General features: G+C 70.1%; 45 protein-coding genes and 1 tRNA gene (2 of these 46 running past the window's edge). 34 read left to right on the top strand and 12 right to left on the bottom strand.

The annotated features are described in order from the left end of the window. The 3 genes from IT371_19010 to IT371_19020 all read left to right on the top strand — a co-directional run. Nucleotides 1–959, top strand: the 3' portion of a protein-coding gene (locus IT371_19010) for a (Fe-S)-binding protein (protein MCC6749764.1). It extends 229 nt beyond the left edge of the window; the window shows 959 of its 1,188 coding nt (coding positions 230–1,188); the start codon falls outside the window, past its left edge; it ends in the stop codon at nt 957–959. A gap of 166 nt (nt 960–1,125) precedes the next feature. Then, a complete protein-coding gene (locus IT371_19015) occupies nt 1,126–1,707 on the top strand; it encodes a hypothetical protein (protein ID MCC6749765.1) in 582 nt (193 codons plus the stop codon). Next, the gene (locus IT371_19020) at nt 1,704–3,326 is read left to right on the top strand and encodes a matrixin family metalloprotease (protein ID MCC6749766.1); all 1,623 of its coding nucleotides are present in this window, start codon (nt 1,704–1,706) and stop codon (nt 3,324–3,326) included. The genes IT371_19015 and IT371_19020 overlap by 4 nt, the downstream gene beginning before the upstream one ends. Here IT371_19020 and IT371_19025 read toward each other — a convergent pair. Both IT371_19025 and IT371_19030 read right to left on the bottom strand, forming a co-directional pair. Continuing rightward, on the bottom strand, nt 3,316–3,771 hold the full coding sequence (locus IT371_19025) for a hypothetical protein (GenBank protein ID MCC6749767.1): 456 nt from the start codon (nt 3,769–3,771) through the stop codon (nt 3,316–3,318). The two genes, IT371_19020 and IT371_19025, sit on opposite strands and share 11 nt — an antisense overlap. Then, a complete protein-coding gene (locus IT371_19030) occupies nt 3,768–4,934 on the bottom strand; it encodes a hypothetical protein (GenBank protein ID MCC6749768.1) in 1,167 nt (388 codons plus the stop codon). Before IT371_19030 ends, IT371_19025 begins: the two co-directional genes overlap by 4 nt. Before the next feature lie 18 nt (nt 4,935–4,952). On the opposite strand from IT371_19030, the gene IT371_19035 reads away from it, so the two are divergent. From IT371_19035 to IT371_19060, 6 genes are all read left to right on the top strand, one after another. Further along, nucleotides 4,953–6,689, top strand: coding sequence for a serine/threonine protein kinase (locus IT371_19035; GenBank protein MCC6749769.1), 1,737 nt, complete (start codon nt 4,953–4,955; stop codon nt 6,687–6,689). A gap of 3 nt (nt 6,690–6,692) precedes the next feature. Further along, nucleotides 6,693–8,063: a sigma 54-interacting transcriptional regulator gene (locus tag IT371_19040; protein MCC6749770.1), complete on the top strand. Its 1,371-nt coding sequence runs from the start codon at nt 6,693–6,695 to the stop codon at nt 8,061–8,063. A 70-nt stretch (nt 8,064–8,133) separates the two neighbouring features. After that, entirely contained in the window at nt 8,134–9,123 is a 990-nt protein-coding gene (locus IT371_19045; protein ID MCC6749771.1) for a diacylglycerol kinase family lipid kinase, read from the top strand. Next, complete coding sequence (lnt, locus tag IT371_19050; protein MCC6749772.1) at nt 9,120–10,724, top strand: apolipoprotein N-acyltransferase; 1,605 nt, start codon at nt 9,120–9,122, stop codon at nt 10,722–10,724. Before IT371_19045 ends, lnt begins: the two co-directional genes overlap by 4 nt. A gap of 228 nt (nt 10,725–10,952) precedes the next feature. After that, a complete protein-coding gene (locus IT371_19055; protein ID MCC6749773.1) occupies nt 10,953–13,133 on the top strand; it encodes a hypothetical protein in 2,181 nt (726 codons plus the stop codon). Nucleotides 13,134–13,214: 81 nt separating this feature from the next. Beyond that, a complete protein-coding gene (locus tag IT371_19060; protein ID MCC6749774.1) occupies nt 13,215–15,785 on the top strand; it encodes a PQQ-binding-like beta-propeller repeat protein in 2,571 nt (856 codons plus the stop codon). Between the two features lie 62 nt (nt 15,786–15,847). Here the strand turns inward: IT371_19060 and IT371_19065 are convergent, their stop codons facing one another. Continuing rightward, on the bottom strand, nt 15,848–16,888 hold the full coding sequence (locus IT371_19065; GenBank protein ID MCC6749775.1) for a hypothetical protein: 1,041 nt from the start codon (nt 16,886–16,888) through the stop codon (nt 15,848–15,850). A gap of 235 nt (nt 16,889–17,123) precedes the next feature. Between IT371_19065 and IT371_19070 the strand changes: the two genes are divergently transcribed. The 8 genes from IT371_19070 to IT371_19105 all read left to right on the top strand — a co-directional run bounded on the left by IT371_19070 (nt 17,124) and on the right by IT371_19105 (nt 27,213). Continuing rightward, nucleotides 17,124–18,557 (top strand): NADP-dependent isocitrate dehydrogenase, encoded by a 1,434-nt coding sequence (locus tag IT371_19070; protein MCC6749776.1) that lies wholly within the window; start codon nt 17,124–17,126, stop codon nt 18,555–18,557. 18 nt (nt 18,558–18,575) lie between these two features. Beyond that, nucleotides 18,576–19,511 (top strand): malate dehydrogenase, encoded by a 936-nt coding sequence (gene mdh, locus IT371_19075; protein ID MCC6749777.1) that lies wholly within the window; start codon nt 18,576–18,578, stop codon nt 19,509–19,511. A gap of 10 nt (nt 19,512–19,521) precedes the next feature. Then, nucleotides 19,522–20,718, top strand: a complete 1,197-nt coding sequence (gene sucC, locus IT371_19080; protein ID MCC6749778.1) for an ADP-forming succinate--CoA ligase subunit beta — start codon at nt 19,522–19,524, stop codon at nt 20,716–20,718. Further along, nucleotides 20,715–21,581: a succinate--CoA ligase subunit alpha gene (gene sucD, locus IT371_19085; GenBank protein MCC6749779.1), complete on the top strand. Its 867-nt coding sequence runs from the start codon at nt 20,715–20,717 to the stop codon at nt 21,579–21,581. Before sucC ends, sucD begins: the two co-directional genes overlap by 4 nt. A gap of 17 nt (nt 21,582–21,598) precedes the next feature. Next, nucleotides 21,599–22,024 carry a nucleoside-diphosphate kinase gene (gene ndk / locus IT371_19090; GenBank protein MCC6749780.1) on the top strand — a complete coding sequence of 142 codons (426 nt, stop codon included), beginning with the start codon at nt 21,599–21,601 and terminating at the stop codon, nt 22,022–22,024. Nucleotides 22,025–22,115: 91 nt separating this feature from the next. Continuing rightward, on the top strand, nt 22,116–23,150 hold the full coding sequence (gene rlmN / locus IT371_19095) for a 23S rRNA (adenine(2503)-C(2))-methyltransferase RlmN (protein MCC6749781.1): 1,035 nt from the start codon (nt 22,116–22,118) through the stop codon (nt 23,148–23,150). A gap of 220 nt (nt 23,151–23,370) precedes the next feature. After that, a complete protein-coding gene (locus IT371_19100) occupies nt 23,371–24,822 on the top strand; it encodes a VWA domain-containing protein (GenBank protein ID MCC6749782.1) in 1,452 nt (483 codons plus the stop codon). Nucleotides 24,823–24,903: 81 nt separating this feature from the next. Beyond that, a complete protein-coding gene (locus IT371_19105; protein MCC6749783.1) occupies nt 24,904–27,213 on the top strand; it encodes a serine/threonine protein kinase in 2,310 nt (769 codons plus the stop codon). A gap of 19 nt (nt 27,214–27,232) precedes the next feature. Here the strand turns inward: IT371_19105 and IT371_19110 are convergent, their stop codons facing one another. The 5 genes from IT371_19110 to IT371_19130 are packed head-to-tail and all read right to left on the bottom strand — an operon-like array spanning nt 27,233 to nt 34,374. Continuing rightward, on the bottom strand, nt 27,233–29,140 hold the full coding sequence (locus tag IT371_19110) for a HEAT repeat domain-containing protein (GenBank protein ID MCC6749784.1): 1,908 nt from the start codon (nt 29,138–29,140) through the stop codon (nt 27,233–27,235). Between the two features lie 8 nt (nt 29,141–29,148). Beyond that, nucleotides 29,149–30,603 (bottom strand): hypothetical protein, encoded by a 1,455-nt coding sequence (locus tag IT371_19115; GenBank protein ID MCC6749785.1) that lies wholly within the window; start codon nt 30,601–30,603, stop codon nt 29,149–29,151. Between the two features lie 7 nt (nt 30,604–30,610). Continuing rightward, nucleotides 30,611–31,801 (bottom strand): AAA family ATPase, encoded by a 1,191-nt coding sequence (locus IT371_19120; protein MCC6749786.1) that lies wholly within the window; start codon nt 31,799–31,801, stop codon nt 30,611–30,613. Beyond that, nucleotides 31,798–32,892: a hypothetical protein gene (locus IT371_19125; protein ID MCC6749787.1), complete on the bottom strand. Its 1,095-nt coding sequence runs from the start codon at nt 32,890–32,892 to the stop codon at nt 31,798–31,800. Before IT371_19125 ends, IT371_19120 begins: the two co-directional genes overlap by 4 nt. 3 nt (nt 32,893–32,895) lie before the next feature. Then, nucleotides 32,896–34,374, bottom strand: a complete 1,479-nt coding sequence (locus tag IT371_19130; protein ID MCC6749788.1) for a hypothetical protein — start codon at nt 34,372–34,374, stop codon at nt 32,896–32,898. Between the two features lie 88 nt (nt 34,375–34,462). On the opposite strand from IT371_19130, the gene IT371_19135 reads away from it, so the two are divergent. The 4 genes from IT371_19135 to IT371_19150 all read left to right on the top strand — a co-directional run bounded on the left by IT371_19135 (nt 34,463) and on the right by IT371_19150 (nt 38,304). Then, entirely contained in the window at nt 34,463–35,656 is a 1,194-nt protein-coding gene (locus IT371_19135; protein ID MCC6749789.1) for an FHA domain-containing protein, read from the top strand. Further along, entirely contained in the window at nt 35,653–37,224 is a 1,572-nt protein-coding gene (locus IT371_19140) for a protein kinase (protein MCC6749790.1), read from the top strand. Before IT371_19135 ends, IT371_19140 begins: the two co-directional genes overlap by 4 nt. 93 nt (nt 37,225–37,317) lie before the next feature. Then, nucleotides 37,318–37,935 carry a hypothetical protein gene (locus IT371_19145; protein MCC6749791.1) on the top strand — a complete coding sequence of 206 codons (618 nt, stop codon included), beginning with the start codon at nt 37,318–37,320 and terminating at the stop codon, nt 37,933–37,935. A 57-nt stretch (nt 37,936–37,992) separates the two neighbouring features. After that, nucleotides 37,993–38,304 (top strand): hypothetical protein, encoded by a 312-nt coding sequence (locus IT371_19150; protein ID MCC6749792.1) that lies wholly within the window; start codon nt 37,993–37,995, stop codon nt 38,302–38,304. On the opposite strand, the gene IT371_19155 is transcribed toward IT371_19150, so the two are convergent. Next, a complete protein-coding gene (locus IT371_19155) occupies nt 38,298–39,719 on the bottom strand; it encodes a matrixin family metalloprotease (GenBank protein ID MCC6749793.1) in 1,422 nt (473 codons plus the stop codon). The two genes, IT371_19150 and IT371_19155, sit on opposite strands and share 7 nt — an antisense overlap. A gap of 200 nt (nt 39,720–39,919) precedes the next feature. Between IT371_19155 and IT371_19160 the strand changes: the two genes are divergently transcribed. Beyond that, nucleotides 39,920–40,004 (top strand) — tRNA-Leu (locus IT371_19160). A 36-nt stretch (nt 40,005–40,040) separates the two neighbouring features. Next, nucleotides 40,041–40,967, top strand: a complete 927-nt coding sequence (gene argF / locus IT371_19165; protein MCC6749794.1) for an ornithine carbamoyltransferase — start codon at nt 40,041–40,043, stop codon at nt 40,965–40,967. Here argF and IT371_19170 read toward each other — a convergent pair. Next, the gene (locus tag IT371_19170) at nt 40,951–41,802 is read right to left on the bottom strand and encodes a DUF429 domain-containing protein (protein MCC6749795.1); all 852 of its coding nucleotides are present in this window, start codon (nt 41,800–41,802) and stop codon (nt 40,951–40,953) included. The genes argF and IT371_19170 overlap by 17 nt on opposite strands. A 57-nt stretch (nt 41,803–41,859) precedes the next feature. Beyond that, on the bottom strand, nt 41,860–42,630 hold the full coding sequence (locus tag IT371_19175) for a hypothetical protein (GenBank protein ID MCC6749796.1): 771 nt from the start codon (nt 42,628–42,630) through the stop codon (nt 41,860–41,862). Between the two features lie 254 nt (nt 42,631–42,884). Between IT371_19175 and IT371_19180 the strand changes: the two genes are divergently transcribed. Continuing rightward, entirely contained in the window at nt 42,885–43,136 is a 252-nt protein-coding gene (locus tag IT371_19180) for a DNA-directed RNA polymerase subunit omega (GenBank protein ID MCC6749797.1), read from the top strand. Nucleotides 43,137–43,186: 50 nt separating this feature from the next. After that, nucleotides 43,187–44,620: a hypothetical protein gene (locus tag IT371_19185; GenBank protein MCC6749798.1), complete on the top strand. Its 1,434-nt coding sequence runs from the start codon at nt 43,187–43,189 to the stop codon at nt 44,618–44,620. Nucleotides 44,621–44,704: 84 nt separating this feature from the next. Here the strand turns inward: IT371_19185 and IT371_19190 are convergent, their stop codons facing one another. Beyond that, nucleotides 44,705–45,958 carry a class I SAM-dependent rRNA methyltransferase gene (locus tag IT371_19190; GenBank protein MCC6749799.1) on the bottom strand — a complete coding sequence of 418 codons (1,254 nt, stop codon included), beginning with the start codon at nt 45,956–45,958 and terminating at the stop codon, nt 44,705–44,707. Nucleotides 45,959–46,133: 175 nt separating this feature from the next. Here IT371_19190 and IT371_19195 point away from each other — a divergent pair, with 175 nt between their 5' ends. From IT371_19195 to IT371_19235, 9 genes are all read left to right on the top strand, one after another. Next, a complete protein-coding gene (locus tag IT371_19195) occupies nt 46,134–48,434 on the top strand; it encodes a protein kinase (GenBank protein MCC6749800.1) in 2,301 nt (766 codons plus the stop codon). A gap of 10 nt (nt 48,435–48,444) precedes the next feature. Beyond that, nucleotides 48,445–49,689: a tetratricopeptide repeat protein gene (locus IT371_19200; GenBank protein ID MCC6749801.1), complete on the top strand. Its 1,245-nt coding sequence runs from the start codon at nt 48,445–48,447 to the stop codon at nt 49,687–49,689. 46 nt (nt 49,690–49,735) lie between these two features. Beyond that, a complete protein-coding gene (locus IT371_19205; GenBank protein MCC6749802.1) occupies nt 49,736–50,374 on the top strand; it encodes a PPC domain-containing protein in 639 nt (212 codons plus the stop codon). Nucleotides 50,375–50,526: 152 nt separating this feature from the next. After that, nucleotides 50,527–52,215, top strand: coding sequence for a type IV-A pilus assembly ATPase PilB (gene pilB, locus IT371_19210; GenBank protein ID MCC6749803.1), 1,689 nt, complete (start codon nt 50,527–50,529; stop codon nt 52,213–52,215). 16 nt (nt 52,216–52,231) lie between these two features. Then, a complete protein-coding gene (locus tag IT371_19215) occupies nt 52,232–53,350 on the top strand; it encodes a type IV pilus twitching motility protein PilT (GenBank protein ID MCC6749804.1) in 1,119 nt (372 codons plus the stop codon). A 172-nt stretch (nt 53,351–53,522) separates the two neighbouring features. Continuing rightward, complete coding sequence (locus IT371_19220; protein MCC6749805.1) at nt 53,523–55,346, top strand: hypothetical protein; 1,824 nt, start codon at nt 53,523–53,525, stop codon at nt 55,344–55,346. Between the two features lie 100 nt (nt 55,347–55,446). Further along, nucleotides 55,447–56,457 (top strand): MoxR family ATPase, encoded by a 1,011-nt coding sequence (locus IT371_19225; GenBank protein ID MCC6749806.1) that lies wholly within the window; start codon nt 55,447–55,449, stop codon nt 56,455–56,457. Further along, entirely contained in the window at nt 56,458–57,378 is a 921-nt protein-coding gene (locus IT371_19230) for a DUF58 domain-containing protein (GenBank protein ID MCC6749807.1), read from the top strand. Continuing rightward, nucleotides 57,375–57,671 carry the 5' portion of a VWA domain-containing protein gene (locus IT371_19235; protein MCC6749808.1) on the top strand. The gene runs 1,719 nt beyond the window's last position, so only the first 297 of its 2,016 coding nucleotides appear in the window; the start codon lies at nt 57,375–57,377; its stop codon lies beyond the right edge, outside the window. The genes IT371_19230 and IT371_19235 overlap by 4 nt, the downstream gene beginning before the upstream one ends.

Consider the following 57,671-nt stretch of genomic DNA (forward strand, 5'->3'; position numbering starts at 1 on the left):
GGTGCGGTCTGTGCCGCGAGTACTGCGAGCACGACAACGACGTGGCGACGGCCCTCTTCTTCGGTCGGGCCGTGGCGCGCGATCGCGGCCTCGAACACCCCGCCGTAGAACGTCTGCCCGAGCGATTCCGCACGCGCAATGAAGCGCTCCGTGCGCGACTGCACGCCCTCGTTCCGCCCCAGCGCCTGGCCAAGGAGGCGCGCGTCGGCTTCCTGCCGGCCTGTGACTCGGTGGACAGCTCGCCGGGCGACGTAGCGAGCGCGCTCGACCTGTTCGATCGTCTGGACCTCGGGTTCGTGCGGGTCGTGGACACCCCGGTGATCTGCGCCGGCTACCCCCTCTGGGCGGCGGGGCACGTCGAGGCGGGGCGCTTCGTGGCGGAAGAGCTCCTACGCCGGCTCCGCGGCTTCAACACCGTGGTGCTCGGGTGCCCGGCCTGCGTGCACCTCTTGCGCGTGCGCCTCCCCGGCGAGGGGCTCGAGCACAACGTCGAGGTCTTGCACCTCTCCGAGTATCTGGCGCTCCACCTCCCGCGCGTCGAGGTGAAACGCCGCCAGCCCTCGGCCTACTACCACGACCCCTGCTATCTCGGCCGACACCTCGGGGTCTACGATCAGCCTCGCGCCCTCGTCGCGCGCTGCGTCGAATCGCCGCGCGAATTCCTTCACGCGAGGGAACTCGCCGAATGCTGCGGCGGGGGCGGACTCGTCCCGCTCACCTACCCCGAGGTCGCGCGCGAGCAAGCGCGGCGGCGACTCGCCGAGCCCGAGCTCCTCGCCGTCCCGCGGGTGGTCACCTCGTGCGGGACCTGCAAGCGCACGCTCGAGGCCGCGGGGACCGGGGTGGAGATCTGGGACCTGGCCCGGCTCCTGGACTGGGCCACCGCCCCCGAGCCACCGAGCCCTCCCTCTCCGCGCGCACCGGGGACCCGAAAACGCAAGACCCGGATAACGCGTTAATTTACAGCTACTTGCGCGACGCGATGGCCGCCACGCCCGCAGCCCACTTTTTACTGGATCCGCGGGCCGGTCACCGATAGGTTCCTGCCGCACATCAAGACAGAAGCGCGGCCCCACACGCACGCTCGGAGCCGGACAGCTACATGTCGTCGTAAGGAGGTGCGCGATGCTTGGGGCACGGGTGATGGTGGGGCTTTCGCTGCTCGGCTGTCTGGCGACAGCTGGCAGAGCCCGCGCGACAATCCTCGAATACCTGGATACTCCGGCGCTCGCCAGATCGGCCACGGCCATCGTGCGGGGAAAGGTCGTGCGGCAGCGCGTTGTCGTCGTCGACGGTCGCCCCTGGACGGACTCGGTGGTGCGGGTCGCCACGCCGCTCAAGGGACGCGCCCGGCGAGGAGAGCTGGTCACGGTCCGTCAGCCGGGCGGGGAGACCGCCACCCTCGGCATGCACGTCGCGGGCGCCGCGCGCTTCTCCGACGGGGAGGAGGTCCTCCTCTTTCTGGCCGCGGACGGACCCCGCTTCGTCCCCGTCGGCATGGCGCTCGGGAAGTTCGAGGTCTACCGGGATCGCGGCGGCGTCGAGCGCGTACGCCGGGATCTGCGGGGCGTCGCGTTCGCCCGCTTCGATGGCCACGGCAAGGTGCAGCTGCAGGAACCCCTGCAGCTCGTCCGCAGCGCGGACCTGACCGTGAGCGAGTTCCTCGCCGCCATACCGAGGCGCGACCTCGCAGGGGGTGCGCCATGACGACGAGGTCCCTCTTCGTCACGCTGCTCGCGCTCTCGAGCGTCGCCGGACCGGCGGCGGCCTACAAGGTCCAGCGTTCGAGCATGAACGGGCAGGTCGTCCGCTGGTCCACGTTGCCGGTGAAGTTCGACCTTCACAGCGCCGCCGCACCCGGCGCAAGCGCCGCCGAGACCCAGGCCGCCGTTCGCGCGGCTTACAAGGCGTGGTCCACGGTGAGCTGCTCCAAGTACCAGACCCAGGATCTCGGCGTCGTGAGCCGCCCGAACGGAGATCAGCGGGATCACGTCAACACCAACGCCTGGCTCCCGAGCTGGCCCGCGGCCTACGGCGCCGCGGCGCTCGGCGTCACGCAGACCATCTACGACCCGCAGAGCGGGCGTATCATGGACGCCGACACCTTCTATAACGGCACCAAGCGCTGGTCGGTGACCGGATCGCCGTTCGCCTACGACGTGCAGGCCGTCGCCACGCACGAGCTCGGGCACCAGCTGGGCCTCGATCATTCCACCGAGCCGACCGCGACGATGTACTACGCGACGGCCCCGGGGGACACCTCGCAGCGGTCGCTTCACTCGGACGACCTGGCAGGGCTCTGCTTCCTCTATCCCTCCGGTGGTGTGGCCCCCCCCGAGTGCACTGTCGCCGAACACTGCGCGCCAAACGAGACCTGCCAGGACCAGAAGTGCGTCGCGGGGAACAAGCAAGGCTACGGCGGGGCCTGCTCCTCCCCGGCACAGTGCCTGTCCGGAATGTGCCTCGGCGTGCAGGGCACGTCGCGCTGCTCGCAGCCCTGCGACGCGCAGCCCTGCCCGAACGGCGACGCCTGCATGGGCGTCACGGGCGGCACCGTGAGCAAGGCCTGCCTCCCGAGCGCGCCGGCCGCGGGGAGCAAGGGGCTCGGTGAGGCCTGCGGCGGCGGCCCCGAGTGCAAGTCCACCCTCTGCGTGGCCGTGCCGGGAACCGGCAACATCTGCTCCGAGAGCTGCCAGGTCAGCGCCAGCACGTGCCCCAAGGGCTATCAGTGCGCGCCGGGAGGCACGGGCGGCCTCTGCGTCCCCGAGGCGAAGACCCCCGTCGTACCGTCCTCGCGAAGGCCGCTCGGTGAGCGGTGCGCGGGGGGCGAGAACTGCCAGAGCGGTCTGTGCGGCGAGACCGGCGGGGAGAAAGTGTGCACGCAGCTCTGCCAGGCCGACGAGGCTGGCAGTTGCCCGAGCGGCTTCGTCTGCGCGGGGGTGGTGGGCAGCGACCGCGGCGCCTGCATCCGGGATCCGCGGAGCGGCGGCTACGCGGCCGGCACGCTCGGCGGGGACTGCCAGGGAAACCAGCAGTGCAACACCGGCATCTGCGCGACGACCTCCGCCGGCGCGCGCTTCTGCACCCAGCTCTGCACCCCGGAAGAAGGCTGCCCGGTGGGCTTCGACTGCACGGCAGCGGGTAACTCCCGCTACGCCTGCACGCCGGCGGCCGGGCTGGCGGAGCCGACTCCCCCCGGAGAGAGCTCCGGGTGCGATCTGACCGCCTCGCCCTTCTCCCCCGGAGCGTGGAGCGTGCTGCTCGCGCCGCTGCTGCCGCTGCTCCTTCGGCTGCGCCGACGTCAACGCCCTCCCGCTACTCCTTGACGAGGCAGGCCTTAAGCCGCTCCGGCTTTTCGGCGGCAAGGCGCGGTACGCAGTGCACGCCGAGGGTCACCCGACTCCCCGGCGGCGGCAGCGTCATCCGCGTCACCTTTCCGCAAAGGATGGGACTGGAGTCGCAGTCCGCCGCGGCGAAGCCCCGCACCCAGAGCGTCCAGTCCCCGCCCGCAGGCAGATCGGCGAACTGCACCCGCTCGGCGAGCAACCCCGCCAGGTCGACGAGTTCGTCGATCCTCCCGGCCCCCACGTTGATGCAGCGCTCGACGCCGACGCCGTCGGCGCGCCGAAGCTCCGCGACCGTGCTCACCACGTCGAGGAGCGCCTGATCCTCGCACTCGCCGCGCACGAGCGAGACCTCTACTAGCTCGCTGCCGCAGCCAGCGGCTCCCGCACCGAGCCCCAGCACGAGGAGGCCAAGGACCCGTTTCATGGCGCGAAGACCACCCGCACGCGGTCGTTGCGCGCCGAGAGAGCCACCGCGCTCACCGTCACGGCCGCCGCCGTCCCCACCAGCGCCCAGATCCACCAGCGGCGATACCACGCCGGTCCGGCGGACGGCTCCGGCCGAGGCACGACAGGCGCCGCCTCCCCTCCCAGCAGCAGCGAGACGGCCTGGCCGAGCACCGCCGTCTCCTCCGGCGCGCCGCTCAGGCGCGTCGTGGTCTGGCTGGTGAACTCGCTTCGCCCGGCCTGGGTCAACCGCAGGCTCACGCGGGCGCGGCCGACCTCGAGCACCAGCCCCAGCCGGGCATCTGCTTCCCGCACGACGCTCGCCACGAAGCTCGCGTCGCTCCCCTCGCGCTCGCTCACGCAGGTGAGCGGCTCGGGACGGTGCGTCGGACGCTGCACGCGGCAGCCGAGCGGCCGCGCGTCCAGTCGCAGGAAGCCGCGGGCCCCACCCCCCGGGACGCAGGTCGGCTGCGCGGCGGGACAGCGCCCCTGGATCACCACGTAGTGCGTCCCGGCCGGGACCTGGAGCAAGCGCCCCTTCACCGTCGGCCCCTTGCCATTCACGAGCAGCTGCTCCGCGCCCAGCCCCTCCTCGAGCACGCAGCTCACCTCCTCGCGCGGGGCGGCCACCGCCCGCCGGTAGTCTGTCAGGAGCTCCGGGGGAAAGAGTCGGCCGTCGAGCAACGGGCTCGACGGGAGCTGGCTCGACCGCACGAAGCTCGCCGCCGCCGCCTGCACGTCCCCGGCGGCCCACTGACAGACGCCGAGCCACAGGTTCACCTCGCCGAGCGTGCGGTGCGCGAGCAGGGTCCGCTCGGCAGGGGGCTCGCCGAGGCTGCGCCCGAGCTCCTGCTCGGTGATCGAGAGCAGCGCCACACAGCCAGCGAAGTCCGTGCGCGTATAGAGCGTGCGAGCCGCGACGAGGGCTCGTGCGGCGCGCACGCGCGCGACGGCAGCGGCCAGAGTCCAGGCGTCCACCGCACGGTGCCCCCGTGCGCCGAGCTCGGCCGAGGCGCGGTCGGCGAGGACGCGGCTCGGGCAGCTCTCTCCGCTCTGCAGGAGCGCCGCGCGCCCCCCGGGGCTGTTCTCCGCCCGGGCGTCGACCGACACCCAGAGGAGCGCCGATACGGTACAATAGAGCACGCTCCTCGCCCAACCGAGATGACCGACGCCTTCTCGCGACGCTACCGACTGCTCGAGCGCATCGCCATCGGCGGCACAGCCGAGGTCTTCCGCGCCTCCCTCGTCGCCGACGACCGCGAACGCCCCGTGGTCATCAAGCGCGTGTTGCCCCAGTTCGCCCGCGACACCCGCTTCAGACGCCTGTTCCTGGAAGAGGCCTGCCTGGCCGCGTCGCTGTCGCACCCGAACATCGTCCGGGTGCTGGACCACGGCGAGATCGGCCAGACCTGCTACATCGCTCTCGAGTCGGTGGAGGGGCTGGACCTCGGCAGCCTGGCGGCGGCGGGCCGCGCGCACGGCTCTCCCATGCCCCCCGATCTCGCGGCCCTCGTGGCGGCCCAGGTGGGCGACGCGCTGCAGTTCATTCACGATCACACGAGCTCGGAGGGGCTACCCCTACGGATCATCCATCGAGATGTCTCCCCCCAGAACATTCTAGTGTCCTTTCGAGGCGACGTGAAGCTGACCGACTTCGGCATCGCCAAGAGCACCATTCGCCAGGAGCACACGGTCGACGGCACGCTCCGAGGCAAGCTCGACTACATGGCTCCCGAACAAGCGCGAGCCACCGCTCCCGTAGACCACCGCGCGGACCTCTTCGGCCTGGGCTGCGTGCTCTACGATCTCCTGGCGGGCGTCCCTCCTTTCCGCGGCGACACGGACATCGAGACCCTGGACCGCCTCCGAGAGGGCCGGATCCGCATCCCCGTCGCCGAGCTCCCCGCCCCCGCCCCGCTGCGGGCCGTCCTCTCCCGGGCGCTGGCCCTCGACCGCGAGGACCGCTTCCCCCGGGCCGCCGACCTGGTGGGCGAGCTCCGCGCGTACCTGGCCGCCCTGCCCAATCCCCCCGAGGCCGAGGCGCTCGGAGTCTGGGCCCGGCACGCCAAGACCGCGGGTCCGCCGCGCCCCACGAACGCGGTGGACGAGGCGATCCGCAAGCTCCTCGGGAGCGAGGAGGACGCCGAGCCGCGCCACGCGTCGCCCACCTCGGTCTTCGCCGACCGCTCGCCGCAAGATCCGTCGGGCACCCGGGAGGCGACCTCCACCGTCGACGCGACCACGCCCCGTCGGTCGCGCCTGCGCTGGATCTGGGCCCCTCTCGTCGGGCTCGCCCTCTCGGGGTGGTTCCTGCTCGCGTGGTATCGCTGGCGAGACGTCCCGCCGGTGGGCGAGGCGCGCGACCCGAGCTCCGCCGCGCGCCCGCCGCTCCGCGACGCCGCGCCGGGGCCCGACCTCGGCGTGGCCCGCCGAATCGCGGACGCTGCTGGCCCGCCCCAGGCCGCCGGATCGCATCGGCTGCTCGTCCACTCGCGCCCCGCCGGCGCGTCGGTGGTGCTCAACGGCGCGCCGCAGGGGCGCACCCCGACGGCGGTGACCCTGCCTCCGGGTCCCGCGCTGCTCGAGCTCCGCAAGTCCGGACACCGCCCCTACCGCCGACGCCTCGCCGCCGACGAGCGCCCCTCGGAGCTGCGTGCGATGCTCGCCGTCGAGGAGGCGTCGAGCCCCGTGGGATACTTGACGGTCAACTCGCTCCCGTGGTCCAAGGTCTATCTGGACGGCAAGTTCGTGGGTAACACACCGCTGGTCAAGCTGCAGGTTCGCTCCGGCAGTCGCAAGGTTCAGCTGCGCGGCCCCGAGGGGAGCGTGCGCAAGGCGTTCGTCGCGCAGGTTCCCGCCGGCACGAGCCGCTCCTTCACCTTCGAGCTCGGAAGGTAGCCCGTGGCCGGCCGGACCCCCGAGCTGACCACCACGCGCGTGGTCAACGACCTGAAGGCCCCCAAGCTGCTCCGTCGGAAAGTCCGGCTCGAGGTGCTGCGCGGAGTCGACGCGGGCAAGCAGGTCGTCGCGGGCGAGGAGGAGCTCCACATCGGCACGCTCTCCGACAACGACCTCGTGCTGACCGACTCGGCGGTCTCCCGCTGCCACCTGCGCATCGTCACGGGGCTCCGCGGGTTCACCATCACCGACCTGGACAGCACCAACGGCACCTTCGTCGGCCCGCTGCGTCTCCGGGAGGTCACCGTGAGTCAGCCGGTCGAGCTCCTCGTCGGCGACTCCACGATTCGGCTGACGCCGCTCGACGACGAGGTCGAGGTCCCCCTGCACGGCGAAGACCGCTTCGGTTCGGTCCTCGGCCGCAGTGCCCAGATGCGCGCCATCTTCGCCCAGCTACCTGCCGTGGGGGCCTCCGAAGCCACGGTCTTGATCGAGGGGGAGACGGGGACCGGCAAGGAGCTCCTGGCCGAGGAGCTCCACCGGGCGAGTCCGCGGCGTACGGGTCCGTTCGTGGTGGTGGACTGCGGCGCCATCCCCGAGACGCTCATCGAGAGCGAGCTCTTCGGCCACGTGCGCGGCTCCTTCACCGGAGCGAACGCCGACCGCACCGGCGCCTTCGAGCTCGCCGACGGCGGCACCCTTTTTCTGGACGAGATCGGAGAGCTCTCCGCCTCCGCCCAGCCCAAGCTCCTGCGCGCGCTCGAGAGCCGCCAGATCAAGCCCGTCGGTTCGCCGAAGTATCGCTCGATCGACGCTCGCATCGTCTGCGCCACGCACCGCGACCTGCGGCGGGCGATCAACGAGGGGGGCTTCCGCCCCGACCTCTACTACCGCATCTCGGTCATCCGCATGCACCTCCCGCCGCTGCGCGAGCGGCCCGAAGACGTCGAGCTCCTCGCCACGCACTTTCTCGGACAGCTCACCTCACGCCTCGCCCCGGGCGCGACGGCCCCGAGCGCGCTCGGCCGCGAGACGCTGCAGCGCCTCGTGAACCACCGCTGGCCGGGAAATATCCGCGAGCTGCGCAACTTCATGGAGCGCGTGGCCGTCATGGCCCACGGCGGCCCGGCGCTGAGCGCGGACCCCGACGGCTTCGCACCGGCGGCGGCCCCGAGCTCCGACCTCGCCGTGGACCTGCACCTGCCCTACAAGGACGCGAAGGCCCGCTGGATCGACCGCTTCGAGGTGGACTACGTGACGGACCTCCTCCGCCGTGCCAACGGCAACGTCGCCGCCGCCGCGCGCGACGCCGGCGTAGATCGCACCTACCTCTTTCGCCTGATCCGCAAGTACGGCCTCCGCGAAGGGGAGTGACGGGCGTCGGTGCCACCGGCCCGCCGTCCGCCATTGCACCCGCTCGCCGCGCTTGTGGCCCCCCGCATCCATGCGGTATGCCTCCCTCATGACCGAGGAGAACTTCCGCACCGTCCTGGTGGCGAACCCGAACTCCCAGAACGGCGCACTCGGCCGGAAGTGGAGCCAGCTCTCGGCGGTCATCGCCGCCAACTTCGGCCCCTTCCACCACCGCTTCACCCGCGGGGTGGGCGACGGCACGCTGCAGACCCGCGCCGCGCTCGACGAGGGCTACGAGATGGTCGTGGCCATGGGGGGCGACGGCACGATCAGCGAGGTCGTGGACGGCTTCTTCGACCATCGAGGCCCCCGGCGCGCCGGCGCCGTGCTCGGCGTGCTCCATTTCGGCACGGGAGGGGACTTCCGGCGCACCATCGCCGCGCCGACGAAGCTCGCCGACGGGGCCCGGGCGCTCCGGGGACGCGCCACGACCGACGTGGACGTCGGCCGGCTCACCTACGTGGCCAACGACGGCAGCCCTGCCGTGCGGCACTTCGCGAACATCGCCAGCTTCGGCATCGGCGGCCTGGTGGACAAGTTCGTCAACGAGAGCAGCAAGGCGCTCGGCGGTCGCATCTCTTTCGCGGTGGCCACGCTGCGCGCGATGCGCCGCTACTCGCCGCAGCGGGCGCGGATCCGCCTCGACGGCGGGGCGCCGCGCGAGGTGACCCTGCAGAACGTGGCGGTCGCGAACGGCCAGTACTTCGGCGGCGGCATGCACATCGCCCCGACGGCGAAGCTGGACGACGGTCTCTTCGACGTGGTGGCGCTCGGGCCCCTGTCGCTCGGGGACATGGTCTTCCGGGGGCACAAGGTGTACTCGGGGACGCACCTCGAGATGCCGCAGGTGAGCCTGGCCCAGGCCCGACAGGTTGACGCCGAGCCGGTCGACCCCGGCGACGAGATCCTCCTCGACGTGGACGGCGAGACGCCAGGTCGCCTCCCGGCGCGCTTCGAGCTGCTGCCACGAGCGCTGCGCCTGAAGTCGCTCGTCCTTCCCGTCGGAGGATCGATGACATGAAGCGCTGGCAGCGCGTCCTCTGCGCCGTAGCCACTGCCGGCCTGCTCGTTCTCGCCTGCGCGGACCTCGACATCTGGCCGCTCGCGTGGGTGGGCTTCGTGCCGCTGCTCCTGGCCCTCCGCGACACCTCCCCCCGAGCGGCCTTCTTCTACGGCTGGCTGGCCGGGACCCTCGGCAACGCCGGCGGCTTCTACTGGATCCAGCACCTCCTGATGCGCTTCGGCGGCCTCCCCTGGGTCGCCGCCTTTCCGATCTACCTCTTGCTCGTGGCCTATCAGGGCCTCCACTGGGGGGCCTTCGCCTACGCGATCCGCCGCGCGCACCTCTATCGGCCCACCTTGCCCATGACGCTGCTCGCGCCGCTCTTCATGGTGACGGCCGAGTTCCTCATGCCCTTCATCTTCGACTGGTACCTGGCCATCACGCAGGCGTGGGTGGTCCCCGCGATCCAGGTCGCCGATCTGACGGGCCCCCTCGGCGTCACGGCCCTGCTGATGCTCGCGAACGGCATGCTCTACGACCTCCTCCAGGCGAGGCTCACGCGCTCCACGTGGCCGCTCCGCCCCCTGGCCATCGGCTCGGCGCTCCTGCTCCTCTCCTTCGGGTACGGCGCGCTCCGCGTGCACCAGGTGCGCGCGCAACGGGCCGCGGCGCCCAAGGTGAAGGTGGGCGTGGTCCAGGCCAACATCGGCATCGTGCAGAAGGGGCGCGCCGAGCTGACCGTCCTGCACCACGCCTTGCACCTTCGCGAGAGCCACAAGCTCCAGGATCAGGGGGCCGAGCTCCTCGTCTGGCCCGAGTCCTCCTACCCCTACGCCATGCTGCGCACCATGACGCGCGACTGGCCGGAGCGGGACCCCCGCCGGATCATGGTGGGCCTGAAGGTGCCGCTCATCTTCGGAGCCGTGAGCTTCGAGCCGTCGAGCCGCTTCCCCTACAACACGGCCTACATGATGGAGCCCGACGGCCGCATCACCGGGCGCTTCGACAAGAACTTCCTCCTCGTCTTCGGCGAGTACATCCCCCTCTACGAGACCTTCCCCGCCTTTCGGCGCTGGTTCCCTGCGATGTCCCACTTCGCGCGGGGCACCGAGGTGACCACCTTCCCGTTCCGCGGCCACCGCATCGGGCCCATGATCTGCTACGAGGACATCCTCCCCTCTTTCGGCCGCCGCCTGGCGCCGCTCAAACCCAATCTGCTGGTGAACGTCACCAACGACGCCTGGTTCGGACAGACCTCCGAGCCGTACGAGCACCTGGCTCTCGCCGTCTTCCGATCGGTCGAGCACCGCCTGGACATGGTCCGCTCGGTGAACACGGGAGTGAGCGCCTTCATCGACGCCACGGGGCGCGTGGGACCGAAGACCCGCTCCCACGACCCCGTCCTCACACCCGGCGTGCCCCCCGAAGGTCTCCTCGGCGAGGTAGCGCTCCTGGATGGCGCCAGAACGGTCTACGCCCGGGTCGGGGACCTCTTCGCCTACCTGGCTCTCGCCGGCACGGTCGCGCTCCTCCTCTGGGCGCGGCGCACCCGCACGACCCAGCCCGCCCCGGCGAAACCGCGCGGCCGAGAGCCCCGCGGCAAGCGGCGCAAGCGGTAGGCGGCCTCGGCCCCGCGCGAGGAGCTCGTCCCGCGGTGCCGTGGCCATCCCCACGGAAGGGCCGCGCGCCAGCGCGGACGACAGGTTGCAGTTCGCTCGTCGACTTGCCAAACAGGAGCCGCGGGGAGCCTCGGGCAGCCCGGCCGCTCGGCCACGGCCCCGGCCAAGCCTCCGTTTCTCCTCGATCCGCCCGGTGGCATGGCCGCTGCAGTTTGCGGCCTCATGGCGATGACCCGAGCCACCCTCATCGGTTTGGCGGCGCTCTTCACGGCCCTCTGCGCCGCGACCGGCGTTCACGCGAAGACCCCCGCTCCGGCCGAGGCGCCCTCCCTCGAGCAACGCCGCCGCGAGATCGTGCTGCAGCGACTGACGAGCCTCGGCAACTCGAGGGTCCGCGATCGAGGCCAGCGCGTCGTGCACGCGAATCAGACCGTCGGCTGGCTCGGCAGCAAGTGGGGTCAACGCGTGGGTCTGGACGCGGCCTTCGCCACCCTGGTCGGGGAGGGCCAGGTCGACTTCCAGGAAGAGCGCGGCGGTCTGGTGCGCGTCCTCCTCCGCAGCGGCACGGGGACGAAGCTCCTCGGCGAGCTCCGCACCGTCGGCGACGAAGAGATCTTCGTCCCCACGAAGCGCGTCGCCGAGGCAACGCGCCGCACGATCGGCGAGGCGCTCCTCGCCGCGGTGGATCGCCTCTCCATGCGTCCGGCTCGGCCGGTCACCGACTCCACCTGGCTCCAGCCCGAGGAGGACGACAAGGCCCCGGCCGGCACCCGGCGCATCTCCTTCTGGCCGAGCTGGAAGGTGGCCTATGGGGCCGTCGAACACCCGAGCTGGACCTATGGTGGCCATGCGGCGGACGCGCTCGTCGGCCCCATGAAAGCGCTGAGCAGCATGCTGTATCCTGTCGCCGGCCTTGGCGAGCACCTGAGTGTGGCCTGGGTCTCCGACCGCAAGCGCGACGGCAGCACTGCCGCCGCGGGCGAGCAGGTACAGCACCGACTCACCTTCCGGCCGTCCTACAAGGGCGGGGGAGCGCTCTACGAGGAGAAGGCCTTCACGCCCGGCAAGGCGGTGGGCGGCCGCGAGCGCCGCCGCGAGGCGCACCAACGCGCAGGCTGGCTCAAGGATCAGCTCGCGCGCGCGAAGCGCGGCCAGGTCCCCGAGCGTGAGTGGGCCGTGGCGCAGGCGGTCTTGACCGCCGTCGGAGCACCCGCCGGGCGCCGCAAGGCGGTCCCGAACCTGGCGCTGGCCGCCCTCTACGGCGACGGAAAGCTCGTCTTCGTGCCGCTCCCCAAGCAAAAGGACCACCGCGAGGTTCTCTGGCAACGGGCCGACGGTACCCGCGTCGCTCTCGGCCACGTGGTCGAGGGGACGGCGGGACTCGCCTTCGAGGCGCGGCCCGAGCTCCTCGCGCGCCGTGACGCCGTGGTGGGCGACGCGATTCTCGCCGCACTGGCGGGTCGCTTCACCTGGCAGAGCTCCACCTTCCGCGAGGGGCAGCACATCCCCTCGAGCTCCCCGCTGCGCGAGACAGGCGGGTTCGAGAAGGTTCTCTCCGGGGATCGCGTCGCCGAGGTCATCGGCAAGTCGCTCCCGCCCGCGCTACGCGAGCTCGTCGAGGTCAAGCGGGACGACAAGCCCGTGGTCTTCCGCTGGAGCTCGACCACGCTGCCCCCGACGTGGTCGTGGTCCAGCTCGCGCAAACTCGCCGAGGACCAGATCGTCGAGCACACGCTGACGTGGGAGAACAACTATTACCTCGGGCGGCAGCTCACCTACAGCTACGCCATTCACAGCCGCTACCCGGCGCTCCAGCCGCCGCGCCGGACCGAAGCGGCCGCCGACCGGCGGATCGCGATCGACGTGCCGCGAAGCTCCCTCCTCGCCAGCCGCCTGAACGACGTACGGGTGCTCAGGACGCGCGAGGACATCGAGGGCTACGTGGCGCGCCTCTTCCTCGAGCACTCGCACGTCAGCGACGATGTGGCGGGCATCTATGCCGAGATGCTGAGCACGCGCCGCACGGGGGAGTGGAAGATGGCCGAGGGGACGGAGCCCCTCTGGCGCGAGGCGTTCGCCAAGGTGGGCTGCATCAGCGCGAAGGAGGCCCTGAAGCGCGTCTCGCGCCGGCCGGCCTTCAAGGCGCTCGTGGTCAAGCTCGCGGCGCTCGAGGACTCGAGCAAGAACGAGATGTGGCACCAGCTCGCCGTGAACAAGCTCACGACCCGCGACGAGATCCGCACCTTCATCGCGCTCTACCGCCACCTCTTCCCCGACCTGGCGCTGAGTTACATCTACTCGGGCGGCCTCCACGGCAACCCCTACTGGCGCGCCTTCGCCCAGGGCACGAAGGAGCTCTGGCTCACCGAGCTCCGCACCGCGGGCGCCTTCGAGAACCCGCTCAGGTAGCTCGGCCGACGGCCATCGCCGGGTTAATCCCTTGGCCCGCCACCAGCTTGTGTGTTATTTCCCGCACCCATGAATCCGCGTGTGCGTCAGCTGGGGGCATCGCTCGTCTTCGCCGCAGGTCTCGCGCTCCTTCCGTCGCCGGGCCACGCCCAGCGCAAGGCAGTGCCTCCACCCATCCATCCCGACACGCTCCCCACCCTGATCCAGGACTGGGCGCTGCCGGCCTCTCTCGCCCCGTTCGTGACGAACAGCCACGCTCCGCGCATGACCCGCAAGGGGCAGACGCTCTACGTCTACGACCACCACGGGCGGCGACTCGTGGCCGCGAACGCGTCGAGCGGCAAGGTGCTCTGGCACGCCCCCGTCCCCGGTCGCTCGGACCTGGCCTTCGCCTTCACCCCCTTCCTCGGGAAGGCAGAGGTGTACGTGGCCTCGGACGGCTACCTCTGCGCGTTTCACGGCGCCAAGGGGACCAAGCTCTGGGACCTCGGCCTGAAGGGCGTGCCCGTGAACGGCATGGCCCGCTCGAAGCACCACCTCTATCTGCCGTGGATCCGCGTCGCCTCGGGGCGGGGGGTCCCCGGCGTGAACGTGTGGGCCGTGGACGCCCGCAACGGGCGCGTGGAGTGGACCAAGCGCTTCCCCGGCATGATGGCCTACCTCGAGGGGGACGCCGACGGCGCCTACTACGTGGCCGACGACGGCACCGTGCTCGCACTCACCCCCGACCGCGGCGACCCGCGCTGGCAGACCCGCGTCACCGGCCGGGTGGAAGATCCGCCGATCCTGAGCGGGAACCGCCTGTACGTCAGCACGGTGAACCGCAAGGCCGGCTGGTCCGGCAGCGCCCTCTACGCCCTCGACCTCAAGAAGGGCAAGATCCTCTGGGAGCAGAAGCTCGCCTCGCCGAAGGTGGCCAAGTTTCTCGTCGACGACCAGCTCGTGACCGTCGAGACGGACGGACGCCTCTCGGTCTTCGACGCCGCCGGAAAGCGCACCACCGAGATCCTGCTCGCCTTCGGCGACGCGCCCACGAGCCTCAAGCTCGCCGCGGGGGACAATCGGGCCTACGTCTTCTCGAGTCACCCCGACGGGAACGGCTACGTCTGGCTGGTGGACCTCGAGAAGAAGCGCGTGGTCGCCACCGCGAACGCGCTCGACCTGAAGGCGCGCAGCATGCTCCCCGGGGACAAGGTCGTCTACCTGGATGGCGAGGACGGCACCGTCTACACCTATCGCCTCGACCGCAGCCAGCGGCCGCGACGACCGGCCTTCCCGCCCGAGGAGTTCGCGCAGGACCTGATCGAGCGGGCGAAGGGGGCGCGAACGCCTCAGCCTGGGCTGGTCCTCAAGCTGGCCGGCCTGGGAGTGAAGGCGATCAAGGTCATGGAGGCGGCCCTCGAGCACGCGAACGTCTTCGTGGTCGACGCGGTGGCCGCGGCGATCGCGCACCTGGAGACGAAGCGCTCGGTCCCGGCCCTGCTGAAGGCGCTCGGACGATTGCGCACCGTCCCGCCCGTGGGGGCCACCGACCCGATGCTCTCCGTCGTGGACGCGCTCGCTCGGCTGCGCGACGGCAAGGCCGTCGTGCCGCTGCAGAAACTGATGGAGGACGAGACGCAGGGGCACCACCGCCGGCGCGCGGCCTACGTGGCCCTCGGAGCCGTCGGCACCCCGGCCGCGCTCGCGCCGCTCTGGGCCTTCCGTGCAGCGCGGCAGGTGAACACGATCCGCTTCGAGCCCGTGGGGATGACCTCTTCGCTCGAGCAGGGCGTGGAGCAGGACGGAGACGGCGACCGCTCCGCCGAGGACGCCCGTCGTCGCACGGCGATCCTCGGCAAGGGGAAGGGAGGCGCCGCCTTCGTCGCCGCGCTGTCGCCGTTCCTCGGCGGGTACAACGACGTGTGGGTAGGCAAGGCAGATGGCACGGGAGGCATGGCCGCGCCGCTCTTCACCGGCGTCACGCGGCCCGAGGTGAACGCGGGGCAGTTCCTTCGCCTCGGCGCCGTGCAGGTGGGCGACAAGGGCCAGGTCACCCTCACGCTGCAGCGCCTGGAGGGCAAGTCCTGGGTCAACGACAAGCCCACCCCGCTCTCTCTCGAGGAGCTGGCGGCGGATTCTGACGGCGACGGCCTCCCCGACCTCGTCGAGCGCCGGCTGCGCCTCTGCGTGCACCACCCGGACTGCGACGGGGACGGCCTCAAGGACAGCGAGGACGGCAACCCCTTGGCCTCCGGCAAGGAGAAGCCGACCGCGGACCAGGAGCTCTTCCGCGAGGCCTTCTTCGCCTACTTCGCCTTCCTCAAGCGCCGCGGCATCGTGGTGGTGGACCCCGGCGACGGACCCTCCTTCGAGGTCTACGGTCGCAGGGACCCGGTCATCTCGCTGCGTCGCTCGACAATTGAGCGCCTCCGCAAGGAGGCGGGGCTGCACGCCGCCGACTACGTCTCCTTCGGCGGCCCCTACCCCGAGGGGACCGGCTCCGGCGGCGCGCTGCCCAAGGTGGTCTACGACAAGAAGGGCAAGCAGGCCACGCTGGGGATGGACATCGTGCGGTCGGGGGATAACGGCGTGGCCTACAACGTCACGCTGCAGAAGAGCGGCAAGGTCTGGGTCGTGACGCGTCTCGCCCGGGTCTGGGCTACGCAGTAGCTAGGAAGCGACGCCCCCCCTCCCCCGCTGGCCTCCGCCCCGGCAGTCGCCCCGCCGGGCCCTCAGTTGCGCAAGGCGAACGGCCACTGCAGGCGGGCGTCGGGACCCGAGAACTTGGGGAACGGAGCAGCGCGCACCAGGCGCTCGAGGCACTTCGCCGCCGGACTCGTGGCCAGCGCCCCCGAGACCTTCACCGACTTCACCTGCCCCGCGGGCGTCACGACGACCTCCGTCGGAAGCTCGCCCGTGACCCCGAACTGGTCGAAGCAGGTGTGCAGGTCCTCGCTCACCGTGTCCATGATCGGCTTCACCTGGGCCTGCTGGAGCCGCCCGGGGAGCTTGACGCGCTTCACGACCCGCTTGGGCTGATTCTGCTCGCAGGTCATGTCGGTGCGGTCCACGCGATACGAGCGGGTGGCCTTGGGCGAGGCGGCGTACACCTGGCCGGCGCACTTGTGAAAGAGGCGCCACCCGACGAGCTCGAAGGTCAGCACGCCGTACTTGAAGCGCTTGCCCACCTTGGTGACCCCCGCCTCGGGGCGAAAGAGCAGGTCGAGGCGCAGGTGCGGCAGGATCTCCTGCTTGAACCGCGCCTCGGTGGTCCCCTTCGGCAGCTCCACCGTCTGCGTGGCCATCGTGATGTCCCCGAAGTCGTACGCCGCCCCCGCCCCCTTCTTCACCAGGATGTCCTTCGGCAGCTTGAAGAGAAAGAAGCGGGCCTTGGCCAGGTCCCCACCCTCCCGGTCGGCGAGAGGCTGGGCGCAGGTGAGGCAGCCCCGGATCGAGACCTCCATGCGCGGGGGATCCCCGGGCTGGAACTTCACCACGAGCGGTCCGGCGGGACCCGGCGCCACCCCGTACGCGTAGACCTTCGCCTGCCGCTGGGCCTTGAGCCGGTCGTTCAACGCCGTGCAGAAGAGGCGACGGAAGTGCGTCGTCTCGTGCTCGCACGAGGCCACGAAGGGACGGAGCATGCGCGGCAGGTTCAGGATCCGGTACGCCCCGCGCGAGGCTCCCTCGTAGGTGGCCTCGGCCGCCGAGGCCGAGCCCGCGCCGAGGCCGACCGTCGCCCCGAGAGCCACTATCTTCGCCAAGCTGTGCATGAAACGTCTCCTTCGGCGCGCGCAGCATAGCCAGATCGTTCGTGCCTCGCCAGTCCCAAGGCGCCTCGCACCCTTGGGCTGCTGACCGGCCCGCGCGCAGAGCTGCGCCCGCCGAAACGGCGCCCTCCCCGGGGCTTCGCCGCACCGCGTTTCCCCTTGAATGTTCGCCGCCTGGCTGGTATAACGCGGCCGCATTGCAACCAATGGTCATCTTTTGACTTTTCGAGGGAACGCCATGGCCCAGTACACCAAGATCTCGCCTCCCGCGCAGGGCTCCAAGATCGCCTTCTCGAAGGGCGAGCCCACCGTGCCGAACGATCCGATCGTCCCCTTCATTCGCGGGGACGGAACGGGGGTGGATCTGTGGCCCGCCTCGCAGCTCGTCTTCGACGCGGCGGTCGAGAAGGCCTACGGCGGCAAGCGCAAGATCCACTGGCTCAAGGTCTACGCCGGAGACGAGGCCGTGGAGCACTACGGCCCGGGGCAGTACCTCCCCGAGGACACGCTGACCGCCATCGCGGAGTACGGCGTGGCCATCAAGGGCCCGCTCTCGACGCCCGTCGGCGGCGGCATCCGCTCGCTGAACGTGGCGCTCCGCCAGATCCACGACCTCTACGCCTGCGTGCGCCCCTGCCACTACTACGCAGGCACGCCCTCTCCGCACCGCACGCCCGAAAAGCTCGACGTGGTCATCTACCGCGAGAACACCGAGGACATCTACCTCGGCATCGAGTGGAAGCAGGGGAGCGAGACCTGCAAGAAGCTCATCGAGCTCCTGAACGCCGAGCTCATCCCGGCCACTCCCGAGCACAAGGGGAAGCAGATCCGCCTCGATTCGGGGATCGGCATCAAGCCCATCAGCGTCTCCGGCTCCCAGCGCCTCGTACGCCGCGCGATGAAGCACGCGCTCCGGCTCCCGAAGGGCAAGCAGATGGTGACCCTGGTCCACAAGGGCAACATCATGAAGTACACCGAGGGGGCCTTCCGGGACTGGGGCTACGCCCTGGCCACGAGCGAATTCCGCGCCGAGTGCGTGACCGAGCGCGAGTCCTGGATCCTCGGCAACAAGGAGAAGAACCCGAGCATCACCGTCGAGCAGAACGCGCGGGAGATCGACCCCGGCTACGACGCGATGACCCCCGACAAGCAGGCCGCCGTGCGCAAGGAAGTGGAGCAGGTCCTGGCCAGCATCTGGGACAGCCACGGACAGGGGAAGTGGAAGCAGAAGGTGATGGTGAACGACCGCATCGCGGACAGCATCTTCCAGCAGATCCAGACCCGCCCCGAGGAGTACTCGATCCTCGCCACCACCAACCTGAACGGCGACTACCTCTCCGACGCGGCGGCCGCGATCGTCGGCGGGTTGGGGATGGGCCCCGGCGCGAACATCGGCGACCACTGCGCCGTCTTCGAGGCCACGCACGGCACGGCCCCGAAGCACGCCGGGCTGGACAAGGTGAACCCCGGGTCGCTCATCCTCTCAGGCGTGATGATGCTCGAGTACATGGGCTGGAACGAGGCCGCGGCGCTGATCCAGAAGGGGATCGCGCGCGCCATCTCGGGACGCGAGGTGACCTACGACCTGGCGCGACTCACCGAGCCGCCCGTCGAGCGCCCGCTCAAATGCTCTGAATTCGCCAAGGCCATCGTCAAGCACTTCAACGACTGAAGCAGAAGGAGGCCCTCCATGGCACGCAAGAAGATTGCTCTCGTAGGTGGCGGACAGATCGGTCAGATCCTCGCCCTCCTCGCGGCGCAAAAGGAGCTCGGAGACGTCGTCACCCTGGAGATCCCGGACTTCGTGAACCCGACGAAGGGCAAGATGCTCGACCTCGTCGAGCTGGCCCCCGTCGAGGGCTACGACGCGCACCTCTCCGGCACCTCGGACTACAAGGACCTGGCCGGCTCGGACGTGGTGATCGTGACCGCCGGCGTGCCGCGCAAGCCCGGGATGAGCCGCGAGGACCTGCTGGCCATCAACATCAAGGTCATCACGACCGTGGCGCAAGGGATCAAGGCCCACGCGCCGAACGCCTTCTGCATCATCATCACCAACCCGCTCGACGCGATGGTCTACGTCTTCCACAAGGTGACGGGCTTCCCCAAGCACCAGGTGTGCGGGATGGCCGGCGTCCTCGACACGGCGCGCTGGCGGGCCTTCATCGCGATGGAGCTCGGCGTGTCGGTGAACGACGTGGCGGGCACCGTGCTCGGCGGGCACGGCCCCACGATGGTGCCGGTTCCGCGCCTCACCACCGTTGGTGGGGTGCCGCTCGCGGAGATGATGGACCAGGCGACGATCGACTGCATCGCCGACCGCACGCGCGAGGCGGGGACCGAGATCGTGAAGCTCCTCGGCAACGGGTCGGCCTTCTTCAGCCCGGCCGGCGCCGCGATCGAGATGGCCGAGGCCTACCTGAAGGACAAGAAGCGCGTGCTGGCCTGCGCCGCCCTCTGCCAGGGCGAGTACGGCGTGGACGGCCTCTTCATCGGCGTCCCCTGCCGCATCGGCGCGGGCGGCATCGAGAAGATCTACGAGATCAAGCTCAACGAGGGCGAGAAGGCCCTGCTCACCAAGACCGTGGACGCCGTAAAGACCACGGTCGCCGAGTGCAAGATCTAGCGAGGACATCGTGAAGCTCCACGAGTATCAGGCAAAACACCTCCTCGAGCAGTACGGCGTCGCGGTCCCGAAGGGCCGCCCCGTCTTCAGCGCCGCCGAAGCGCAGGCCGCGGCGGAGGCGCTGATCGCCGAGACGGATAACCCGGTGGTGGTGGTGAAGTCGCAGATCCACGCCGGGGGTCGCGGCAAGGGGCGGTTCAAGGAGGACCCCGAGCTCTCCGGCGTGAAGGTCGTCCGAGGCGCCGGAGAGGCGCGGGCCATGGCCGAGCGCATGCTCGGCAAGACGCTCGTGACCGAGCAGACGGGGCCCGAGGGCAAGCAGGTCAACCGGGTGCTCATCGAGCAGGGGATCAGCATCGCCCGCGAGATGTACGTCGGCGCCCTCGTAGACCGCGCGGCCCAGCGCCTCACCCTCATCGCCTGTGCCGAGGGGGGCATGGAGATCGAGGTCGTGGCGGCCAAGACGCCGGAGAAGATCCTGAAGGAGACGATCGATCCCGCCGTCGGGCTCTCGCCCTACCAGGCTCGGCGGCTCGCCTTCAAGCTCGGGCTCACGGGGGCGGCGCACGGAAACGCGGTGGGCTTCCTCCTCGCCCTCGCCAAGGCGGTCGAGGAGGAAGACGCCTCGATGGCCGAGATCAACCCGCTCGTGATCACCACGGACGGCGAGGTCCTGGCCCTCGACGGCAAGATGGCCTTCGACGACAACGCCGCGTACCGGCATCCGGACTGGAAGGCGCTCCACGACACGACCGAGGAGGAGCCGACCGAGCTGCAGGCCAAGGCCTACGACCTGTCGTACGTGAAGCTCGACGGGACGATCGGCTGCATGGTCAACGGCGCGGGCCTGGCGATGGCCACCATGGACATCATCCAGGAGTTCGGCGGGCAGCCGGCGAACTTCCTCGACGTGGGCGGAGGGGCGGACAAGGACCGCGTGACGGCGGCCTTCAAGATTATCTGCGCCGACCCGCACGTGAAGGGGATCTTCATCAACATCTTCGGCGGTATCGTGAAGTGCGACATCGTGGCTCAGGGGGTCGTGGACGCGGTGAAGGAGGTGAGCCTCAAGGTGCCCCTCGTCGTGCGTCTCGAGGGAACGAACGTCGAGGCCGGCAGGCGGATCCTCGACCAGTCCGGGCTCAACGTCACCTCGGCGGTCGACATGGCCGACGGGGCCCGGAAGATCGTGGAGCTGGCCCGATGAGCATCCTGGTAGGAAAGAAGACCCGCGTGGTGGTGCAGGGAACCGGCAAGGCCGGCGCCTTTCACGCGAAGCAGTGCATCGAGTACGGCACGCAGGTGGTGGCCGGCGTAGCTCCCGGCAAGGGGGGCCAGGATTTCGTCGGCCGGCCAACGTTCGACACGGTGAGTGAGGCGGTGGCCAAGACGGGCGCCGACTGCTCGCTCGTCTTCGTGCCAGCGCCTGGCGCCGCCGACGCGATCCTCGAGGCGGCGGAGGCGGGCGTGGCGCTCGTGGTCTGCATCACCGAGGGGATTCCGGCCCTCGACATGGTGCGGGTCAAGCGCGCCCTCTCGGGACGGCCGGTGCGTCTCATCGGACCCAACTGCCCCGGCATCATCACGCCCGGGGAGTGCAAGCTCGGCATCATGCCCGGCTACATCCACAAGGTGGGCAGCATCGGCGTGGTCTCCCGCTCGGGAACCCTGACCTACGAGACGGTGCACCAGCTCACGCAGCTCGGGATCGGCCAGAGCACCTGCATCGGCATCGGCGGCGACCCGGTGCCGGGGATGCAGTTCGTGGAGGTGCTCAAGCTCTTCGCCGAGGACCCCGGAACGACGGGTGTGGTGATGATCGGGGAGATCGGGGGGAGCGCCGAGGAAGAGGCGGCGCAGTTCATCAAGGAGCATCTCAAGCACAAGAAGGTGGCCGCCTTCATCGCCGGCAAGACCGCTCCCAAGGGCAAGCGCATGGGCCACGCGGGCGCCATCATCGCCGGCGGCAAGGGGACGGCCAAGGACAAGATCGAGGCGCTGCTTGCGGCGGGGGCGAAGGTCGCCCCGAACCCGAACGAGATCGGGCGCACGCTCGCCTCTCTGCTATAGAAAGAAGGAGAAGAGCCGTGGAACGCACTCTGTCCATCATCAAGCCCGACGCGGTGAAGAAGAACGCCATCGGGCCGATCGTCGAGATGCTCGAGAAGGGCGGCCTCCGGGTCGTGGCCGCCCGGATGCTCCGCCTCTCCCGCCCTCAGGCGGAGGGCTTCTACGCGGTGCACCGCGAGCGCCCGTTCTTCAAGAGCCTCTGCGAGTTCATGACCTCGGGACCCGTCATGGTCATGGCGCTCGAGGGAGCTGGGGCCGTGGCGAAGAACCGGGAGATCATGGGAGCCACGGATTCCACGAAGGCCGCCGAGGGCACCATTCGCCGCCGCTTCGGCACCGACATCGAGAAGAACGCGGTGCACGGGTCGGACTCGGCGGAGAACGCGGCGATCGAGATCGCCTACTTCTTCCCGCCCTGCGAGCTGAACGGCCTCGCGGGTTGACGCGCGAGGTCGCGATCGGCGGCCCCGAAGCGACCGCGGCCCCGAGCGCAGCGTGGTCAACTCTGGTGAGCTCGGGGTTAAGGACCGCCTCATGCAGCGCCCCCACCTACGCGACCTGACGCTTCCCGAGCTCGAGAGCTGGGCGGAGGCCCAGGGACTGCCGCGCTATCGCGCCGCGCAGCTCTTCACCTGGGTTCACCGCTCCGGGCTCACCTCCACCGAGGGGATGACGAACCTCTCGAAGGAGCTCCGCGCGCGGCTCGCCGAGCAGTGCGACCTCTCCGGCCTCGCCGTGGACGCGGTGCTGACCTCCGAGGATGGCACGCGCAAGCTCCGACTGCGCTGCGCCGACGGGCAGGCGGTGGAAGCGGTCCTCATTCCGGCCGAGGACAAGCTCACCTTGTGCATCAGCACGCAGGCGGGCTGCGCGCTCGGCTGCCGCTTCTGCGCCACCGCCACCATGGGCCTGCGCCGCAACCTGAGCGCCGGCGAGATCGTGGACCAGGTCTACCGCGCGCAGTCGCTCCTCGTGGGGGACGAGCGCCTCACGAACCTGGTCTACATGGGCATGGGCGAGCCGCTCGCCAACCTGGCGGACGTGCTGCGCTCGGTGGAGATCCTCGGCACCGAGGCCGGGGCGAGCTTCTCGCCGCGACGGATCACCATCTCCACGGCGGGGCTGGTACCGGGGATCGCGGAGCTCGGGCGACGCGTGCCGGGGATCGGTCTCGCCATCTCGCTCCACGCCACGACCGACGAGCTCCGCAGCCAGCTCATGCCGATCAATCGGCGCTGGCCGCTCGCGGAGCTCCTCCGCGTCGTGCGCGAGTTCCCGCTGCCGCGCCGGCGCCGCGTCACCTTCGAGTACCTCCTGCTCCGGGGCCTGAACGACGCGCCCGCCGACGCGAAGCGGCTGGTGCGCCTGCTCGACGGTATCCCCGCGAAGGTCAACCTCCTCGCCTACAACCCCTGTCGTACGGACCAGCCCGACCTCCAGCGCCCTGACGAGGGTACGGTGGAGGAATTCGCGGAGCTCCTGCGGGAGAAGGGCCTCAACGCGACCGTTCGTCGAAGCCGGGGCCTCGACATCGCCGCAGCCTGCGGCCAGCTCGCGCTGCAGGGCTGAGGCCCTGCCCCCGTCCGAGATCCGGCGACTGGCGACCCCGGCGGCGGCCCGGAGGCTAGCCAGTGGAACGAGCGTGGGCCGGCGGCCGACGCAGGCTTGGATCACGGAGGTACGCGAGATCCATGGGGTCATAACGCGCTGCGCCACCGACATGTGTGGCAATTACCTCCAGCGGCGGTGGTACGGATCCTGCTCATTCGGGCGGTAACGGAGTATGCCCATGTACCGCGCTGTAGGTATCGCCCTTGGCCTCCTCGTCGCCATGCTCGGCTCGGCCGCCCGCGGGCAGAACGCGTGCAAGCCCCCTCGGGTGCTGATCGTCCTCGACCAGTCCTCCAGCATGGTGGACCCGGGGGTGACCTTCACCGGCAAGAGCAAGTGGGAGGTGGCCAAGGAGGCCATCGCGGCGGTGCTGCGGGGGTACGAAGGAAAGATCGACTTCGGCCTGATGCTCTTCCCCTCGCCGAGCCAGTGCGGACCCGGGGCCTTGAAGGTCCCCGTGGGTCCGCGCGCCGGAACCTCCATCCTGCGCGAGCTCGGCACCGCCCCGCCCCTGTCGGGCAACTACACGCCGATGGCCCAGACCCTGGACAAGGTGCCCGAGGTGAAGGCGCTGCAGGACGGGGGCTACCGGAACTACGTGCTCCTCATCACCGACGGCTGGCAGTGGTGCTATCCGTACGACGCGAGCACGCGCTTTCTGGCGGTCAACTCGGTCGCCAATCTCGTCCACCTCGGCGTGCGCACGCATGTCGTCGGCTTCGGCGACGGCGTGGACGCCCTCGCGCTGAACCGCATGGCCGAGGCCGCCGGGACCAAGGTCAACGGAAGCTGCAATGCGCAGGGCTCCGATGCGAAGGCCAAGGGGCACTGCTACCACCAGGCGGGGGACCAGAAGGAGCTCTCGACGGCGCTGCACAGCGTGGCGGCGCAGGTGACGGCGGAGCTGTGCGACGGGATGGACAACGACTGCGACGGCAAGATCGACGAGGATCTGACGGGCCCCTTCTGCGCGCAGCAGCAGGGCGTCTGCGCCGGATCGAAGGCTCCCTGCGGGGGCGGCGAAGGGTGGGCGGCGTGCGGCGCGACGGACTACAAGGCCCACGCCGCGGCGCGGAAGACGGTCTACGAGGCCACCGAGACTCTGTGCGACGGCCAGGACAACGACTGCGACGGCACGGTAGACGAAGGATGCGCCTGTCGCTCGGGAGAAAGCCGTGCATGCGGCGCCATCGGCGGCGAGTGCAGTCAGCGGTGCGCCACGGGGAGCTGGGGCTCCTGTACGCTCCCGGGAACAAGCTCCACCATCGAGACCTGCGACGGGAAGGACAACGACTGCAACGGCAAGGTGGATGACGGACTGAGCCGCGGCTGCACCACGGCGTGCGGCATCGGCGAGCAGACCTGCTCGAACGGAGCGTACGGCGCCTGCAGCGCGCGACAGCCCACCGCCGAGGCCTGCGACGGCCTGGACAACGACTGCGACGGCGAGGTGGATGGTCCAACCGCGATCTGTCCGGGCGGCGCGACCTGCGTCTCGGGGATCTGCCAGCCCCTCGACATCGGTGGAGGGTGCGACTGCCAGGTCGGCGCGGCCTCCGCCCCCCCGTGGACCCCCTTCGGCCTCGCGGCGCTCGTCGCGCTCCTCCTGCTCGCCCGACGACGCCGCTGACCTCGGCCGCCCCTTGCCGAGCCCGCGCGAACGCGGGATCATGCGGGCAACCCACGGCAAGGTTCGGCATCCCGCCGCGCGATGATGAGGCCCTTCAAACCGGTAAATTTCGGGCGCTACCTGCTCACGGATCGCATCGCCGTGGGCGGCATGGCCGAGATCTTCAACGCGAAGATCTTCGGCGCGATGGGCTTCGAGAAGTCGATCGTGATCAAGCGCATCCTCCCGCAGTTCGCCGAGGACGCCGAATTCCTGCGCATGTTCATCACCGAGGCGAAGCTCGTCTGTCACCTCGAGCACCCGAACATCGTGCAGGTCCACGAACTGGGAGAGCTCGACGGGCAGTACTACATCGCGATGGAGTTCGTGAACGGCGTGGACGGCCGACAGCTCTGGCGCACGCTCGCCAAGCGCCGGCAGCGGCTCCCCGGCGTCCTCGCGCTCTTCGTGGTGAGCGAGTTCCTCAAAGGCCTCGACTACGCGCACCGGACCCAGGGGGCCGACGGACGGCTCCTCGGTCTCGTGCACCGGGACGTCTCCCCCTCCAACATCCTCATCTCGTACCGCGGGGACGTGAAGATCGGGGACTTCGGCATCGCGCTCGTGCAGCACGAGTCCAAGACCCAGGCGGGGGTGCTCAAGGGCAAGTACGGCTACATGTCCCCCGAGCAGGTGGCCGGCCTGAACGTGGATCATCGCTCCGACATCTTCGCCGCCGGGATCGTCCTCGCCGAGCTCCTGCTCGGTCGGCGGCTCTTCCTCGGCCGTAGCGACTTCGAGACCCTCGACAAGGTGATGAACGTGCGGCTGGACGTCCTCGACCAGCACGCGGCCGCGCTCCCACCCGATGCGGTGCGCATCGTTCAGACCGCCCTGCAGCGGGAGGTCGGTGACCGCTACCAGTCCGCGCGCGAGTTCTGCGACGACATCACCGACTTCCTGTTCAGTCATGCCGAGCGCGTGACGAACGAGACGCTCGCGGCGTTTCTGGCGCAGCACGTGGCTCCGTTCCTCGAGCGCCACGCGCAGAGCCCGGGCTCGAGCGACCCGGACGACTCCGACGCCGTGAACTACCGCGGCTCCCCCCCCGCCGGACAGGCGCCCGTCGTTCCCACGGGCGCGCTGCCACGCGCCGACGAGGGGCGTCCTCCGGCGCCGCCCTCTCGCTTTGCCTCCTCGGGGGCCATCCCCACCGTGGAGGTTCCGCCCGCGGCCCCGCCACCGGCGTCGCGCTCGATGCACGACACGCTGCACGAGCTGGACCCTCTCGCCGTGGCCACCCCCGAGGCGGCGAGCGGCTGGAACGCCGCTGCCGCCGCCAGCTACCCCTTCGGCGCTCTCCCCCAGCTCGACATGGGACTCGTCTCCCAGCCCTCGGAGGAGCTGGAGCTCGACACCATCTCGGACGACGGTTTCAGCTCGGCGTCGATGGCGAGACCGGCTCCGGACGCCGGTGACGTGGAAGGAGCGGGAGAGGAGCTCGACCTCGACGGCGGCGACGAGGAGCCCCTCTACGCTCCCCCTCAGCTCTCCGCCCCCGAGGCCCTGCTCAGCGCGCAGCTCGCCACCGCGCAGGAAGTGGAGCAGCGGGACCGCCCGGACTTCACCGGTAAGATCCCGAACCGCACGGTGGCCAAGGTGCTCTTCCGCTTCGCCGCCGTGCAGGAGAGCGGCCTCCTCATCCTCACCGGCCCCGAGACGAGCGACCAGAACGCCGCCCTGCTGCGCCATCTGAACGAGCTGCAGGCCCTCGTGGCTCGGGGAGCCGCCGCGCGCGCGGGGACCGAGCGCACCTGCGAGATCCATCTCGTCGGGGGGCACCCGCACCTCGTCGCCGCGGACCGCAGCGAACAGGCTCTCGTGGGCTACCTCATCCGCGAAGGGGTCGTGGATCTGGCCGCCGTGGAGAAGGCAGTGCGCGCCAACCCCCACCGCAGCCTCATCGCCGCGCTGCAGGGGGCTGGCCTCATCACCCCGCTGCAGATCAGCCGCAAGCTGACCACCTTCGTCCTCGAGAACGTGCTGGACACCTTCGCCTGGGAGCAGGGCGGCTTCGCCTTCTACCGCGGTCGCGCGTGCACGCACGAGGCCTTCCCGACCGGGATGACCGCCTTCGAGCTGGTCCACCGCGGCGTCCGCGCCCTACCCGATGCGGTTCTCCAGCGCTACTTCGTCCGGCTGGGCACCCGCAAGCTCGGCCTCTGTCCGAGCCCGGTGGTCGAGCTCGCGGACTTCAATCCCGACGAGCTGGAGCGCTCCGTCTACCAGCGACTCGGCGCACCGCAGCCGCTGCCCGCGCTGCTCACGAGCTGTCTCGGCCTCGGGGACCCGCTCGCCGTCACCCGCGCGCTCTACCTGTTCATCGAGTCGGAGCTGGCCGAGCTCTCCTGACGCGCCTCCCACCCACACTCTACGTCAACGCGCCGGCCAGCCGCAGCACCTGCTCGAGGTCCGCGCGAACCCTCCCCGACTCCAGCTCGTAGTACTGCCGCAACACGGGGAAGAGGTCGCGGTTCTCGAAACCCGAGAGCAGTCGCATCGCGCCGCTCCGCAGCGGATCGGGCTCCTGGCGCAGCACCTCCACCAGGAAGTCTCCCGCCTCGAGGGAGGGGATCCGGCCGATGCTCTCCAGCGCCGCGCTGCGAACCTCCGGATCGCGCGACTCGCGGAAGATGCGCACCAGCGGGTCGAAGGCGTGGTTGAAGTGCAGCCGCTCGAGTCCCTCGAGAGCCGCCCGACGCACCTCCGCGTCCGAGGAGGCGAGCCCGCGTCCGAGCACGACGAAGGTCCGCTTGAAGAAGAGGTAGCGGGTCGCGCGCATCACGCCGCGCTGGACCAGGGTTCCGGACTGCTCAAAGAGGCGCTCGAGCGGGCTCAGGACGGGGTAGATCTGCAGGTCCCCGAGGCCCTCGGCGATCGCCGCCAGACCGGCCGGATCGTCCCCCCGGCCGTCGAGGAGGTCGAGAAGCAGGGTCAGCGCGCGACGCCGCACGATCTCCGGATAGCGTGTGTCGCCCACCACCGGGGCGCAGATGGCCTCGGGCGCACCGTCGTCCTCCCACTCCACCAGGTCCATGTACCAGATGTCTGGATAGGCGTGCGCCTGCCGCAGGTACTCGGGGAACGCAGGCGGGGCCTCGACCGCCCGCGGCGCGCCGCGGTAGCGGCCTGCGATGACCCGATACCGCTCGGCCTTCCGGTGCGAGAGCGGAAGAGCGGCGAGTCGCGCGTACGCCTCCCCGACACCTACGTAATCTCCCAGGCCGTTGAAACACTCGACCGCGGCCAGGTACGCGTTCTCGGCCATCTCGGCGCCCCGCTGGTCGCGCACGCACTTCTCGGCGGCGGCCATCCAGGTCTCTGCCGCGGCCCGCAGGTAGTAGCGGTCGTAGATCAGGCCCGTCCGGACGCAGTAGTCCGCCGCCTCGTGGTACAGCGAGGCGGCCGCCTGGAATTCCTCCCGTCGAGAGGCCTCGCGCAGAAAGTCCTCGTAGTACTGGAGCACGTAGTACTTGAGGTGGTCCTCCTTCAGGATCCGGATGCAGTTCAGGTATCCCTCGGCCAGGTTCTCGAAGGCCCCGCTCCGTCGCCCCAGCTCGAGGAGGATCTGATAGCAGTCGAAGGCCCGCTCTCGTCGCCCCTGCGTCTCGAAGAGGTCCGCCGCCTCCTCGAGCAGCCGCTGCGCCTCGACGAGGGTCCGCCGTCCCCCCTCGTCCCCGAGCCGGAGCTCGCAGGTGCCGAGGTTGAAACAGACCAGGGCCGCCTCGTAGGGAGCGGCGCTCAATCGCGTGTCTCCGAGGAGCCGCCGCCAGCAGCGCCTCGCGTCCGCGTACGGGCCCGCGCCACCGTCCGTGGCGGCCCGAAGCCTCTCACCGCACCCGTTGCAGTGCATCGCATACGGGGGGCTCACCGTGCCGCACGCGGCGCAGGGTGCGGACCGGCCCGTCTCGCGCTGTGCGTCTCCTCCGCGCTCGAAGGCGATCGCCGCGTGGACCAGGGCTCCCGCCTCCTCGTAGAGCCGCGCCGCCTCCAGGTACTCCCCCTGCTGCTCGAGCACGCGGGCCCGGTCGACCCCCGGGGCCTCGCCGAGAAGCCCCATCGCCTGGTCGAAGCGATGCAGGTACAGGAGCACGTACGCCGCGGCCCGCCGCTTCCCCAGGCTCACGAGCGCCGTCGCGAGCCCCGAGAGCCAGTCGTCGTAGGCCAGGTCGGCGGTGTGCGCCGAACCGACCACCGACCGGTAGAGGCCCGCCGCCTCCACGAAGCGACCGCGCTCGAGGAGAGAAGCCGCCTGACGTGCCGTGGCGTAGACGTCCACCCTTGCCCTTACCCTTCCGCTCCAGCGCGGGCCGCGGCGCTCCCGGCCAGCGCATCGCTCGCGTCGTCCACGATCTGTCGCGCGCGGTCCACGGAGCTGCTGCGGCTCCGCAGGGTCTCGGCCTCCACGATCTGGTACCGGTGCAGGCTCGGCAGGTACTCGAGGTGCAGGGGAGACGAGGGCAGGATGAAGACGCCGTAGAGGAACGCCGCTGCCGCCAGCTCCTCGATCAGCTCGACGCCGACGTGACACTGCCCGTGCGTAAGGAGATACAGGACCACTGTCCGCCGGTCCTGGCGCCTCAGGCGGCGCAGCTCGCCCACAAGCTGCCGGAAGACGCGCGCGTAGTTGCGACCGCGCTCCGACCGGAAGCAGAGGAGGTGCGGCACGGCGGCCTCTCCCCCCCCGACCACGCGCACCGCCTCGTAGAGCCGGCTGTCAAAGAACCGAAAGCAGACCTCGTGCCCCTGGAGCGTGAGCTTCTTGATGAGCGTCAGGGCCACGCCTCGGGCGAAGATCTCGCGCTCCCCTCGCATCGAGGCGCTGGAATCCACGAGCAAGTAGTGGAGCTGACGCTCCTCCGTGCGCTGCTTCTCGTGCCCGTAGTAGTAGAGCTCGTGGTCCGCCAGCTTCTGCTCGAAGATGTCGTCGTCGTAGGCCAGCTCGCTCATCACGACCGAGTCCACGCTCCCCCGGCGCTCGAGGCTCGCGTACCCGTCCATGGCGAGGGTCTGGACGCCGGTCGGCCTCCGGGTCTCGAGGACCGACGGGAGCAGCTCCATGGAGAAGTTCACCACGCCGTTCGCCTCGGGCGAGGAGAAGACGTTCAGCAGATCCGCCAGATCCAGCACCGCCCCCCCGCCCTGGTGCTGAAAGAGCGAGAGGAGGCGCAGCGTGTCCAGGTCGATCTGCTCGAGCGCCGTCAAGACGTAGAGCCGGTGCTCCACGAGGTGCACGACGAGCGAATGGATCGGCCCGAGGTCGTACGCTGAGGTCTCCTGGCCCGCCGCGCGGGCGAGGGCGCCCGGGTCCAGCGGCAGGAGCTCGGACTTCACCCAGCTCCGACGCGCCGGCCAGCGACTCTGAATCGCGCGCAGCAACTTGCTGAGGAGCACCGCCACGAGGTCGTCGCGCAGCCGCCAGCCGGCCCCCCTTTCGCAGAGCTCGCTCTCCGCCACCTGTTCGAGGAGGCGCGTGTAGCCGGCGAGCTCTCCGCGCTCCCAGGCCGAGCCCGGGCTCTCGGCGAGCCGCCGGATCGCCCCGCTCCCTACCCCCGTGAGGAGCAGCCCCAGGTCGTGAACCACGAAGAGCGGGAGCGGGACCCCGAGCCGCACGAGGCCGTTGTGCCATCCCGCGACGCGGAGGAGCGCCATGCCGCTCGGAGCCTTGACCCGGCAGAGCGCCAGCGTCGAGAGCTGCCGCTCCAGATAACTCCGCCGCCCCTCCCCCCCCGCCACCGTCATCGGTCGATCAGGCGAACTTCGAGGAGGAAAAGACGCTCTCGAGAAGCTGGTCCACCTGGACCACCATCCTCCGTGCGGCGTCGCTGTCCAGCGTCTGCAGCGCGCTCTTGATCTCCCCGAGGTTCTTCAGCTGCGAGAAGAGCTGGATGTCGCTCAGCGTCTCGCCCCGGGTGAGCAGGTCGCGAATGAGCTGCAGCTCGCCGAGGAGCTCCTCCAGGCCGGCCTGCGGCCCGATGAAGCGTCGCTCCTGCGGGTGCTCGCGGTAGTACCGGTCCACCACGGGAGCCACGATCTGCTCGAGCAGGTCCGCCTGGTCCTGGTTGTTCCAGATGTGGCGCAGCACGAAGAAGTCCGCGTCGCACGGCTGCGCCCGACCGTCGAGGAGCGCGGAGGCCGCGAAGAGCTTGGTGAGCTTGATCGTCCGTCGGTCACTCAGGCTGATCCCCTCGGAACGGATCTGAAAGACCAGCCCCTTGTAGGTCGCCAGGAATTCCTCCGAGAAGGTCATGTACGAGGGGAAGACGCGCCGCAGCTCCATCAGCTCGTCGTGCCCGAGCACGGGGCTCAGCCGGTCGAGGCCCCCCTGCAGCTGCATCAGCTCCTGCTGGATCCCCCGCCCGAGGAGGGCGTGGAAGTGGTAGGAGTCCAGGTTGTCGCTCCGCACGCGCAGCAAGAAACGGTCGAAGACGGCCTGCAGGTTCTCGTCGTTCGGCGTCTCGTTCGAGGCGCCGAAGACGGAGAGGAGCGGGCAGCGCAGGACGTGGCGACCGTTCGCGTAGACGCGCTCGTTGAGCAGGGTGAGGAGCGAGTTGAGGATCGCGCTGTTCGCCTTGAAGACCTCGTCGAGAAAAACGATCTCTGCCTCGGGAAGCATCCCCTGCACGCGTCGCGAGTACTCTCCCTGGCGAAACGCGGCCATGTCCACCGGCCCAAAGAGCTCGTTCGGCTCGGTGAAGCGCGTGAGGAGGTACTCGAAGTAGCGGGCCTCGATCAGTCGGGCGAAGGTGCGCACCATGGCGGACTTCGCCGTCCCCGGCGGGCCCACCACGACCATGTGCTCCCCCGCGAGCACCGCCACGATCATCAGGCGAACGGCCTCCTGCTTGTCGAGGAAGGTGCGGTCCAGCACGCGCCCCACCTCCTGCACGCGCGCGACGAGCTGGAGACGCTGTTCGACCTGCGGGAGTTGTGGGCTCATCGCATCGCTTCCAGGGCGGCGCCCAAGTCGGCCGCCAGTTGTCCCGCCGCCTCACCGAACGCCCGGTCGCACTTGCCGACCCACTCGCGGTACCGCCTGCCGGCCGCAGACCCCCCGAGCTCCGGAGGCGTCAACCCGCAGCGCTGGCCGGCGACGGCCACGGAGGACAGCGCGCGCGCGGGTTCCGTGGCCGCATCCACCGACGGGGGGTCGCCCGCCAGACAGACGCAGGCGAAGAGGTACTGTATCAGTCCCACGAGGAGCCGCAACGCGCCTTCCGGCGGCAGCTCCGAGGCCTCCCGACCGCGCGCCGAGGCCGCGCGGTGCACGAGCTCCCAGAAGTCCGCCGCGAGCGTCGCCTCCACCTCCGGCAGCCCGAGCGCCAGATACGTGTGCGCGACGAGCCGCGCGAGACGGCGACCGCGGAGGAGCCGGACCCCGTCCATCCAGCGAAACGGGGGCGCCGGGCGGAGCGGCGTGACCAGCGCGGTGAGGGGCGACGCGGAGAGCAGGAGCGACAGCAGCCGGTGCTGCACGGGGGAGAGCGCGGACTCGAGCCAGCGGACGGTCGTACGGCGCTCCTCGACCTGCCGCACCTCGCGCCACCGGAGGAGACGCGCCGGCGGCTCGGCCCCCTCGAACGAGCGCGTCCCGGCCCAGAAGTGGATCTTCACGTCGGTGCGCACGAGCTCTATCACCCCGCGCACCAGACTGTGGCGCAGCACCGCCTCCTCCTCGCGCTCCACCGGCGGGGGACCGAGACACGCCGCGGTGAAGCGTTCGACCCGGGCGACGCCGGACGAGCTCGCCCTCCAGGTCCGCACCGAGGGGTGACTGAGAAAGAGCGTGTTATGGATCCCGACGAGCAGCTTCCAGTCGAGCTCGTCGAGCGCGGTGTCGAGCGGGTAGAGCCACAGCTGCCCGACGATCTGCTGGCGAGCCGCGTCCAGCCGCGCCGCGCCCTCGGTCCCGTCGATCGGGGCCCGCACGAGCGCTTCGAGGTCCTCGGCGTCCAGCGGTTCACCCACGTGCACCTCTCCCCCCGCGACCAGCGGCCCGGCGAAGCGGTTGAGGAAGTCCTCGGCCCACATCGCCTACTCCCCCGAGCCCCCGGTGAAGCCCCAGAGCGGGAACCACCCCACGGGTTCGTTGGCGATCACCGGCGTCGGACGCGCCTCCTCGGCGGTCGGCGTCGGACGCTCCGGCGCGGCGAGTGTCACCGGCGCCAGGATGGCCCGGGCGAGCGGCTGGAAGGCCGCGCGCGGGAGGCGCACCACCGTCGCCCCCTCGCGCTCGAAGAAGTGCACCACCTCCGCGGAGCCCCCGAGGTGCTGCACGAGGACCTCGGGGTGCACCTTCGGCAGGAGCTGATACCCGAGAGGGACGAAGATGCCGGGCGCCGCCGCGTAGTGCTGCTCGCCGAGGGGCACGAAGTCGACTCCCCCCTCGCGCAGCAGGTAGACGGCGCTCTCGGTGCGACAGACCGTGTAGCTGGCAAGCACCGGCGGGGGCAGCAGGTAGACCAGCTTCTTCAGCCACCCTTCCTGTCCCGACGGAATGCGGGACGCGGAGACACGGGGCGTCGCTCCCGCCGCCACCACCAGGCGCAGTGGCACCGACACCCCGTCGGCCGGCAGCGGACGCAGCTCCCGCGTCGGCGGCCGCTCCGCCACCGGCCCGAGACGCACCAGGCTACGAGCAGCCACGTAGACCGGTTCGCCCTCCACCACCTCGAGGCGATCTCGCCGCCCGGAGAAGAGGTAGTAGCGCCCCTCGCCGAAGATGCTCGCGCACGAGGAGAGCTCGACGGGATGTCGATACCCGAGCTCCACCGCGGCCCGCTCCGCGCGCTGGCGGTAGAGCTCCACGCCGGGGAGGCTCCGCAGGATCCCGAACATGCGCGCGGGGAGTCCCTCCACGCGCAGCAGATAGAACGGCCCCTCGGCGGCCTCCGGCCCCGAGCCCTCGCACGCCGCGGCCTGGCACGGCACGTTGTTGCGGTGCAGGTAGCCCAGCACCGCCGGCCACAGCCCTCGCACCACCCGCACGATCAGCCGTTCGTTCGCGCCGAGCTCCTCGCCTCGGTCGGGCAGCACCGAGAGACCAAGGACGAGCTGCGCGACGGAAAGGTCTCGTTCTTGGGCATAAGCCTGCACGAACTCCGCCGCGTAGAGGACGAAGTCGCCGCCCCCGGCGTGCAGGCTGTCCACGTCGTAGCCGAGAGGCGCCCGCGGGTCACGAAACCGGACGAAGTGTTTGTTCGTGCCCGTGAAGACGAGCCCTCCCACAAGCCGGCCTACGGCCGCGACCCCGTCGGCCGAATGGGAGTTGGTCACGGGGACTAGCACCAGGAACTCGCGACTCGCGAGCGGCGTTCGAAGCTGGACGACCCGCAGGGTTGCCAGGATCTCGTCCAGGCTGATCGCCTCCGACAGCCCCCGCAAGAGGCCGACGACGCGATCGACGGAGGGCAAGAGCACAGCGCAGAAGCGCCCGAGCGCGACGCCGCGCGCGTCGGAGACGAGCCCGGGCACGACGTAGCGCGTCTGGTGGGGGGCGACGTGCTCGAGCATCCGGCACCGAGGATAGGGCACCTCTCCGGGAAGCCGCAATGCCGAGGGCTCCCCACCCCGAGGAATTGGGTTAAAGTCGACGGTGCCGATGGGCTTCCTTCAGCGTCTCCTCTCGCCGGACTACCGCAGAGCGCTCGCTGCCGAGGCTGAGGGCGACTACCTCGCGGCGGCGCGCGCCTACGCGCTCTGCGGCGAGATGGGCAAGGTCTCCGACATGCACCTGGCCCTGGCGCGGCAGGAGGCCACGCTGGACGGCCGCGTGCGCTGTCTCCGCCAGGCGCTCTCCTTCGCGTCCGAGGACCCGCCGCGGCGGATCGCCGTCCGGCGGCTGCTCGGCGCCGCTCTGCGCAGCCGCGCCGAGGAGCAGGGGGGCGCCACGGTCGCAGCGCACGAGCTGCTTCGCGAGGCGGCAGAGCTCTTCGATGCGGGGGAGAGCTGGATCGACGCCGGCGAGTGCCACGAGAGCCTCGGCGACCGGGAGAGCGCCGCGGCGGCCTACGCCCGCGCCGGCCTGGTGGATCGCGTCGAAGCGCTTCTCGGCGAGCAGGAGGAGCAAGACGCTCGCCGTCGCACGGCGGAGAGCCGCTTCAGGGACCACGAAGCCCTCTGGCAGGCCGGCAAACGTCTGGCCGCGCTCCGCGCCCTCACCGAGTGCGTCGCGGCGGCCGAGGAGAAGGGCGAGTCCCGTCGCCTCCTCACCGAGCTCGAGCGACGCGTGCTCCGCTCCCACCGCGTCTGCCTGGGTCTCGCCGAGCGCCGCTACTGGATCCTGGGGCGTCTTCCGCTGACCCTCGGACGCGACGCCGATTGCGACCTCGTGGTGCGCGGCCCTTCGGTCTCTCGCTGTCACGTGCGCCTCGACGCGGCGGCCGAGGGCTTTGTCGTCGAGGATGCGGGGAGTCGGAACGGCACGACGCTCGGCGGAGTCCCGATCGGCGGTCGCGTCCCCCTCCCCTACGGTCCCGAGATCGGCCTCGGCGAGAGCTGCGCCGTGCGCGCCTCGCCCGTCGAGGATCACCCGGGCATCTTGCGCCTCGACGTCGTCCGTGGACTCGACGCCGGTCTCGTGGCCTACGTCGCTCGCGCACCCCTGCCCCTGGCGGAGCTCGACCCGCTCCTCCCTGCGCTCGAGCTCGGCTTCGTCGAGGGGTGCCCTGTGGTGCGGTGCGCCGGCTCTGTCGTCCTTCGGCTGAACGGGTCGCGCGTCACCGACCGCGCGGAGCTCGCGCGCGGCGATCTCCTGGAGGTCGACGACCGACGCGTCGACGTGTTGGAGGGATGACCGAACCACCGCGGCCTTCTTTGCTCTCCCGCCTCCTCGGCTGGCTATCGCCCCCGGCTGGCGGGACCGAGACGGACGGTGAGCCCCCAGCGGGCCAGGCCTCGGGCGCGCCCCTGCCCTCCGCCGGCGCGCCCCCGGCCCTCGACGCCTCGGAAGCGGGTCCGCCCGCCGAAGAGCTCGAGCTGGAGCGCCGGCTGTCTTTGGCCCCCGGCCCAGGCGTCGCACCACCGAACGTCGCCGAGCTCCTCCAGCTCGTCGAGGCCGTGGAGACCCGTGGCCGCCCACGCCAGGCGCTCGAGCTCTTGCGCCGCGCCAGCCATCGCTTCCCCGGCGAGCCGTTTCTCCGGCTCCGCCTCGCCGCGCAGCTCGATCGCCGGGGAGAGCGGGGAGAAGCCGCCGCGCTCCTCGTAGAGCTCCTCGAGGACCCCCGCACCGCGCCACACGCGCACTTCCTCCTGGCGGAGCAGAAGGCCCGCGAGTCCGACCTCGCCGCGGCGCTCGAGCACTACGAGCTGGTGCTGGCCTGGGACTTCGCCTTTCCTCGCGCTCGCGCCCGGGCCGATGCGCTTCGCCGCCAGCAGCCACGACCCTCCGCGAGCGCCGACGCCACGCTGATCGCTCCCGAGGAGCTCAGCGAGCTGAGGCGCTTCCTCATCGAGCGCGAGGTGGGTCGCGGCGGCGGTGGCACCGTCTACGCCGCGCTCGATCGCAGCCTCGGCCGGCCGGTGGCGCTCAAGGTCTTGCACCCCTCCGTCGCAAACCGGGCGCACGACCGAGCCCAGCTCTTCGCCGAGGCGCGCCTCGCGGCCGCGCTGGCACACCCTGGCGTGGTGACGATCTACGACCTGGACGAGGCGAACAACCTGGTGGTGATGGAATACTGCGCCGGCGGCACCGTGGCTGCGCTCCTCGCGGAGGGCCGAGTCGCGCTCTCGGTGGCGCTCGACTGGATCGCGCAGCTCGCGGAGACGCTCGGACCGATGCACCGAGCGGGCATCGTGCACCGCGACCTCAAGCCGGAGAACCTGCTCTTTAGGGAACGCCCCCGACGGGGTGCCGGCCGCATCCTGCTCACGGACTTCGGCATCGCGCACGCCGGGGACTCCCCCCAGGAGACCGACGGAGCCGTGGGCTCGCGCGCCTACATGGCTCCCGAGCAGTGGCAGGGCGAGGCGCCCGACCCCCGGACGGACCTCTACGCCTGCGGAGTCCTCCTGGCCGAGGCGGTCCTCGGCCGCGCGACCCTCGACCGACTGCGGCCCGCCCCGGGTCTCGGCCTGCTCGAGCCGGCGGCGCTAGAGCCAGCGCTCGCCGGCGTGCCGCCGCATCTGTCGCCCCTCCTCCTCCGCCTGCTCGAATCCTTGCTCTCTCCCGAACCGAACGATCGGCCCCCGGACGCGGCGGCGCTCGCTGGCGAGGTGGAGCCCCTCCGCCGCGAGGCAGCCCGGGCCGAGAGCGCCGAAGCGCTCATGATGGAGCTCGAACGCTTCGCCGGCCCGCCCCCGCGCGACGAGGAGGTCGAACGCTGGCTGGCGCGGCACACCGAGGACGCGGCGCGAGAGGGCTAGACCCCCGCCGAGGCCCTCGGGCGTCGATTGCCGCCGGGCTCTGGCGTCCTCCCGCGCGCCGGCGTAGGCTGCGCCAACTGGCCGGAGGTCCTGATGCGCCTACCTGCATTGCTGCTCACCGTTCCCTTCTGCTTCGCCTGCACCAAGCCCGAGGTCATCACGGCGCCCTTCTCGGACGCCTTCGACCGCCCCGAGCTCGGAACCGCGTACTTCAACACAGGTGGGCCCTACGAGCTCAGGGACGGAAAGCTCGCCGTGAAGGGCGCCTACAACCACCCCCTCTGGCTCAAGAAGCAGCTCCCGCGGGACGCCGTCATCGAGTTCGACGTGACCTCGAAGTCGCGCGACGGCGACATCAAGGTCGAGGCCTGGGGCGACGGCCGAACGCACGCCACCGACAAGGGGGCCTACCTGGCGAGCAGCTACGTCTTCGTCTTCGGAGGCTGGGGCAACACCATCTCGGCACTCTGTCGGCTCGACGAGCACGGGGCGGATCGCAAGACCCGTTCGGACGTGAAGGTGGAGACGGGGCGGACGTATCGCTGGAAGATCCAGCGCAAGGGGCAGAAGGTGGAATGGTTCGTCGACGGCAAGCCCTTCTTGTCGATGGACGACCCGGTACCGCTCGAAGGCGAGCGGCACGCTCATCTCGGGTTCAACAACTGGGAGTCCGAGCTGCAGTTCGACAACCTGAAGATCTCGCCCTGGTAACCCCCCGGCCGGGCGGAAAGTTGCCCGCCTCCTCTCGCCCCTCTACCGTCGATGGTCATGCGAACCGCGAGATCGCCCCGTCCCTCGGCCCGGGCGGACCGGCGAAACCGACGCGAAGAGAGTACCGAGCGCCCCTTCTGTCGCGTGGCGCTCGTGCCCCCCGTCCTGCAGGCCAGCGCGCGCGACCTCCCGCCCCCGGAGGCCCAGAGCGAGCTCGTAGGCGATGCGCTCGCGCAGCTCGAACGCGTGCGTCAGCTCGTCACGAATCTGCCCGACCTGCCGGGCGGAGACCGGGCCGCCGTGCTCGCGCGACTCGCCGGCACGGCCGACGACCTGCGGACCCTGTTCTTCCTGGACGCGATCTACTGAACGCCGCCGGCGACCGCCGGGAGCTGCGTGGTCGCTTGCCCCCGCGCCTGGAAGCCGAGGAGCGCCTCGATACGCACGAGGGGGATCCGTTCGACCCGCCCCTCGTGGAGCTGCGGCGCGCCGCCCTGGACCTTCTCCAGCAGCTGCAGCCCCCGGAGGTCGCGTAGGGCCTGCGACCCAACGCGCTCGAAAAGGCCCTGCGCGAGCCCGATGGCCGTCAGCACCTGCTGCCCGTCACGACGCCCGAAGAGGACCACCTGCTGACCCGGGCGAGCCTTCGGCATCCCCTCCACGTGCATCCCCTCGTCCCCGATGACGCCGCCCAGCGTACGCAGGACGACCACGGCGCTACACGCACCCTTCAGGCAGCGCGCCACGCGTACCTCGTGGTCGGTCACGATCATGCCGCCCACCCGACGCGCCATACTCCGCACCACCTGACCATCCACCACCACCTCGGACGCACGCGCCAGCTCTTCCACCGAGAGCTCTTGCACCACGGTGGCCCCGGCCCGAAACGGGGCGAGGAGCAGCAAGGCGGTCACGACCAGCCGGCGCCGACGGAGCGCCAGCACGCCGGCAAGCAGGGCCAGCCACCCGTAGCCCGGACCCGCGCCGCGAGCGCCGACCGCGCACCCGCCAGCCGCCACGGGGTCCGCCCCCTCGTCGGGAGCCGGAGCCACTTCCCCGGACGCCCCCGGCGTGGGCGCGCCATCGCCCGAGGACTGCGCGGAGAGCTGCTTCGGCGGCGCGACGGGAGCGGCCTGCCCTCGCCGACGGCGATTGATCTCCTCGACCAGCGCGGCGATCCCCGCCCGGTCGTCCGCCGAGAGGCCGCGCTTCTTCGTCTCGCCCGGCGGCGTATCCGGATACATCGCCGACTCGGCGTGCGCAGAATCGTGCGCCATCCCGAAGAAGTGCCCCGCCTCGTGCGTCACCACGTTCTGCACGTCGAACTGCCCCTGATTGGACTTCGGGGCCGTGGCCCATCGGTGATGCACGGCGTTCAGCAGCACATCGGCGTCAGAGACGAAGCCCGTGGAGGCCTTGTAGCTCGACACCGTCATGGCCACGACCTCCTTGCCGTAGGGCCAGTTCGCCGTGACCCACCGCACCACGTTCTGCCCGTCGTTCCCCGCCTTCGTGGCTCCCCCGGCCATTCGGTCCACGACCCGCACCGGCACGCCCGCCGAGGTCCACGCAGCGAACCCTGCACGCACCGCGTCAGCAGCCCCGGCCAGCGTGGGCACGGCGGAGACGTCGATCACCACCTCGACCTGTTCCTGGCTCCAGATCAGGACCTTCCCGTCGCTGCTCTTTCTCAGGTTGTAGCTCTGGGCCACCTCAGTGTGCGCCAGGAGCACCACCGCCACGACGACCATTCCTGCCACCCTGCCAGCTGGATTGGTCGTCATGGGCGAAACTCCCTGCGGTCCCTGATGGCCCCATCGCCATCTGTGCCGCAGGAATTAGTATGTTCGACGACTATTTTTCATTCAAGCATTTTTTTTTGTAACCAATCTCGCATTTGACTCTTCCCACCCCAGCATTGACGGGCACGACCCCGGAGCGGTAAGTAGTCACGTCCCGCCGGCTCGAGCCGGCGGCGGTGCCAGCCGGAGTGGCGGAATCGGCAGACGCGCGGGACTCAAAATCCCGTGCCCTTCGCGGGCGTAAGGGTTCGACCCCCTTCTCCGGCACCTCCCCAAGACCACATCACCTGAGAGGAGCGAGCCATGGCCTGGAAAGACCTCACGAGCCTCCACAAGCTGTCGGTCGCGCAGCTGGAGGAGATCCTGTCGCTGTCCGTGGAGATCAAGCGGCATCCGGAGCGGTACCGTTCGGCGCTCGCCCACCAGACGCTGGCGCTGATCTTCATGAAGCCCTCGACCCGGACGCGCGTCTCCTTCCAGACGGGCATGTTCCAGCTCGGCGGCCACGCGCTGGCCATGGGGCAAAACGAGCTCCAGATCGGTCGCGGCGAGAGCGTCGCCGACACGGCGCGGGTCCTCTCGCGCTACGTGAACGGGATCGTCGCGCGCGTCTTCTCGCACGACGACATCGAGCAGCTCGCGAAGTACGCCTCGGTCCCCGTGATCAACGGTCTCAGCGACCTGCTACACCCCTGCCAGGCCATCTGCGACTACCTCACCATGCGCGAGCGCTTCGGCGACATCCGCGGCCTGCCCGTGACCTACGTGGGCGACGGCAACAACGTGGCTCATTCGCTGGCCTTCGGCGCGGCCAAGCTGGGCGTACACCTCACGCTCGCCACCCCCGAGGGCCGCTACCAGTGCGACGCGCAGATCCTGGCCCAGGCGCGCGAGGACGCGAAGGCGACGGGGGCGCGCATCGACGTGGTTCACGACCCCGTCCGCGGAGTCCAGGGGGCCAAGGTGGTCTACGCCGACGTGTGGACCTCGATGGGGCAGGAGGCCGAGTCGGCCCAGCGGCTGCGAGACCTGCACGACTACCAGATCAACGCCGCGCTCTTCGGCAAGGCCGACAAGGACGCCATCTTCATGCACTGCCTCCCCGCGCACCGCGGAGAGGAGGTCACCGACGAGATCTGCGACCACCCCCGCTCGGTCATCTTCGATCAGGCCGAGAACCGCCTGCACACGCAGAAGGCCGTGCTGGTCCTGCTCATGGGCCGGAAATAGCGCCCCGCTCCCCCGCCGGCGGCGGAAACCAGATCCATCCGTCGTCCTCGAAGACCTCCCGGTCCCGCTCGGGGAGGGTCCAGCCCTCGGTGGCCCAGAGGTAGCCCGTGTAGGCGCAGAGCACCGCGTCGAAGCAGTGGTCGTTGCTCAAGCACCCCTCGCGCCACACCTCGAAGCGCAGCGAGTGCGACAGCTCCTCGAGGAGCTCGGCCCGCGTGCGCCAGGTGTCCACCTCGCGCTTGTAGCGTCGCGCCCGGTCGGCGCTGAAGAGCGCGTGCACGGTGGCCTTCGGATACACCTCGATGAGGTTCGCGTTCAGGCGGAAGTGCCGCTCCAGCGCCCGGCGCAGGTAGTGGGCGCGCGCGGTCAGCGGGCCCATCCCCTGGCCGAGCGTCTCGCGCGGGGTGATCCCGTGCTCCCGCTGCAGCACGACCTCGCAGGCCCGCTGCGTGTAAGGGGTCGTGGCAGGCTTTCCGTTCGGCCCTCCCGCGTCTTGCCCCCGCACCAGCGGATCGCCGCGCTCGCGGAACCAGCGCACGACCCTGTCCTCGCACGCGCCGAGCCCGACGCATTCGGGCAGACGGCAACGCACGCACACGGTCGGGACCAGCGGCGCATCGATCGCCACCAGCGCCGCGTCGCGATGCGCGAGGAGGAACGCGATGAGCTGCTCGTCGTAGTACGGCTCGCCGTCGGGCGTCCGCGTCCCGACGTAGCGCACGCGCACGGTCTCCCCCTTCGCCTGGAGGAGCGCCACTGCCGTGTTCTTCCCCTTGCCTCCGCCGAGGTCCACACCGACGAAGGTCGTGAAGGGTCTTGAAGCGCGCGCTCTCATGGGCAACGTAGTGTAGCAGCTGTGGCGAACGGGCCCCGCAGGAAGGATCCCCGGTCGCTACCTCAGGGCGTGGAGCGGCTCGGTCGGCTGGTTCTCCACGGGATCCTCGACCTCGTCCTCCTCGGCGAGTTCCGCCAGGTCGGACTCCGTCAGTCCCCCGTCGCTGCGTCGCCGAAACGGCCGTCGCGGGTCTAGCTTGCCTCGGCTGCCGTTCAGCTCCGCGCTTCCCCGGTCACGAAGGTACTCGAGGAACACGCGCGCCGAGTGCAGCTCGCCCGCGGGGAGAACGTCCACGAGCGACTTCACCTGCTTGCGGAGCACCTCGGCGGGCCCCTCTCCGGTCGAGTTCACCCTGGGCAGCGGATCCACCGGCTCCGGTGGAAGCTCCACGTTTCCCCACGGCGGTGGCGGATCCGGCTCGAGGTCCCGCGACTCGAACCACCGATTGACGTGATACCGCAGCAGGTCCGCGCGATGGGTGAACCACCGTTCGCGCTCCGCCGGGTAGCTCAGGAGCACGTCCTTGAAGCGGCGGAAGGCGCCCTTGCCGTCGATGGACACCAGGAGCCGGTCCCGCAGCGCATCGTCCTCGACGGTGACCACGAACCGCTCCATCCAGCGGTACTGTTCCCGCGAGGAGGCGGGGTCGATCTTGACGTACCGGTCCGGCTGATGGAGGAGGAGCTCGCGCTTCTCGGCATCTTCCGGCGCCCCGTCGAGGACGACGAGCACCTCCCCCGTCACGCGGTCGATGTAGCTCGTCAGGCCCGGCGAGTTTCGCTCGAAGGCCGTCTCCACGTCGGGCCAGTTCACCTTGATCGACACCATCGCAGCGCTCTTCCGCGGAGGGGCCGTGTCCCTCGATCTCGAACCGTCCAAGGATACTGCCCCGCGAGCGGCATTTCAAGCGCGCCACAGCGCAAGACATCGAAATCTCGTCGCAATTCATCATTGACACGACCCCCGAAGCCCGTAGAATAGCCTGCCCGTGTGGCCGCCCTTCGCACGTCTGTCATGCGCGAAAGCGAGGCTTCGTCAATCCTGACCACGGGCGTGAAGTTCGGACGTACGGAGGTCGATGCGTGGCACGAGTAACGGTTGAAGATTGTCTCGAGAACCTGGGGAATCGCTTCGCGCTAGTCATCCTGGCGGCAGCCCGCGCCCGCGACCTGAGCAAGGGAGCCAGAGCGCTCGTCCACTGCGACAACAAGCCCGCCGTCACCGCCCTGCGCGAGATCGCGGCCGGCAAGGTCCGCTTCACGGAGGACGTCCGCTCCGTCGTCGAGGTGTACCTCGCGGAGACCAAGCTCGTCGAGGCGAAGACCCGCTCCTGAGCCCTCGGCGCGTCCTTGACCGCGCTCCCCAGCCCACCTTCGAAGTGCCCATGAACTGGATGCCCGTCCGTCGACGATGGGCGCCCTGGGTCGCCCTCGTGCTCCTCGGAGCCTGCGGGGGACGCCGAGAGCTTCGGGCAACCGTCGGTCGAGCGCCGGCGCCTCGGCTCCGGCCGATTGCGCCGCACACGGGACGCACGGCGCACGCCGCCGCGCCCGACTGGTTCCGACTCGTCGAGCGGCTCGCGGATCGCCGAAGCCTCGCTGCGTCCTTCGAGGCGGCGCGCTACACGTTGCCCCCGCACACCTTTCTGCTGGCCGCGCGCGTCGTCCCGGGGGTCGGTCAGCCCGCGTTCCAGTACTTCAGCCTCGGGGACTCGGGGTTCGTCTACTCGCCAGGACGGTACTGGCCCGCCTCCACGGTCAAGCTCATGACCACGGTCGGGGCCCTCTGGACGCTCCACAAACACGGTCTTTCGGGTGCCGCGAGGGTCGCGTTCACTGATGCCGAAGGGCGCTACTCGGGCACCGTACGCGAGCTTTACGACAAGGCGCTCGGGCTGAGCACGAACACCGAGTACAACCGGCTCGCGCTGATCGCCGGCTTCGACGCCCTGAACGAGGAGTACCTGCGGCCCGAGACCGGCCTGCCTCGCATGGTGCTCCAGCGCAGGTACGGCAAGCGGATCCCGGGCGCCACGCTACGCGTCTCGCCGGAGATGTCCTTCGAGGAGGGGCCCCGCCGCGTCACGCTCCCGGAGCGCGCCGGACGCGGCAGCTATCCCGAGTGCCCGCAGCAGGGGAACTGCGCCACGCTGTTCGAGCTCCTGGAGGTGCTCCGGCGGGTCATGCTGCACGACGAGCTCCCCGAGGCGAGTCGCTTCCCGCTCGGCCGTGCGGACCGGCTGCGCATCCGGGCGTTGCTCCGCGGCACGCCGGAGAAGCTCGAGCCCGGCGCCTCGCAGGCGCTCGAGCATCCGGTGCAGATCTACAACAAGGCCGGCCGCTACCCGGGGGACGATCATCTGGACGTGGCGCTCGTCGTGGACGCCGTCACGGCCGAGCGCTTCCTCATCGCCGTCTCGGTCCGCTACGGCAGCCTGAAGGAACCCGACGCCGTCTCGCAGGGACACCTCTCGGACCTCGCCCATCACACGCTGCGCGCCCTGGCCAGGCGCCCGCGCGCCCTCGCCCTCCCTACGGATCGGCCGCTCGTGCAGGAGGCGGCGGGAGAGACGATCTCCGTGCACGCCGCGCAACACGGCGCGGATCCGCTCCGCTATCGGCTCTGGTTCGAGGTAGAGACCGTCGAGCAGCTGAAGGTCTGGGTCGGCCCCGAGGCTCCGACGCTCCTCCGACGCACGGGGCGTGGGTTCCTTCTCGAGCACCGTTTCGCCCGCTCGGGAGACCTCCCGGTGGCGCTGCTCGGGCTGCGCGGCGAGAAGCCGGTGGCCTACCGTGCAGTCGAATTGCACGTCCCGTGAGGGACCTGCGCGCGGCCTCTTGCTGAAGGGGCTCTTCTTCGATTGATCGTTTGGTTGGTTGGTCGGTCGATCGGTCGTCGGCGGCTACGCGGCCCAGCCCACGACGATCTTCAGGTAGTTGCTCTCGGGGAAACCGGAGACCGAGGGGAAGTCGGGAGGCTGCCCGACGCGCTCCACGGCGACGAGGTCTCGACCGGCGTCGGCCGCTCCGCGGGCGAGCGCGCGGTCCAGCTCCACCGCGCTCACCTTCGACGCGTTGCAGGCGCAGAAGAGCAGGCCGGGACGCTCGAGCACCGCGAGCGCGGCGGTCGTCAGCTCCGCATAGTCCTTGATGGCCGTGAAGGTCTTGCCCTTGGCCGTCGAGAAGGTGGGGGGGTCGAGGATCACGAGATCGAAACGCTGGCGACGATCCGCCAGGCGGGCGAGCGTGGCGAAGGCGTCGCCCGTCACGAAGGTGTGCCGGCCGTCGTCCTCGCGGAGCCCGTTCAGCTCCAGGTTGCGCCGGGCGCGGCCGTGCGCCTTGGACGCCGCGTCGACACTCGTCACGGAGCGAGCCCCGTGCGCCGCAGCCACCACCGAGAACGCCCCGGCGTACGAGAAGCAGTTGAGCACCGACCGCCCCGGCGAGAGCCGGCCGACCGCTGCACGCCCGAGGCGCATGTCGGCAAAGAGGCCCGTCCCGAGGGGCGCCGTCACGTCCACGGCGAAACGCAGCCGCCCTTCGGCCACCGCGACCTCGGGCGGCGCCGCGCTCCCCGCCACGAGGGTGGCACCGGGCCGTGCACGCCCGGCGGGCGGTGCCTCGTAGCGGCGCTGGACGTAAACGCCGAGCGGCCGCCATTCCGCCACGAGCGCGGCCACGAGAGGCTCGAGCCAGTGGTCCGCCACCGAAGCGTAAAGCGAGATCACGAGGTAGGCCCCGTACGCGTCCACCGTCACCGCAGGAAGGCCCTCGGCATCCCCGCCGAGGACCCGGAAGCAGGACTCCGGGCCGAGGTCGAGCAGGCGCCGACGCATCCCCGCGGCCCGCGCGACCACGCGTCGAACGTGAGCCACGTCCAGGTTCGCCCCCCGTTCGCGCGAGAAGACCCGGAGGACCAGCGCCCCCTCTGCCCCGGCCACCGCCCGTCCGACGAACCGGCCGTCGGCATCCACCACGTCCACCGCCGCCGGAGGCGCCACCGTGACCCTGCGGCCCTGCAACGCGTCCTCGAAGATCCACGGATGCCCGTCCCGGACCCGGCGCGCCACCTCCTCGGGTATCCGCACCACGCCCTCGCGCCGCTGCGGCACGGCTCGACGGTCTTCCGGCTGTCCTCTTCCTTGGGGGCGACGCATCGGCGCACCATACTCGAGGCCCGCGCTGGGGCCAAGGCCCACCCGCGGACGGGCCGACGACCGCCGGCAAGCCAGCAGATTCGCAAGTGCTTGACAGCGATCCGAATGCTATGCCAAACGGGGGCGGGCTGAGAGGTGGGGGTGCAGACCCCGCGCCCCATCGAGAAGGTGTCACGTGCAGTCGCTCGTCGGGAGCACAGTCGGCGGATATCGCCTGGTCCGGGGGCTCGGTACGGGCCCTCAAGGCCAGACCTACGCGGCCGAAGATCAAGGGGGCCGCGCCGCCGCGGTGAAGGTCCTCCACGGCCCGCTCTGTCTGGTGACGCAGATCGAGGCCTACTGGGCGCAGCAGCAGGCGCTGGCCGACCTGGCGCACCCGCACCTTTCGGTCCCCTCCGTCGGGGCGTGGGCCAGCAACGGGCGCTTCTTCGTGGCGCGCGAGCTGTGGCCCGGCATGGACCTGCACGAGGTTCTCTCCCGGCGCGCGCGCCTGCCGGCCAGCCAGGTGCTCCTCATGGCCGGTCAGGTCTGTCTGGCGCTCGAGGCCGTGCACGCTCGTGGGTACGCGCACGGGGCCTTGAAGCCGCGGAACATCCTGCTCGTCACGCGAGGCCGGGACGGAACGCGCCCCTCCACGCGCCTCGCGGACTTCGGCACGGCGTTCCTCCTCCCCGGCGCCCCCGCAGCGCCCGACCAGGCCGGATCGGCCGCCTTCGCGGACCCGGCCTATCTGGCCCCCGAGCAATTCGAAGGACGGGGTGGCACCGCCTCCGACATCTTCGCCCTGGGCGTGATATGCTGCGAGGCGATCAGCGGGCGTCGGCCATGGGTGGGCAGCTTCGAACAGATCGCGGGGGCGCACGCACGCGCCGAACGGGAACTCCCCCCCAACGTGCCGCCCGGGTTCGACGCGATCCTCGCGCGGGCCCTGGCGCATCGGCCGGAGGACCGGTTCCGCAGCGTCGGCGAGCTCCGCAGCGCGCTGGAGGCCTGGGCAGCCACGAAGCCATCTGCGCTGGAAGAGCCGCCGCTGGACCTGCTCTCCAAGGAAAACGGGCCTAGCGGTGTCGCTCATGGACAGGACCGATCCCCGGAGGACACGGTCAGGGTTTCCCTAGAGGATCTGTCGAAGGTCATCGAACAACGGGTGGTCTCGGATTTTTTCGGCGAAGCCGTGACCAATCCACGCGCAAAGGAGTCCGCGACGGTGGGCACGACGGAAAAAAGAGAGGAGCTCATGCCGGCGATGGCGGGTAGCGAGGGAAAACGTTCGGAAGAGGAAGAGCTCGCCGCCCTGGCCGAACAGGCCGCTGCGCCGCTGCGGAGCGCGCGCAAGTCGGGGCCAGCCGAGGCCGTGCCGTCCGCAACGCGCTCTGGAGCCGGCACCAAGTCCAGCCCCGCCCCGGTAGTGGAGGCGTTCGTCGACGAGAACGACGAGGTGGTGGAGCTTCCGCAGGAGCGCTCCGTGCGCGCGTTCGTCGCGAAGCTCTCCCCAACCATCCCCCCGACCGAGGCCCGGGCGGCCAAGGCCGCCAACGGGGAGTCCCTCGACGCAGCCCTCGACCGGTTCGTCATCGAGGCCAAGTCCTGGAGCAACGCGCTGCCGCGGACCGCCTTTGAGGATCAGCAACTGGCGGAGCTGGCGCGCATCCCCGTGGCCGCCCCCGCTACGCCCCCGCCGGGAGCCGCCATGCCGACGCCCGCCGCGAGCGCAGCTCCGATGACGCCCGCCGGCACCGCGCCGGCCGTGGAAGCTTCGGCGACGGCGAAGAGCTCCCCGTCCGTGGCTCCCCCGAGCCGCGTCACGGCCGCTCCGCCCCTCGCCGCGACGGTCGCCACGGACCGCGTCCCGGCCGTGACCGCGACCCTCCCTTCGCAATCGCCTCGCCGTTCCCTGCTGGGAGTGGTGCTGATCTCGTTTCTCCTCGGTGGAGGTCTGGTCCTGCTCGGCGTGAAGCTCCTCATGAAGTCCCCGGAGCCGCCGGCCACTCCGTCCGCGGGGACGAGCGCCGCGGCGTCGCCCTCGACCGCGCCGGCTCCCAAGGAGGGAACCGGGAACGCGCCGGCTCCGGCTGCGGCCGGAAGCCCTTCGGCTGGGACAGCGACCCCCGCTCCGGGAACCGCGGCTCCTGCGGCCGCGGGGAGTGCGGGCGAGACCGGCGGTGCCGCAACAGGGGCGGCCGACGCGACGGCCCCCGCCCCCGCCGCAGAGGGAACGGCCAAAGCCGCGGCGACCGCGCCCGAGGAGAAACCGGAGGCCAAGCCCGACGCCAAAGAGGCCTCGGCCGAGGGGAGCGCCGCCGCCGAGGGAGCTCCGCCCGCACCGAAGACCGAGGAGGCGGCCCCCCCGAAGGCCAAGGTCGCCAAGGTCAGAAAGCCGCGCCGCGCCGCGGCCCCTCGCCCCGCCGCTGTCAAAAAGCCGGCCGCGAAGGCGAAAAAAGGTTCCGGCGACTGGGTAGACCCCTTCTCACAATAGGCGAACACGGATGCGACTCCACCTGCGTCTCCTGCTGCTCCCCCTGGTGCTCACGCTCTGTCTGTCCGCCCCGCGCGCCTTCGCTCAGGAGGAGAGCGACGGGGGCTCCGAGGAGGACAAGGCCGCGGAGCATTTCGCCGCCGGCCGCAAGCTCTACACGCAAGGAAAGTACAAGGAAGCGATCGAGGAGCTCCTCAAGGCCTACGAGCTCCGCCCCGCTCCCCCGATCCTGCTGAACATCGGGCGCACCTACGAGAAGGTCGGCGACAAGCCGAAGGCCCTCGAGTTCTACAAGAAGTTCCTCTTGAAGGCGCGCACGGTGGACCCCAACCGCGCCCAGGTCGAGAAGCTCGTCAAGCAGCTCGAACAGGAGACGGGAAGCAAGGGGCCGGCAGCCGGCGGAGCCGCCGACACGCCCGCTCCGACAGGTGGCGCCGGGTCGCCCGCGGGCGAAGGAGAGGCCCCTGCCCCGACGGGCAAGGCGCAGCTCATCCACACGCCGGTGGACAACGCGAAGGTGCGGCAGCCGGTGACCATCCTGGCCGAGCTCCCCTCGCAGGTGAAGGCCGATCGGCTGTGGGTCTACTTCCGCAAGGCGGGCGAGACGGAGTTCCGGCGCCTCCAAATGGCGGCGCAAGGGGACGCCTTCGTAGCGCAGATCGCCGCGCAGCACATGACCTCCACCTCGCTGCAGTACTACGTGGAGGCCGTGCGCACCGAGGCGAAGGAAGTCGTGGCGGCGAGCACCGGATCCAAGTTCAACCCGCACATCATCGTGATCGAGGGCGGCCGCGCGCCCATCGTGGGACAGACGGGCCCCGTGGAGATCCGCTCGCCGTACCGCCTGTGGATCTGGGTCGGCGCCGCCGGCACCGTCGCGCTCCTCGGTGGCGGCATCGCCATGGCCCTGCTCGCGAGCAACCGGTCGAGCGCCGTCCAGACGCTCGCCGAGGACAGCTGCAAGGGAGGCTGCGCCAAGGATCCCCCTGTCGCCGCGCCCACGAAGCCCTTCGACGAGCGCGCCCAGGGCTGGGAGAGCGAAGGCAAGGCCTTTGCCGCCACGAGCGCCGTGCTCCTCAGCTTCGGCATCGCGGCCGCGGGCGTCACCGGGTACCTCTGGTACCGCGACCGGAAATACGTCCGCGAACAGCGCGCGAATCTCGCGGCGGGCCCGCGGCCGAACGTCGTGCGCTTCCTCGCGGCGCCGTGGGCCTCACCCAGCGGCGCTGGCTTCGTCGGACGCATCGACTTCTGACCTCGCCACGAACGCGGCGACGCCTCCCCCTGCCATAGGAGACCTCATGCTCTCACGCCCCTTCGTCTCGGCCAGCTTCGCCCTGGGCGTCGTCGGGTGGCTCGCCGGCTGCTACAGCCCGGATCTCGGGATCACCCCGTTCCGCTGCGCCGCCACCGGGCAACCCTGTCCGAGCGGCTACCTCTGCGACCCGCGCACCAAGGTCTGCACGCGAGAGGATCGCGTGGTGGACGCCGCCCCCCCGGACGCCCGGATCCTCTCCGACGGCGAGAAGCCCTCCAAGGACGGCACCTTCTACCTCGACGGGGCGGTGATCAAGCCATCCAAGGGCTGCGCCGACGAGACCAGCGAGCCGAACAACACGGCGGCGACGGGCACCCCGCTCCTCGGCACGGGCAAGATCACCGACTGGGAGATCTGCTACCCGGGAGACGTGGATCACTACGCCATCTCGCTCAAGAAGGGGCAGAAGCTGACGGTGAGGGTGCGCTTCGTGCATGCGAAAGGGGACCTCGACGCCGCCCTGCTCGACCCGGGCGGGAACGTGGTTCGCACGGCCCGTGGAGAGAAGGACGACGAGGAGATCACCACCCCCCCGGTCCCCGCGGACGGGAACTACACTCTCGGGGTGGAGGGCTTCGGCAGCGCGACGAATCGCTACGACCTTGAAATCGGCATCGAGTAGCGCCGCGCGGCCGGGGTGGATTTGACACCCTGCCCTCTCGCTGTTAGCCTCATTACACCCTTAGATGTCGAACACTTGCCAGCTTGGTGCGCCTGGGACCTGGTCGCTGCGACGGCGGGCCTGCCCAGGCCAGCGCAACGAGGCGTGAACAAATGAGCCGCTTGGGTGAACTGCTCGTCCGCGAGAACCTCATTTCCGCGCAGCAGCTTCAGGAGGCCCAGCGCGAGTCCTCCAAGACGGGGGGCCGCCTCGGCTACAGCCTCACGCGGATGGGGTACATCGCCGAAGCGGACCTCACGAACTTTCTGAGCAAGCAGTACGGCGTCCCGTCGATCAATCTGAGCGAGTTCGACATCGACGAGGACGTGATCGCGCTTATCCCGAAGGAGGTGGCGCAGAAGCACCGCTGCATCCCGGTCAACCGCGCCGGCGCCTCCCTGATCGTGGCGATGGCCGACCCGGCCAACATCTACGCCATCGACGACCTCAAGTTCCTCACCGGCTACAACATCGAAGTGGTCGTAGCCTCCGACGCCGCCGTCGAGGAGGCGATCCAGCGCTACTACGACCGGGTCAACTACTCCGAGGTGATGGAGGGCTTCGACGAGTCGGAGATCGACTTCTCCGACGACAGCGACGACATGAACGTCGTCGATCTCGAGAAGGCCTCGGGGGAGGCGCCGGTCGTCCGGCTCGTGAACCTGATCCTCATCAACGCCATGAAGAAGGGGGCCAGCGACATCCACATCGAGCCGTACGAAAAGAAGCTCCGGGTGCGCTACCGCATCGACGGCGTCCTCTACGAGGAGATGAACCCGCCGCTCAAGCTCAAGAACGCGCTTGTCAGTCGCATCAAGATCATGAGCTCGCTCGACATCGCCGAGCGCCGGCTGCCGCAGGACGGGCGCATCAAGCTGAAGCTCGGCAAGGGGCGCGAGATGGACTACCGCGTCTCGGTCCTGCCCACCATGTTCGGCGAGAAGGTCGTGCTTCGACTGCTGGACAAGTCGAACCTGCAGCTCGACATGACGAAGCTCGGCTTCGACCAGAAGCCGCTCGACGACTTCATGAAGATGATCCACCAGCCCTACGGCATGGTGCTCGTCACGGGGCCGACGGGGTCGGGCAAGACGACCACGCTCTATTCGGCCATGTCGGAGCTGAACAAGACCACCGAGAACATCTCCACCGCGGAAGATCCGATCGAGTACAACCTCCCCGGGATCAACCAGGTGCAGATGCACGACGACATCGGGTTCAACTTCGCGACGGCGCTCCGCGCCTTCCTTCGCCAGGACCCCGACATCATCATGGTCGGCGAGATCCGCGACTTCGAGACGGCGGAGATCGCAGTGAAGGCCGCCCTCACCGGGCACCTCGTGCTCTCCACGCTCCACACGAACGACGCCCCGTCGACCGTCAACCGCCTCCTCAACATGGGCATCGAACCCTTCCTCGTCACGGCCTCGGTGAACCTCATCCTCGCCCAGCGCCTCGCAAGGAAGGTCTGCGCCGATTGCAAAGAAGAGACTCCCTCGAACCCGCAGAGTCTCATCGACATGGGCATGGCCCCCGAAGACGCCGCCTCGGTTCGTATCTACCGAGGCCGCGGCTGCCGGACCTGCAACAACACGGGCTACAAGGGGCGCCTGGCGCTCTACGAGGTCATGACGCTCCACGAAGAGCTCAAGGAGATGGTGCTCCAGGGCGCCTCCACCGCCGAGCTCAAGGCCGAAGCGATCCGCCTGGGAATGCAGACGCTGCGCCAGGCGGGCATCAAGAAGATCATCGAAGGCATCACTGCGCCCGAGGAGGTTCTGCGGGTGAGTGCGTCCGACTAACGGAGCGACGGTCACCATGGCGAACCTGCACCAGCTACTCAAGGCGATGATCGACAAGGGGGCGTCGGACCTCCACATCACCACGGGCTCCCCCCCGCAGCTGCGGATCGACGGCAGCCTCGTGCCGCTCCGCATGCCCCCGCTCACTCCGGTGGACACGAAGCAGCTCTGCTACAGCATCCTGACGGACGCGCAGAAGGTGCGTTTCGAGGAGGATCTGGAGCTCGACCTCTCCTTCGGCGTGAAAAACCTCGCCCGCTTCCGCTCGAACATCTTCATGCAGCGCGGCGCGGTCGCCGGGGCGTTCCGTACCATCCCCTTCAAGATCCTGTCCTTCAACGAACTCGGCATCCCGCCCATCGTTGGGGAGCTCTGCAAGAAGCCGCGCGGCCTCGTGCTGGTCACGGGCCCCACGGGGTCGGGCAAGTCCACCACCCTGGCCTCCATGGTCGACAAGATCAACAGCGAGCGCCGCGAACACATCATCACGATCGAGGATCCCATCGAGTACCTGCACCCGCACAAGGGTTGCGTCGTGAACCAGCGCGAGGTCGGCTCGGACACGAAGAGCTTCAAGCGGGCGCTCAAGTACATCCTGCGCCAGGATCCGGACGTGGTTCTCGTCGGTGAGATGCGAGACCTCGAGACGATCGAGGCCGCGCTGACCGTCGCCGAGACGGGCCACCTGGCCTTCGCCACGCTGCACACGAACTCCTGCGTGCAGACCATGAACCGCATCATCGACGTCTTCCCCCCGTACCAGCAGTCGCAGGTCCGCGCGCAGCTCAGCTTCGTGCTCGAGGGCGTCATCTCGCAGACGCTGATCCCGAAAGGCACCGGCCAGGGACGGGTGCTCGGCGTCGAGATCATGGTCCCCAACCAGGCGATCCGGAACCTGATCCGCGAGGACAAGATCCACCAGATCTACTCGCAGATGCAAATCGGGCAGGCCAAGCACCAGATGCAGACCATGAACCAGTCGCTCTGCGCGCTCTACCTCCGGCGGCTCATCACCGTCGAAGAGGCCCTCGGACGCAGCTCCGACCCGGACGAGCTCCAGACCATGATCGCGAACGCCGCGAAGGCCTCTCCCGGCGGTGGTGGCGCGGGACAGCAGCCGCCGGTGCGAAGGTAGCCTGGCCCCTTCCGCCCGCGCAGCCCGACTTTCGCCTGGTCTGCCCCCCCCTTCTCTGGGAAAATATCTACGTAACCGCTGAAGGATCGGCAGACGGACGGGGATGCTTTCCCCACACCCGTCGTACTACACCAGGGTAGCGGACGAGAGACCGAGGCGGCGCGCAGTGACTATGCACCCATCGATCCGACAGACCGTCCGCGCCGTGCAGCGACGGCTCCGGGTGCAGCGCTCCCTCGAAGCGGCGATCACGGCGACGCTCGCCTCGCTGCTCGGGGCTGCGGTCCTCCTCTTTCTCCTCAAGGCCGGGTTGCTGGGCCCCCGGCACCTCCTCCCCGCCCTCGGGGTGCTCGCCGCGCTCCCCCTCCTCGCCGCCCTCGGCGCGGCGCTGCGACGGATCCCGCCGCTCCACGCGGCGCAGCTCGTGGACCGAACCCACGCCCTGCACGACCGGCTGAGCACCGCCTTCGAGTTCAGCAGCGCCGCCGAGCGGACCGACTTCATGCGCGCCCAGGTCGAGGAGGCGGTGACGCACCTTGCCCACGTCCGCGTCGCCAGAGCCGCCCCGTGGCGCTGGCCGCGCGACGCCCGCGCCTGCGGACTCCTCGTGCTCCTGGTCGTCGCGGTCGGCCTCGTGCGCTTCCCCACCGGGCAGCCCCCGATCATCGAGGGCAAGGTTCTCCCGCGGCTCTCAGTGGATCCGCAGGAGCTGGACCCGCATCGCGCGCTGGTGCGGCAGCTCCAGCAGGAAGCGCTGAAGGCGCGCCAGCCGGAGCTCGAACGGCTCACCGCCGACCTGAACAAGATCTTCGACCAGCTCGAGAAGAAGGAGCTGACCCGCAAGGAGCTCTTCGCCAAGCTGGCGGAGCTCGAGCGCAAGGTGATGGAGGGCCTCGACGGCGACTTCGACGAGGTATTGAAGAAGCTCCGCAAGATGGCCGGCGAGCTCGAGAAGGACAAGCTCACGAAGGACCTCTCCGAGGCGCTGAAGCAGGCCGACCTGCAGCGCGCGAAGGAGGAGCTGGAGAAGCTGGCCAAGGATCTCGAGAAGCTCCGCTCGGAGGAGCAGAAGCGGCTGTCCAAGACGCTCTCCCGCTCGGCCCAGCAGAAGCTCGACCAGCAGGATTTGCAGAAGAAGGCGGAGCAGCTGCAGAACGACATCCGTCGCCTGCAACGCCAGCTCGAGCAGAAGGGCAAGAACCCGGGGCAGGCCAAACGACGGCTGGAGCGCAATCGGCGAGAGCTCGAACGGCTCAATCGGCAGCGGGAACGGATGGCCAGCCAGCAGCGGGAGCTCGAGCGCTTGAACCGTCAGCTCCAGCAGGCGGCTGCCGCGCTGCAAAACCGCCTCAGCCCGGAGGCCATGAAGGCCCTGCAGAAGGCGGCCCAGCAAATGAGCCGCTTCGCCGAGCAGCTATCGCGGATGCAGCTCATGGGCAAGGCCCAGGGGCAGATCATGGACCTGAAGGAGTTCCTCCGCCGCCTCGGGCAGTCGGGGGGCAAGATCTCGAAGGCCCAGCTGAAGGACTTTCTCGCGCGCGCCGGGGGAAAGGACGGCCAGGGCAAGGATGGCAAGGACGGCCAGGGCAAGGATGGCAAGGGGCAAAAGGGGGTCCTGCTCGACCCGAACGGCAAGGACGGAACGATGGTGATGCCGGGGGGGGCGATGGGACAGCGGCCCGGACAGGGGCCCGACAGTCCCAACGGCCAGCCGGGCGACGGGATCGGCAGTGGCACCGACCCGAACACGCGAGGCGATCCGACGCACCTCAAGAGCCGGCGCAAGGACGTCTTCGTGAAGGGGATGGAGAGCAAGGGTCCCACGCGCAGCGAGGTCATCCTCGGCGCCGCGGAGAAGGGCTTTTCGACGCAGAACTATCGCCGCGTCTACCGGGACTACACCCACATCATCGAGGACGTGATGAAGCGAGAGGAGGTTCCTCTCGGCTATCGGTACTACGTCAAGCGCTACTTCGAGCTGATCAAGCCTCGGTAGGCGCACGGCCCCGAGAACGCCCCCCGCGCAGTCACGAGGAGCGGCCGCTCGGCCCAGGACTGGCACCGCCGGGGAGCCGGCGGGATGAGGAGATGAACCGATGTCCGAAGCGCTCGCCACGCGGCCAGCAGAGGAGCTCGTAGCCGACTTCCGCGCCGACGTCCGACGGCTGAAGCTCGAGGTTGGGCGCGTGATCGTTGGCAACGACGCCATCATCGACGGGGTGCTCGCCTGCCTCCTCACGGGAGGCCACGGCCTCCTCGAGGGGGTCCCCGGCCTCGGCAAGACGATGCTCGTGCGGACCGTGGCGCAGTCGGTGGACCTCTCCTTCTCGCGCATCCAGTTCACCCCCGACCTGATGCCGGCCGACATCCTCGGGACCAACATGATCGTCGAGGACTCGTCCGGCCACCGGAAGTTCGAGTTCCAGCGCGGGCCAGTCTTCGCGAACGTGGTCCTGGCCGACGAGATCAACCGCGCCACCCCCAAGACGCAGTCCGCGATGCTCGAGGCCATGCAGGAGCAGCGCGTGACCATCGCGCGCAACACCTACGCCCTCGAGAAACCCTTCATGGTCCTCGCCACGCAGAATCCGCTCGAAATGGAGGGGACCTATCCCCTCCCCGAGGCGCAGCTCGACCGCTTCCTCTACAAGCTGAAGGTCGAGTTCCCCGACCGGGACGAGCTCCACGCCATCCTGGACCGAACGACCAGCACCGAGGAACCCCACGCGCAGCCGGCGCTGAGCCGTAACCGCATCCTCGAGATGCGCGACACGATCCGCCAGGTCCCCGTGGCTCGGCTGGTCCAGGACTACGCCATCCGGCTCTTGCAGGCCACGCATCCGAACCGGGCCGAGGCCCCCGAAGCCGTGCGGAAGTTCGTGCGCTACGGGTCGAGCCCCCGCGGCGCCCAGGCGCTCCTCCTCGGGGCCAAGATGCGTGCGCTCCTCGACGGACGCTTTTCCGCCTCGACCGACGACATTCGCGCGGTCGCGCACGCGGCGCTGCGGCACCGCCTCATCCTGAACTTCGAGGGCGAAGCGGAGGGACTGAGCACCGACTCGGTCATCGACGACGTGCTGAAGAAGCTCCCCGAGGAGGCGAAGTAGTTGCGCCGTCGCGCAAAGGCGACGGGGACCGCCTCCGTCACGCGCAGCGAACTCTTCAACGAGGAGTTCCTGAAGAAGCTGGAGTACCTCCACATCGTCTCGCGGAAGCTCTTCTCGGGGCTGAATCGCGCCGAGCGCCGCACGCGCAAGGTCGGATCGGGCGTCGAGTTCGCGGACTACCGTGACTACGCCGCGGGCGACGACTTCCGCTACCTCGACTGGAACGTCTACGGCCGGATGGATCGCCTCCTCCTGCGCCTCTTCGAGGAGGAGGAGGACCTGCACATCTACTTCCTCCTCGACACGAGCGATTCGACCCAGCTCGGTCAGCCGCCGAAGCTCCACTACGGCATGCAGATCGCCGCCGCGCTGGCGTACGTGGGCCTCGCAAACCTGGACCGCGTCAGCGTCGTCACCTTCGCCGACGGCCTCCGTGACCGCCTCGCCCCCGCCCGCGGCAAGGGACGCATCTTCAAGGTCTTCGAGTTCTTCCGGAACGTCGAGCCCGGAGGCCAGACGCGCCTCGCGGCCAGCCTGCGCGCCTTCGTGCACCAGAACAAGCGGCGCGGCCTCGCGGTCCTCATCTCGGACTTCTACGACCCGGCGGGGTACGAGGAGGGGCTGAACCTGCTGCGCCACAACCGCTTCGAACCGCTCGTGATCCACCTTCACGACCCGCGCGAGGCGCGGCCCTCTCTCGTCGGAGACCTCCAGCTCATCGACTGCGAGACGGGCGAGGTTCGCGAGCTCACCGTCTCCCCGCGCCTCCTCAAGGCCTACGCGGCCGAATACGAGCGCTACTGCGCCGAGCTCCAGGAGCACTGCACCAAGAAGCAGATTCCCTTCTTTCGCGCCGACACCCAGCTCCCCTTCGACGACCTCGTCCTGCGCATCTTCCGCCGTGGGGGCTTCCTCAAGTGACCTTCCTCGGCCTGCCGCTCGCGAAGCTCCTCCCCCTCTTCGCCGTGGCCGCGGGCGCGGTCACCGTGCTCTACATCCTCAAGCTTCGGAGGCGACGCGTTCAGGTCCCGTTCGCCAAGCTCTGGCAGCGGGTGCTGAAGGAGAAGGAGTCCACGAGTCTCTTCCGCCAGCTGCGGCGGCTGCTCTCGCTCTTGCTCCAGCTCGCCTTCTTGCTGCTCCTGACCGGCGCCCTCGGCGACCCTCGCTTTTCCGCCGAACGCGTGGACGGCCGGCACATCATCGTGCTCGTCGAC

The organism is Deltaproteobacteria bacterium (assembly GCA_020848905.1).
In the GTDB taxonomy this organism is placed as follows: Bacteria; Myxococcota_A; Polyangia.

Coding starts and splice junctions, on each gene's coding strand:
- IT371_19015 (MCC6749765.1), top strand. CDS start 1,126: ATGCTTGGGGCACGGGTGATGGTGGGGCTTTCGCTGCTCGGCTGTCTG.
- IT371_19020 (MCC6749766.1), top strand. CDS start 1,704: ATGACGACGAGGTCCCTCTTCGTCACGCTGCTCGCGCTCTCGAGCGTC.
- IT371_19025 (MCC6749767.1), bottom strand. CDS start 3,771: ATGAAACGGGTCCTTGGCCTCCTCGTGCTGGGGCTCGGTGCGGGAGCC.
- IT371_19035 (MCC6749769.1), top strand. CDS start 4,953: ATGACCGACGCCTTCTCGCGACGCTACCGACTGCTCGAGCGCATCGCC.
- IT371_19045 (MCC6749771.1), top strand. CDS start 8,134: ATGCGGTATGCCTCCCTCATGACCGAGGAGAACTTCCGCACCGTCCTG.
- lnt (MCC6749772.1), top strand. CDS start 9,120: ATGAAGCGCTGGCAGCGCGTCCTCTGCGCCGTAGCCACTGCCGGCCTG.
- IT371_19055 (MCC6749773.1), top strand. CDS start 10,953: ATGACCCGAGCCACCCTCATCGGTTTGGCGGCGCTCTTCACGGCCCTC.
- IT371_19065 (MCC6749775.1), bottom strand. CDS start 16,888: ATGCACAGCTTGGCGAAGATAGTGGCTCTCGGGGCGACGGTCGGCCTC.
- IT371_19070 (MCC6749776.1), top strand. CDS start 17,124: ATGGCCCAGTACACCAAGATCTCGCCTCCCGCGCAGGGCTCCAAGATC.
- mdh (MCC6749777.1), top strand. CDS start 18,576: ATGGCACGCAAGAAGATTGCTCTCGTAGGTGGCGGACAGATCGGTCAG.
- sucD (MCC6749779.1), top strand. CDS start 20,715: ATGAGCATCCTGGTAGGAAAGAAGACCCGCGTGGTGGTGCAGGGAACC.
- rlmN (MCC6749781.1), top strand. CDS start 22,116: ATGCAGCGCCCCCACCTACGCGACCTGACGCTTCCCGAGCTCGAGAGC.
- IT371_19100 (MCC6749782.1), top strand. CDS start 23,371: ATGTACCGCGCTGTAGGTATCGCCCTTGGCCTCCTCGTCGCCATGCTC.
- IT371_19105 (MCC6749783.1), top strand. CDS start 24,904: ATGATGAGGCCCTTCAAACCGGTAAATTTCGGGCGCTACCTGCTCACG.
- IT371_19115 (MCC6749785.1), bottom strand. CDS start 30,603: ATGACGGTGGCGGGGGGGGAGGGGCGGCGGAGTTATCTGGAGCGGCAG.
- IT371_19120 (MCC6749786.1), bottom strand. CDS start 31,801: ATGAGCCCACAACTCCCGCAGGTCGAACAGCGTCTCCAGCTCGTCGCG.
- IT371_19125 (MCC6749787.1), bottom strand. CDS start 32,892: ATGTGGGCCGAGGACTTCCTCAACCGCTTCGCCGGGCCGCTGGTCGCG.
- IT371_19130 (MCC6749788.1), bottom strand. CDS start 34,374: ATGCTCGAGCACGTCGCCCCCCACCAGACGCGCTACGTCGTGCCCGGG.
- IT371_19135 (MCC6749789.1), top strand. CDS start 34,463: ATGGGCTTCCTTCAGCGTCTCCTCTCGCCGGACTACCGCAGAGCGCTC.
- IT371_19140 (MCC6749790.1), top strand. CDS start 35,653: ATGACCGAACCACCGCGGCCTTCTTTGCTCTCCCGCCTCCTCGGCTGG.
- IT371_19145 (MCC6749791.1), top strand. CDS start 37,318: ATGCGCCTACCTGCATTGCTGCTCACCGTTCCCTTCTGCTTCGCCTGC.
- IT371_19150 (MCC6749792.1), top strand. CDS start 37,993: ATGCGAACCGCGAGATCGCCCCGTCCCTCGGCCCGGGCGGACCGGCGA.
- IT371_19155 (MCC6749793.1), bottom strand. CDS start 39,719: ATGACGACCAATCCAGCTGGCAGGGTGGCAGGAATGGTCGTCGTGGCG.
- argF (MCC6749794.1), top strand. CDS start 40,041: ATGGCCTGGAAAGACCTCACGAGCCTCCACAAGCTGTCGGTCGCGCAG.
- IT371_19170 (MCC6749795.1), bottom strand. CDS start 41,802: ATGAGAGCGCGCGCTTCAAGACCCTTCACGACCTTCGTCGGTGTGGAC.
- IT371_19175 (MCC6749796.1), bottom strand. CDS start 42,630: ATGGTGTCGATCAAGGTGAACTGGCCCGACGTGGAGACGGCCTTCGAG.
- IT371_19185 (MCC6749798.1), top strand. CDS start 43,187: ATGAACTGGATGCCCGTCCGTCGACGATGGGCGCCCTGGGTCGCCCTC.
- IT371_19190 (MCC6749799.1), bottom strand. CDS start 45,958: ATGCGTCGCCCCCAAGGAAGAGGACAGCCGGAAGACCGTCGAGCCGTG.
- IT371_19200 (MCC6749801.1), top strand. CDS start 48,445: ATGCGACTCCACCTGCGTCTCCTGCTGCTCCCCCTGGTGCTCACGCTC.
- IT371_19205 (MCC6749802.1), top strand. CDS start 49,736: ATGCTCTCACGCCCCTTCGTCTCGGCCAGCTTCGCCCTGGGCGTCGTC.
- pilB (MCC6749803.1), top strand. CDS start 50,527: ATGAGCCGCTTGGGTGAACTGCTCGTCCGCGAGAACCTCATTTCCGCG.
- IT371_19215 (MCC6749804.1), top strand. CDS start 52,232: ATGGCGAACCTGCACCAGCTACTCAAGGCGATGATCGACAAGGGGGCG.
- IT371_19220 (MCC6749805.1), top strand. CDS start 53,523: ATGCACCCATCGATCCGACAGACCGTCCGCGCCGTGCAGCGACGGCTC.
- IT371_19225 (MCC6749806.1), top strand. CDS start 55,447: ATGTCCGAAGCGCTCGCCACGCGGCCAGCAGAGGAGCTCGTAGCCGAC.